The organism is Haladaptatus sp. QDMS2 (genome assembly GCF_029338295.1).
Taxonomy (GTDB): domain Archaea; phylum Halobacteriota; class Halobacteria; order Halobacteriales; family Halococcaceae; genus QDMS2.
Window position 1 is genome coordinate 517,878 of sequence record NZ_CP119792.1, and the last position, 57,472, is coordinate 575,349.

At 52.7% G+C, this 57,472-nt stretch carries 53 protein-coding genes and 2 pseudogenes (1 of these 55 running past the window's edge); 23 read left to right on the top strand and 32 right to left on the bottom strand.

The features are described 5' to 3' along the window. The 4 genes from P1M51_RS18320 to P1M51_RS18335 all read left to right on the top strand — a co-directional run. A protein-coding gene (locus P1M51_RS18320) for an ABC transporter ATP-binding protein (RefSeq protein ID WP_276275046.1) crosses the window boundary here: on the top strand, window positions 1-441 show its 3' portion. It extends 303 nt beyond the left edge of the window; the window shows 441 of its 744 coding nt (coding positions 304-744); its start codon lies off the left edge, out of view; its stop codon occupies window positions 439-441. Further along, a complete protein-coding gene (locus P1M51_RS18325) occupies window positions 434-1,657 on the top strand; it encodes an FtsX-like permease family protein (protein ID WP_276275047.1) in 1,224 nt (407 codons plus the stop codon). Before P1M51_RS18320 ends, P1M51_RS18325 begins: the two co-directional genes overlap by 8 nt. Further along, on the top strand, window positions 1,654-2,895 hold the full coding sequence (locus P1M51_RS18330; RefSeq protein WP_276275048.1) for an ABC transporter permease: 1,242 nt from the start codon (window positions 1,654-1,656) through the stop codon (window positions 2,893-2,895). Before P1M51_RS18325 ends, P1M51_RS18330 begins: the two co-directional genes overlap by 4 nt. Before the next feature lie 135 nt (window positions 2,896-3,030). Further along, window positions 3,031-3,465 carry an ArsR family transcriptional regulator gene (locus tag P1M51_RS18335; protein ID WP_276275049.1) on the top strand — a complete coding sequence of 145 codons (435 nt, stop codon included), beginning with the start codon at window positions 3,031-3,033 and terminating at the stop codon, window positions 3,463-3,465. Between the two features lie 408 nt (window positions 3,466-3,873). On the opposite strand, the gene P1M51_RS18340 is transcribed toward P1M51_RS18335, so the two are convergent. The 7 genes from P1M51_RS18340 to P1M51_RS18370 form a co-directional block, all read right to left on the bottom strand. Next, window positions 3,874-5,061: a hypothetical protein gene (locus P1M51_RS18340; RefSeq protein ID WP_276275050.1), complete on the bottom strand. Its 1,188-nt coding sequence runs from the start codon at window positions 5,059-5,061 to the stop codon at window positions 3,874-3,876. Window positions 5,062-5,227: 166 nt separating this feature from the next. Next, a complete protein-coding gene (locus P1M51_RS18345) occupies window positions 5,228-6,100 on the bottom strand; it encodes a succinate dehydrogenase/fumarate reductase iron-sulfur subunit (protein ID WP_276275051.1) in 873 nt (290 codons plus the stop codon). Further along, the gene (locus P1M51_RS18350) at window positions 6,097-6,426 is read right to left on the bottom strand and encodes a cupin domain-containing protein (RefSeq protein ID WP_276275052.1); all 330 of its coding nucleotides are present in this window, start codon (window positions 6,424-6,426) and stop codon (window positions 6,097-6,099) included. Before P1M51_RS18350 ends, P1M51_RS18345 begins: the two co-directional genes overlap by 4 nt. 64 nt (window positions 6,427-6,490) lie before the next feature. Then, the gene (locus P1M51_RS18355) at window positions 6,491-6,811 is read right to left on the bottom strand and encodes a CGCGG family rSAM-modified RiPP protein (RefSeq protein WP_276275053.1); all 321 of its coding nucleotides are present in this window, start codon (window positions 6,809-6,811) and stop codon (window positions 6,491-6,493) included. Window positions 6,812-6,867: 56 nt separating this feature from the next. After that, complete coding sequence (locus tag P1M51_RS18360) at window positions 6,868-7,758, bottom strand: universal stress protein (RefSeq protein WP_276248671.1); 891 nt, start codon at window positions 7,756-7,758, stop codon at window positions 6,868-6,870. Between the two features lie 149 nt (window positions 7,759-7,907). After that, window positions 7,908-8,321 carry a winged helix-turn-helix domain-containing protein gene (locus P1M51_RS18365; RefSeq protein WP_276248670.1) on the bottom strand — a complete coding sequence of 138 codons (414 nt, stop codon included), beginning with the start codon at window positions 8,319-8,321 and terminating at the stop codon, window positions 7,908-7,910. Window positions 8,322-8,464: 143 nt separating this feature from the next. Continuing rightward, entirely contained in the window at window positions 8,465-9,115 is a 651-nt protein-coding gene (locus P1M51_RS18370; protein WP_276248669.1) for a dihydrofolate reductase family protein, read from the bottom strand. A gap of 599 nt (window positions 9,116-9,714) precedes the next feature. On the opposite strand from P1M51_RS18370, the gene P1M51_RS18375 reads away from it, so the two are divergent. The 3 genes from P1M51_RS18375 to P1M51_RS18385 all read left to right on the top strand — a co-directional run bounded on the left by P1M51_RS18375 (window position 9,715) and on the right by P1M51_RS18385 (window position 13,029). Further along, window positions 9,715-10,224: a plastocyanin/azurin family copper-binding protein gene (locus P1M51_RS18375; protein WP_276275054.1), complete on the top strand. Its 510-nt coding sequence runs from the start codon at window positions 9,715-9,717 to the stop codon at window positions 10,222-10,224. Between the two features lie 265 nt (window positions 10,225-10,489). Beyond that, a complete protein-coding gene (locus tag P1M51_RS18380) occupies window positions 10,490-11,689 on the top strand; it encodes a glycosyltransferase family 2 protein (RefSeq protein WP_276248667.1) in 1,200 nt (399 codons plus the stop codon). Between the two features lie 248 nt (window positions 11,690-11,937). Continuing rightward, window positions 11,938-13,029, top strand: coding sequence for a phosphotransferase family protein (locus P1M51_RS18385; RefSeq protein ID WP_276248666.1), 1,092 nt, complete (start codon window positions 11,938-11,940; stop codon window positions 13,027-13,029). Window positions 13,030-13,090: 61 nt separating this feature from the next. On the opposite strand, the gene P1M51_RS18390 is transcribed toward P1M51_RS18385, so the two are convergent. The 3 genes from P1M51_RS18390 to P1M51_RS18400 form a co-directional block, all read right to left on the bottom strand. Then, on the bottom strand, window positions 13,091-13,429 hold the full coding sequence (locus tag P1M51_RS18390) for a hypothetical protein (RefSeq protein WP_276248665.1): 339 nt from the start codon (window positions 13,427-13,429) through the stop codon (window positions 13,091-13,093). Window positions 13,430-13,598: 169 nt separating this feature from the next. Further along, a complete protein-coding gene (locus P1M51_RS18395) occupies window positions 13,599-14,144 on the bottom strand; it encodes a hypothetical protein (RefSeq protein WP_276275055.1) in 546 nt (181 codons plus the stop codon). A 157-nt stretch (window positions 14,145-14,301) separates the two neighbouring features. Continuing rightward, complete coding sequence (locus P1M51_RS18400; protein WP_276248663.1) at window positions 14,302-15,024, bottom strand: class I SAM-dependent methyltransferase; 723 nt, start codon at window positions 15,022-15,024, stop codon at window positions 14,302-14,304. A 151-nt stretch (window positions 15,025-15,175) separates the two neighbouring features. Here P1M51_RS18400 and P1M51_RS18405 point away from each other — a divergent pair, with 151 nt between their 5' ends. Together P1M51_RS18405 and P1M51_RS18410 are read left to right on the top strand one after the other, a co-directional pair. Beyond that, window positions 15,176-15,742: a hypothetical protein gene (locus P1M51_RS18405; RefSeq protein WP_276248662.1), complete on the top strand. Its 567-nt coding sequence runs from the start codon at window positions 15,176-15,178 to the stop codon at window positions 15,740-15,742. Then, window positions 15,735-16,163 carry a hypothetical protein gene (locus P1M51_RS18410; RefSeq protein WP_276249008.1) on the top strand — a complete coding sequence of 143 codons (429 nt, stop codon included), beginning with the start codon at window positions 15,735-15,737 and terminating at the stop codon, window positions 16,161-16,163. The genes P1M51_RS18405 and P1M51_RS18410 overlap by 8 nt, the downstream gene beginning before the upstream one ends. A 236-nt stretch (window positions 16,164-16,399) precedes the next feature. On the opposite strand, the gene P1M51_RS18415 is transcribed toward P1M51_RS18410, so the two are convergent. Both P1M51_RS18415 and P1M51_RS18420 read right to left on the bottom strand, forming a co-directional pair. Then, window positions 16,400-18,274 carry a hypothetical protein gene (locus P1M51_RS18415; protein ID WP_276248661.1) on the bottom strand — a complete coding sequence of 625 codons (1,875 nt, stop codon included), beginning with the start codon at window positions 18,272-18,274 and terminating at the stop codon, window positions 16,400-16,402. Between the two features lie 135 nt (window positions 18,275-18,409). Beyond that, entirely contained in the window at window positions 18,410-18,583 is a 174-nt protein-coding gene (locus P1M51_RS18420; RefSeq protein WP_276248660.1) for a hypothetical protein, read from the bottom strand. Between the two features lie 73 nt (window positions 18,584-18,656). Between P1M51_RS18420 and P1M51_RS18425 the strand changes: the two genes are divergently transcribed. Both P1M51_RS18425 and P1M51_RS18430 read left to right on the top strand, forming a co-directional pair. Beyond that, window positions 18,657-19,205 carry a hypothetical protein gene (locus tag P1M51_RS18425; protein WP_276248659.1) on the top strand — a complete coding sequence of 183 codons (549 nt, stop codon included), beginning with the start codon at window positions 18,657-18,659 and terminating at the stop codon, window positions 19,203-19,205. A 209-nt stretch (window positions 19,206-19,414) separates the two neighbouring features. Continuing rightward, complete coding sequence (locus P1M51_RS18430) at window positions 19,415-19,654, top strand: hypothetical protein (protein ID WP_276275056.1); 240 nt, start codon at window positions 19,415-19,417, stop codon at window positions 19,652-19,654. 58 nt (window positions 19,655-19,712) lie between these two features. Here P1M51_RS18430 and P1M51_RS18435 read toward each other — a convergent pair whose 3' ends face one another. Continuing rightward, window positions 19,713-20,588 carry a hypothetical protein gene (locus tag P1M51_RS18435; protein WP_276248658.1) on the bottom strand — a complete coding sequence of 292 codons (876 nt, stop codon included), beginning with the start codon at window positions 20,586-20,588 and terminating at the stop codon, window positions 19,713-19,715. A 264-nt stretch (window positions 20,589-20,852) separates the two neighbouring features. Further along, a complete protein-coding gene (locus P1M51_RS18440; protein WP_276275057.1) occupies window positions 20,853-21,644 on the bottom strand; it encodes a 2-oxo acid dehydrogenase subunit E2 in 792 nt (263 codons plus the stop codon). Between the two features lie 227 nt (window positions 21,645-21,871). Here P1M51_RS18440 and P1M51_RS18445 point away from each other — a divergent pair, with 227 nt between their 5' ends. After that, window positions 21,872-22,516: a DUF998 domain-containing protein gene (locus P1M51_RS18445; RefSeq protein ID WP_276275058.1), complete on the top strand. Its 645-nt coding sequence runs from the start codon at window positions 21,872-21,874 to the stop codon at window positions 22,514-22,516. 557 nt (window positions 22,517-23,073) lie between these two features. Here the strand turns inward: P1M51_RS18445 and P1M51_RS18450 are convergent. From P1M51_RS18450 to P1M51_RS18460, 3 genes are all read right to left on the bottom strand, one after another. Further along, window positions 23,074-23,421 carry an Lrp/AsnC family transcriptional regulator gene (locus P1M51_RS18450; RefSeq protein WP_276275059.1) on the bottom strand — a complete coding sequence of 116 codons (348 nt, stop codon included), beginning with the start codon at window positions 23,419-23,421 and terminating at the stop codon, window positions 23,074-23,076. 72 nt (window positions 23,422-23,493) lie between these two features. Then, window positions 23,494-24,144 carry a sensor histidine kinase KdpD gene (locus tag P1M51_RS18455; protein WP_276248654.1) on the bottom strand — a complete coding sequence of 217 codons (651 nt, stop codon included), beginning with the start codon at window positions 24,142-24,144 and terminating at the stop codon, window positions 23,494-23,496. A 5-nt stretch (window positions 24,145-24,149) separates the two neighbouring features. After that, window positions 24,150-25,574 (bottom strand): DUF58 domain-containing protein, encoded by a 1,425-nt coding sequence (locus tag P1M51_RS18460; RefSeq protein ID WP_276275060.1) that lies wholly within the window; start codon window positions 25,572-25,574, stop codon window positions 24,150-24,152. A gap of 103 nt (window positions 25,575-25,677) precedes the next feature. Here P1M51_RS18460 and P1M51_RS18465 point away from each other — a divergent pair, with 103 nt between their 5' ends. The 3 genes from P1M51_RS18465 (at window position 25,678) to P1M51_RS18475 (ending at window position 30,542) form a co-directional block, all read left to right on the top strand. Then, on the top strand, window positions 25,678-27,810 hold the full coding sequence (locus P1M51_RS18465) for a hypothetical protein (RefSeq protein WP_276275061.1): 2,133 nt from the start codon (window positions 25,678-25,680) through the stop codon (window positions 27,808-27,810). 59 nt (window positions 27,811-27,869) lie between these two features. Then, window positions 27,870-28,910, top strand: a complete 1,041-nt coding sequence (locus P1M51_RS18470; protein ID WP_276275062.1) for a DUF1616 domain-containing protein — start codon at window positions 27,870-27,872, stop codon at window positions 28,908-28,910. Between the two features lie 315 nt (window positions 28,911-29,225). After that, complete coding sequence (locus P1M51_RS18475; protein ID WP_276275063.1) at window positions 29,226-30,542, top strand: glycosyltransferase family 2 protein; 1,317 nt, start codon at window positions 29,226-29,228, stop codon at window positions 30,540-30,542. A 157-nt stretch (window positions 30,543-30,699) separates the two neighbouring features. Here P1M51_RS18475 and P1M51_RS18480 read toward each other — a convergent pair whose 3' ends face one another. Beyond that, the gene (locus P1M51_RS18480) at window positions 30,700-31,686 is read right to left on the bottom strand and encodes a glycosyltransferase family 2 protein (protein ID WP_276275064.1); all 987 of its coding nucleotides are present in this window, start codon (window positions 31,684-31,686) and stop codon (window positions 30,700-30,702) included. Between the two features lie 176 nt (window positions 31,687-31,862). Here P1M51_RS18480 and P1M51_RS18485 point away from each other — a divergent pair, with 176 nt between their 5' ends. The 3 genes from P1M51_RS18485 (at window position 31,863) to P1M51_RS18495 (ending at window position 36,006) form a co-directional block, all read left to right on the top strand. Continuing rightward, the gene (locus P1M51_RS18485) at window positions 31,863-33,008 is read left to right on the top strand and encodes a glycosyltransferase family 4 protein (RefSeq protein WP_276275065.1); all 1,146 of its coding nucleotides are present in this window, start codon (window positions 31,863-31,865) and stop codon (window positions 33,006-33,008) included. A 138-nt stretch (window positions 33,009-33,146) separates the two neighbouring features. Continuing rightward, window positions 33,147-33,929, top strand: coding sequence for a class I SAM-dependent methyltransferase (locus P1M51_RS18490; RefSeq protein WP_276275066.1), 783 nt, complete (start codon window positions 33,147-33,149; stop codon window positions 33,927-33,929). Window positions 33,930-34,146: 217 nt separating this feature from the next. Next, a complete protein-coding gene (locus tag P1M51_RS18495; RefSeq protein WP_276275067.1) occupies window positions 34,147-36,006 on the top strand; it encodes a hypothetical protein in 1,860 nt (619 codons plus the stop codon). Between the two features lies 1 nt (window position 36,007). Here the strand turns inward: P1M51_RS18495 and P1M51_RS18500 are convergent, their stop codons facing one another. The 10 genes and pseudogenes from P1M51_RS18500 to P1M51_RS18545 form a co-directional block, all read right to left on the bottom strand. Continuing rightward, window positions 36,008-37,426 carry a polysaccharide biosynthesis C-terminal domain-containing protein gene (locus tag P1M51_RS18500; RefSeq protein WP_276275068.1) on the bottom strand — a complete coding sequence of 473 codons (1,419 nt, stop codon included), beginning with the start codon at window positions 37,424-37,426 and terminating at the stop codon, window positions 36,008-36,010. A gap of 40 nt (window positions 37,427-37,466) precedes the next feature. Beyond that, window positions 37,467-38,651, bottom strand: coding sequence for a glycosyltransferase family 4 protein (locus P1M51_RS18505; RefSeq protein ID WP_276275069.1), 1,185 nt, complete (start codon window positions 38,649-38,651; stop codon window positions 37,467-37,469). Then, window positions 38,648-38,845: a hypothetical protein gene (locus tag P1M51_RS18510; protein ID WP_276275070.1), complete on the bottom strand. Its 198-nt coding sequence runs from the start codon at window positions 38,843-38,845 to the stop codon at window positions 38,648-38,650. The genes P1M51_RS18505 and P1M51_RS18510 overlap by 4 nt, the downstream gene beginning before the upstream one ends. A gap of 4 nt (window positions 38,846-38,849) precedes the next feature. Continuing rightward, window positions 38,850-39,893 (bottom strand): prenyltransferase/squalene oxidase repeat-containing protein, encoded by a 1,044-nt coding sequence (locus P1M51_RS18515; RefSeq protein WP_276275071.1) that lies wholly within the window; start codon window positions 39,891-39,893, stop codon window positions 38,850-38,852. Between the two features lie 89 nt (window positions 39,894-39,982). Further along, window positions 39,983-41,737, bottom strand: a complete 1,755-nt coding sequence (locus P1M51_RS18520; RefSeq protein WP_276275072.1) for an alginate lyase family protein — start codon at window positions 41,735-41,737, stop codon at window positions 39,983-39,985. Between the two features lie 2 nt (window positions 41,738-41,739). Beyond that, complete coding sequence (locus P1M51_RS18525) at window positions 41,740-43,110, bottom strand: sulfatase (RefSeq protein ID WP_276275073.1); 1,371 nt, start codon at window positions 43,108-43,110, stop codon at window positions 41,740-41,742. A 43-nt stretch (window positions 43,111-43,153) separates the two neighbouring features. Then, entirely contained in the window at window positions 43,154-44,359 is a 1,206-nt protein-coding gene (locus P1M51_RS18530) for a glycosyltransferase family 4 protein (RefSeq protein WP_276275074.1), read from the bottom strand. A 5-nt stretch (window positions 44,360-44,364) separates the two neighbouring features. Next, entirely contained in the window at window positions 44,365-45,660 is a 1,296-nt protein-coding gene (locus P1M51_RS18535; protein ID WP_276275075.1) for a nucleotide sugar dehydrogenase, read from the bottom strand. Between the two features lie 14 nt (window positions 45,661-45,674). Then, window positions 45,675-46,769 (bottom strand): non-hydrolyzing UDP-N-acetylglucosamine 2-epimerase, encoded by a 1,095-nt coding sequence (wecB, locus tag P1M51_RS18540; protein WP_276275076.1) that lies wholly within the window; start codon window positions 46,767-46,769, stop codon window positions 45,675-45,677. A 293-nt stretch (window positions 46,770-47,062) separates the two neighbouring features. Beyond that, window positions 47,063-47,628, bottom strand: a pseudogene (locus tag P1M51_RS18545) (GDP-mannose 4,6-dehydratase). A gap of 251 nt (window positions 47,629-47,879) precedes the next feature. On the opposite strand from P1M51_RS18545, the pseudogene P1M51_RS20165 reads away from it, so the two are divergent. Beyond that, window positions 47,880-48,494: pseudogene (locus P1M51_RS20165) on the top strand (sugar nucleotide-binding protein). A gap of 227 nt (window positions 48,495-48,721) precedes the next feature. On the opposite strand, the gene P1M51_RS18560 reads toward P1M51_RS20165, so the two are convergent. The 3 genes from P1M51_RS18560 to rfbD all read right to left on the bottom strand — a co-directional run bounded on the left by P1M51_RS18560 (window position 48,722) and on the right by rfbD (window position 51,560). Beyond that, window positions 48,722-49,795, bottom strand: coding sequence for a glucose-1-phosphate thymidylyltransferase (locus P1M51_RS18560; protein WP_276275078.1), 1,074 nt, complete (start codon window positions 49,793-49,795; stop codon window positions 48,722-48,724). After that, window positions 49,792-50,256, bottom strand: coding sequence for a dTDP-4-dehydrorhamnose 3,5-epimerase family protein (locus tag P1M51_RS18565; protein ID WP_276275217.1), 465 nt, complete (start codon window positions 50,254-50,256; stop codon window positions 49,792-49,794). Before P1M51_RS18565 ends, P1M51_RS18560 begins: the two co-directional genes overlap by 4 nt. Before the next feature lie 401 nt (window positions 50,257-50,657). Continuing rightward, window positions 50,658-51,560: a dTDP-4-dehydrorhamnose reductase gene (gene rfbD / locus P1M51_RS18570; RefSeq protein ID WP_276275079.1), complete on the bottom strand. Its 903-nt coding sequence runs from the start codon at window positions 51,558-51,560 to the stop codon at window positions 50,658-50,660. 53 nt (window positions 51,561-51,613) lie between these two features. Between rfbD and rfbB the strand changes: the two genes are divergently transcribed. Together rfbB and P1M51_RS18580 are read left to right on the top strand one after the other, a co-directional pair. Further along, entirely contained in the window at window positions 51,614-52,540 is a 927-nt protein-coding gene (gene rfbB / locus P1M51_RS18575) for a dTDP-glucose 4,6-dehydratase (protein WP_276275080.1), read from the top strand. 2 nt (window positions 52,541-52,542) lie between these two features. After that, window positions 52,543-53,004, top strand: coding sequence for a GDP-mannose mannosyl hydrolase (locus P1M51_RS18580; protein ID WP_276275081.1), 462 nt, complete (start codon window positions 52,543-52,545; stop codon window positions 53,002-53,004). Window positions 53,005-53,268: 264 nt separating this feature from the next. Here the strand turns inward: P1M51_RS18580 and P1M51_RS18585 are convergent, their stop codons facing one another. After that, the gene (locus P1M51_RS18585; protein WP_276275082.1) at window positions 53,269-53,838 is read right to left on the bottom strand and encodes a hypothetical protein; all 570 of its coding nucleotides are present in this window, start codon (window positions 53,836-53,838) and stop codon (window positions 53,269-53,271) included. A gap of 291 nt (window positions 53,839-54,129) precedes the next feature. On the opposite strand from P1M51_RS18585, the gene P1M51_RS18590 reads away from it, so the two are divergent. Beyond that, window positions 54,130-54,336, top strand: coding sequence for a winged helix-turn-helix domain-containing protein (locus P1M51_RS18590; protein WP_276275083.1), 207 nt, complete (start codon window positions 54,130-54,132; stop codon window positions 54,334-54,336). 785 nt (window positions 54,337-55,121) lie between these two features. Continuing rightward, on the top strand, window positions 55,122-56,336 hold the full coding sequence (locus P1M51_RS18595; protein ID WP_276275084.1) for a Cdc6/Cdc18 family protein: 1,215 nt from the start codon (window positions 55,122-55,124) through the stop codon (window positions 56,334-56,336). Window positions 56,337-57,472 lie beyond the last annotated feature (1,136 nt).

Here is a 57,472-nt window from a genome sequence, read left to right on the forward strand (position 1 = left end):
GAACGAACTCGCCTGCGTCTCGACCGCGTGGGCATCGTCTTCCAGCGATTCCACCTGCTGTCTGCGCTTTCTGCGCGTTCGAACGTCGCCCTCCCGTTGCTCGAACGCGGCGTGAAACGAAGCGCCCGGAGAGCGCGAGCGACCGATTTGCTGGAACGAGTCGGCCTCGGCGACCGGATTACCCACAAACCCGGCGAACTCTCGGGGGGCGAACAACAGCGCGTCGCCATCGCCCGGGCGCTCGCGAATGACCCGGCCATCCTCATCGCCGACGAACCCACGGGTGAACTCGATACGGACACGGGGCGACGAATCCTCGATACGCTCTCGGAGCTCGCTACCGAGCGCGCCGTCGTCATCGCCTCTCACGACGCACAGACCCAGGCAATCGCCGACCGCATCGTGAAACTCAGAGATGGCCGCCTCGTGAGCGATGGGTGAGGCGTGGTCGCGGTTCGTGGGGACGGTTCGCCTCGCCCTGCGTCGCCTGTTCACAGGGGGTGCGGCCTCCCCTCAGCAGGTGCGCCTGAGCGTGTCGAGCGTCGCGGTGGCCATCGCGCTCATGCTCGTCGTCACCGGCCTCAGTCTGGGCCTCGTCACCGACGCGACTGTCCAGAGCGACGACACCGACTACTGGGTCGTCCCCGACGCAGGCTCCGGGTCGAGTTCCGTCGTCTCGGTCGACGGCCCGCGCTTTGGTGACGTCCACCGCGTGAGCGCAGGCCTCACCACCCGCGAGGACGTGACCCACGCGACGCCCGTGCTCGTAGACGTGTTGCGATTTCCCGGAGAGGGTGATGATGCTCAACCCGAGTACGTCCTCGCCGTGGGCGTCGTCCCAGGTGAGCACCACGTGACCATCTCGGGCGTCTCGACACGCGGACTCACGCCCGGCGACCCGCACTTCGCCGATGGCTCCTACGCGGGGCCGTGGACGGGTGAGGCCGTCGTCTCTGCGGGAGCCGCGGAGACGATTGGCGTCTCCCAGGGCGGGTCGTTCACGCCCGCCTCGGCAAATCGCTCGTTCAGCGCGGTTCGTGTGAGCGAGGCGACGGGCGCAGACCAGCTCCCGGTCGTGCTCGTCCACCTCAGTGAACTCCAGGTCGTCGCGGGGGCGACGAGCGGCGACCAGGCAGACCAGTTGCTCGTCGCGACCGACTCGCGGGACGTGAAATCTCACCTCGAAGGCCTCTATCCCCACTCGTCGGTCGTCACGCGGGGGGGCATCTTCACGCCGCAGTTGCTGAGCGAGGACGTTCCCGTCTCGGTGGCCGTGACCGCACTCCTCGTCGCGCTCGTCATCGGGACGCTCTCGATTGCGACTACGATGGGCCTCGCCGTCGCCGCAGACCAGCGTGACCGCGCCGTCCTCGCCGCCATTGGAATCTCGCGGCGCTCGCGGTCGGTGCTCCTCGTCACGCAAACGCTCACCGTCGCCCTGCTCGGGGGGATTGGTGGCATCATCTTGGGCGTAGGTGGCATCTTCCTCGTCAACGAACTCGTCGCCCCCGAGTTTGGCCTCGACGCCGTCGCCGCGTTCGACGTCATCCTGGTTCCCTACGCCCTCGGCGTCTCGGTGCTCATCGGCGTCCTGAGCGTGCCCTACCTGCTCGCACTCGCGGGTCGGACGACGAATCTGGAGGTGCTCGGCGAGTGATTGGCACGCGCCTTCGGGCCGCCGTTGGCCTTGCCGTCGCGCAGTTGCGCCACAAGCGCACCCACACGGCGCTCGTCGTCGTCGGCATCACGCTCGCCGTCCTCTCCACGACACTGCTCGCGAGCGTGGGCTACGGCGTCGTCGCGACGGGCGAGGAGAAGTTCGGCTCGGCGAATCAGGACCTCTGGATTACCGCTGGTTCGGTGCAGTTCGCACCCGGCTCTGTGGGTGGCGTCGAGAACAAACTCGTCGATTCCCACCGCGTCGCGCGGGACATCTCCAGCAGGGAAGACGTGAAAATCGCTGCGCCGATGGGCTTCCAGACCATCTATCTCGGCACCTCGCCCGACCCGAACGCCTTCGAGACGGTGGTCGGCGTGGGCGTCCCCGGCGTGAGTGCTAACGCCATCTCGCTGTCCGCAGGTCGCGGGTTCGTAAACGGGGACCCCCACTACGCGGGCGGGACCTACGACGGGCCGATGACGCACGAAATCGTCGTCGACCAGCAACTCGCCCAGCGCTACAATCTCTCGGTCGGCGACACCGTCTACGCGGGCGGGACCATCGCCAACGCCAGGCAGAATCGCTTCACAATCGTCGGCATCTCCTCTACGTTCAGCCAATTCTTGGGAGCACCGACGGCCACCCTTCCACTGAGTGAACTCCAGACGCTCACCGGGTCTGAAGGCTCAGACCCCGCCGCACTCATCACGGTCACGCTCAAGCCTGGCGCGGACCCAGAGACCGTCGCCGAGGAACTACGCGCCGAGTACCCGAACTATCAGGTGCGGACGAACCAGGAGCAACTCCAGTCGGTGTTACAGGGGCAGGCGCTCGTCATCGCGAGCGGGGTGACGCTCGTCGTCCTCGCGCTCGTCGCGGGCATCGCACTCACGGTGAACGTCCTCGCCATGCTCGTATTCCAACAGCGCGTCGAACTCGCCGCGCTCAAGGCTGTAGGCCTCTCCTCGCGGACGCTTGGCGCAATTGCCGCGAGTCAGGGCCTGCTGCTCGGACTGGTCGGAGGCATCGCAGGCCTCGCCCTTACTCCCATCGCGGTACGGGCCCTCAACTTCGTGGCTGCTCGACTCGTGGGCTTGGAGGGACTGGTTCAGACGCCGCCGTGGGTGCTTCCCGTCGGCCTGTTCATCTCGCTCGTCATCGGGACGATTGGCGCCGTTGTCGCGGGCGTCCGGGTCGCGCGAATCGAGCCGTTGGGGCAGTTACAGCAACGATAGGCTGGAATTCGCGTTTGCACGAGGCTGTCGTTTCATCTACGACTCTTTCATTTCTAGACTACTTCCGCCACTATTTGCACAACTAACCTCAGCCAGATGCAACTAATTAAGGTTCCAGCGCAAAAACCCAAAAATATGCACCCGAGCAACTCTGGCAGCGACTCGCCGACTACCCACGACTCCTCCTCGAGTGCAACCGAGACCTTCAACGAGTGGTTCGCGCTCCAGAAGGCCACTGACAAAGTTCGCGCCAATCTCATCGCTGACCTCACGGGACACCCGACGATGGCGTCTGTCGAAGAACTCGACTACATGAATCCTGACCTCAGCGACCATTCCATCCGAAGACACCTCACCACGCTCATGGATGCAGGGGTCGTCGAAGAGTTCGAACTCGACACCCGTCTTCGCGACTTCCCTTACAAGTTCTACACGATTACCCCGGAAGCTCGCGACCTATTCGACCGGGACAACCTGTTCCCCGTCGAAGCTTGGAAACGCCAGTACGCGAAGGTGAAGAAGACGCCACGCATCCGTGAGGTCGAATCGATGCCACGGCCCGAAAACTAACCAACTCGGCTACTTGACATCCTCCGCGCTAAAGCATGGGGCTTTCTCTTTGCCCTCCCGTAAACCGGCCCTGAAGCCCGGAACGATGACCGCGTACGGGTTCGATTACCGTCCTCGCCGTTTGGGGCAAAGCGTGAGAAAACGGGCAATTAAAGCCGTGTGTGGCGGTCACAGCCGCACCCCCTTTGACCGCCTTGAAACGCGCCTTGTCCATGCACGGGGACAGAGCGGAAACCTGCATAAGCCGGGGAAAGACAAAGACCTGTCTTCAAGCAGCCGCCACAGGCGGCGTGTAGGGAACGGTAGTTTACAGAAATACAAAGAGAATGCCCCGAGGCTTGACCCCGAGACGCTCCGCATCTCGTTAGCCACTCAGAACGCGCCGAGTTCCGATGACGTGGGATGAAGTCAGCTCCCGTACCGCTCCCGGAAAAGGCCCAGTAGCAAGTACGCGTATAGACTAGCCCCGATAAAGGCGAGCAGTCGCCCGCCCAACGTGGCGACGTCAAACCCAGCGAGCGACCCGTACGCCTCCACGCCGACGCCAACTGCGAGACACCCCATCGAGGCGAGTGCCGTCCGGTTGTTGGCGCCCGGGAACGTGCCGACGGCTGGCGGATAGAACTGATAGGCGACACCGACGATTGTGAGTCCGAGAAAGCCCAACAGGTTCAGTCGGTAGTGAGCAATCGACCAGCCAGGAGACCCACCAGCGAACGCAACGTGGGCACCCAATGCAACTCCCATAACACCCATGACGACGCCGACAAGCGGCCCGTAAAGACCGATACGGCGACGCTCGGAGCGAACGAAGAGCGAGATGTACGCAACGGCGAATCCACCAACAGCGATGGATTCAGCGACGGCGCCAACCCGAAACCACATCCCACCCCAGAGGTTCCCGGCGACGAGCGCGGGACCAACCGTTCCTGCGATGAGGACCACGATGACGAGCACCATCGGGGGCGAACTCACAAGAAACCGCGGGAGGAGGCGGAAGCCGACTGCGAATATCAATAAGGCGCCGACACCGGCTGCGAGCAGGTGGCTCGCGCCGGCCATTCCCCGTCCCGTGAGCGTTGGAAGAGCCGCCGAGACGGCGACCGTTTCGTAGGAACCAGCAACGAGGTAGGCGAGAACGACCGGGATGAACGCGTTGGCGGCGCGGTCGGCCCACCGACGGTCAGTGTTGACCTCGCCGGTGCCTGTCTCGCGTCCGGTAAGGTTGTCTCGGACCGTCCAACCGACTGCGCCGACGAAGACGAGCGCGCCGAGCGCCCAGCAAACGGCGCCCGCGATACCGATGACGGAGGGGATGTCATCGAGGGGCGCTACGGCGAGGCCGACGGTACCGAGTGAGAGCAGCGGGAGACTCATGGCTGGTGCCGCAGGATGTGAAAGCGTCCGGTCGAAGTAGGAGGGGACGAGCGCGTACGCCTTTCCAGCGACGGTGTGGAGCACGAACCCGTAGAGTCCGAGGACGACGCCCGAGCGATGGGGTACTCCAACGAGTGTGGCAACTTGCCAAGTGACCAGAAAAAGCGCGCCAGCGGCGACGTGTCTCCGGGCTCCCTGGGAGATGCGTGCTGCACTCATATGTCACCACAATTTGAGTGTCACCCGCTAAGTGTTTCCCCGTCTCCAACGCCAGCAACACCCACCGACATCTTGTCGCGTTGGTCTGACGATTTCGCCTACCTGCTGTCAGTGGCAAAAGATGAGAATTGAATGGAAATGTGAAGCCATCGCCCCACCGTTTCGGTCACCAGAACTTGAGGTTTTGTTTGATGGCCTCGCGTTTCATCTCCTGGATCTCTTCGGTGATTGGGATGTCTTTCGGACAGACCGTGGTACACGAAAACTGCGTGTGGCACTGCCAGACGCCGTGTTCTTTCTCGAGAAGTTCCAGCCGGCGTTCTTGTGTATTAGGCCCTTCGCGTTCGTCCATATAGAACCGATACCCCTTGACGATCGCCGCCGGTCCGATGTACTCGTCGTCGGTCTGGGCTGGATTACACGACGACGTACAACAACCACACTGGATGCATCGAGAGGCTAGCTTGATCTGCACGCGGTTCTTGGGCGACTGCCGCTGCTCTTCCAGCTCACCAGAGGGGAGTTCGTCGGGCTGGAAGTACGGTTCAACGGCCTCCATCCGTTCGTAGAAGTGGTCCATGTCGACGACGAGATCCTTGATGACCGGCTGATGCGGAAGTGGTTCGACCCGAATGGGTTCGTCGAGATCCGAAATCTGCGTCTGACAGCCCAGTCGCTGCCGTCCGTTGATGAAGAAGCCATCACTGCCACAGACGGCCATGCGACATGAATGGCGGAACGTGAGTGACGAATCGTCCTGATCTCGCGCATAGATGAGCGCATCGAGGACGGTCATCCCCCGTTCGTAGGGGACGGCAAAGGTGTCAAATCGAGGCTCCTGTTTGGCCTTGACGTCGGGGTCATACCGAAACACTTCGAGCTGGATCGTGTCAGTGTCGCCATCGACAGCCCGCTCGGCTTCAGCCTGGGACTGAGCAGCCATCGCCCGCTTTCGTTTCCGTTCAAGCCGTCGCTGCTGGGGTGTCTCTTCGTCGGCAGATTCGGGCTCCGTCGGAGACGATGGCTGTTGAGAGCTCATGCGCTCCCTTCTGACGAGTCAGGGTCCTCTCGTTTCGCAGCGAGAACGAGCAACGCGGTGCTGTCCGTCTTCGCGACTGGAGAGATCTCCTGTGCCCCATCGAAGTGAACTACATCGCCCTGAGTCACGTGGTACGGCTCCCCATCGAGCTGGAGTTCGAGGCTGCCAGAGACGAGGTAAAGTACGATTTCTCGATCCGGATGCGCATGCGGTTCGACATGCTCTCCCTCCGAGAGGGTTAATCGGATCGTCTTCGGTTCCTCACTGGGAAAGGCGTTCGCGTGTGGTGCCCCTTCGAGTTCTGATAGTGATTTGATGTGAACCATAGTGTTTGAATCGATGAGTGGACGGATTCACAGCCTGCTGCTGCCGTTCGCTGCGTTCGTGACGTTATTCGATGTGAGCGCGGACGACGTGGCCCCCACAGCCACATTGTTCGATATACTCCCAACGGACGGCCTCCGCCCCGAATCGCTCACTGAGCGCGTCATAGAGGTACGTCTCCGGATGGCCATGCGCTTCGTGGGTAACGAGATTGACGTGGTGGCCACTGGTCGTGTGCTCGATGGCCTCGATCGCGTGTCGTTCGAGCAAGGAGCGATCGTCGGCGTACTGTGGCTTTTCGAGATTAGCCGACCACGAGTTGTCGTGTGTGCGGTCGGTGACTGGTTCCGTGTCGCCGTGGCCGTGATCGTGTGATTCAATTGTCATACTCGGCTGTAGGTTCGCTGCTATCAAAAATAGTAGGGTGCAGAATCTCCTGCTAGCTACTCTTCTCGTTTCACGACCAACACTGGCACGTCCACTGTCCGCAAAACAGTCGAAGCGACGCTTCCGAGCAGTTGTCGACGAAGGTTCGACCGGCCGTGTGAGCCCATCACCACGAGGCCGATGTCGTTTTCCTCGACGTACGCGCGAATCCCAGCCCCGACGCCCTCGAAGGTAGTCTGCGTGACCACCTCGGCCATCACGTCCAGGTCGGGTGCCGATTCGTGCACCGACGATTCGATTTCGTCGACCGCGGTTTGCCCCTCGGCTTCAAGTCGCTCGACGAATTCTCGCTCCAGTCCGCCGGCGTCGAAGAGCCCGCCTGCGGATTGCAGGTCGACGACGTTCAGGACGTGGATGGCTGCGTCGTAGCGTTCTGCGATGGCGATGCCGTGGTCGGTCGCGTCTGCTGCGTTCTCGCTGCCGTCCGTCGTGATGAGTAGACGGGAGACTTCCCAGGCCCCGTCCATCCCTTCCTCGGGGACGACCAGCACGGGAACGTCGCTCTGGTGGATGACGCGTTCTGCGACCCCGCCGAGCAACCGCTCGCCGAGTCCCGTGAGGCCCTGCCTGCCGACGACGAGCAGGTCTGCGCCTTCTTCGTCGGCGAATTTGCTAATCTCGTCTCCGGGCGTCCCCTCGCGCATCGCGGTCTGGACGGGATGGTCGAGGTCCGAAGCGAGTGCCTTGATGTCGGCGAGGATGTCCTCACCGAGGGCTCTGAGTCGCGCTTTCTCCGGCTCGGAGGTGGTGAGTCGGAGGCGTTTGTGTTCGACGACGTGGAGTGCGGTGACCGTCGCGGCGAATCTGTCCGCGAGCTCGAACGCTCGGCGTGCAGCTCGCTTCGCCTCTTCGCTTCCATCGACAGCGACCACGATGTGGGCGTACATGGCTCTCCCTAGACTTAGACCGGTAGGCGCTTTATCATTTCCCAGCTATGACTCTCACGCTTGAACTGCTGGAACTGTTCGTGCCTGCTCGCAGTAGTACTTGGAAACAGCAACTCACGAAAACGAAATGATCGAAGCTTCGTGACCGCTCAGTTCTCGGCTGAACCGCTGTACATCTCCTCGAATTCCTGCTCACCACGGATGAGGCTATCAACGCCATCTGAGAGCGTCACTTCACCGAAGAAGGTTGCCCGATAGTACGTGTCGAGGCCGTCCTGTCCACGCTCCGTGCGTTGCCGTTTTTCGACGAGGCCGACGGAAACGAGCTTGTTGAGGTGGTAGTGGAGCGTACTGTCGTCGATGTCGAGTTCGGCTTCGAGTTCTTTGGGACTCCTGTCTCCGCTGTGGACCAGCCGATAGAGTATCTCGTAGCGCGTCCGGTGCCCGACTGCGGCGTGCATTGCCAGATACTCGTCGAGGGTGAGGATGCTGTCTTCAGGGAGGAGGTCCGCTGGGTCCTCTGGAACTCTATTGTCACCAGGGTGTCCACGATTCGTCGCCATCGTGTTCGAACGTATGGGTGAATACCGCTTAGACTTTCTCAAGCCAGGATTTTTCGAAAACACGGGTTTTTAAATTGCACTTTAATTGTCTTACATGGCTGTAGAATCAGGGTACCCGGTTCTCGTGGGCTACTCGTGCTGGTTCACTCCCCTTCTTCCAGCGCGAACGACCCGTACTCGATGTCGCCTGCCCGCTCGTATCTGAGCATCTGGACGCCCGTACTCGAAGTGTCCGTCCGCGTCAGTTCGAGGTTTCCGGGAACGGTTCCTTCCGCGAACAGGCGCTTGCCCTCGCCGAGGACGACCGGGAACACCCAGAGCCAGAACTCGTCAACGAGGTCGTGGGTGAGCAGCGTCTGGAGCAGGTTCTGACTCCCCTGGACCAGAATCACGTCGTCAGAGTCGGCTTTGAGGTCAGCGACTGCTTCTGCGACGTCGCCCTCGAGGAGCGTCGAGTTGTTCCACTCCACGCTGTCGATGGTGCGTGAGGCGACGTACTTGGGCATCGAATTGAGTTTCGCCGCCATGGGGTCTGCGTCGTCGACGTGTGGCCAGTGGCCGGCGAAGATTTCGTACGTCTTTCGGCCAAGGAGGAGTGAATCGACCCCATCTGACTGTTCGTCCATGATTTTCCCCATCCCCTCGTCCCAGTAGTTCACCGACCATCCACCGTGTTCGAATCCGCCCTCTCGGTCCTCGTCTGGGCCGCCCGGCCCCTGCATCACGCCATCGAGCGTGAGGAAGGTTCCGACGACGAGACGTCCAGGGATTTCGCGTGGCGCTGAATCACTCATAACCTGAATCTTCGAGCCACCAGCCAATAGTTCTATTCACTGTTCGAATCCGTAGAATGAAATCCGGAGAGCTGGTGTCTGGGAGTTCCTCGAGGAGCGCCTCACGTCGGTTCGGATGAATCGACGTACGCGTGTGTATTGCACTACTCATCGCTCTATCGATGAGTGACGGCTATTCATTTACTCTCTGATATCTATACTGCGTATTAATAAGATAGAAAACCATTCAACGGCTCTCTACACCCTCGTTTACTCCTCTCTATTCGCGTGGCTTTTCCTGACCACCATCTCCCATTTCGATATACAATTATTTTTTCATAACTTGTTCATTACTTTCCCCTGTATTGGACTCTCTGCCTAGTGTACTCATGACCGAGAACGACAACGTCAGAGATCTGCATCTAAGCGACGAAGAGCTCATCGAGGTCCTGAAGAATCATGGTGTGAATCGCCGGCCGCTAATGAAGTTAATCGGTGCTGGGGCAGCCCTTTCATTGTTCGGCGGCACTGCGGCTGCGATGCCAGCCGACGGCCGTGGCAATCGAATAGATACAATATACGGTGCCCCGTATGCCGCAGGTGAGACCGTTCCATCTGGCTTGGTTGACCACACCGTCACGCTCCACATTCACGAAGGACCGGGTGACCACCCCGATTTCCCCCTTGAAGAGTCAGGTGATGAGATTCCCGCAGAGTTCTTCTTCGACCCCGCTGGCTTGCACGTCCGCCCTGGTGAAACTGTCAATTTCACGATTCACAACGGGCTTCACACAGTGACGGCGTTCCACTCGAAGTTCAGCGAACCGCCGTTTTTCACGCTCCCTGACCGCGTACCGACGAGTAACGGATTCACCTCCCCACCGATGTCGGTCGACGATTCATGGCTGTATCGCTTCACCAAACAGGGAGTGTACGACATTCTTTGCTTGCCACACCTCGAACTCGGGATGGTCATGCGCATCGTGGTGTCCGGAGATGACAACGTACCCGACGACCCCTACGGCCCACTCCCCATCCCGAACGCCGGTGCAGTGTTGGGCGCACCAGAGCTAACTCCAGAAAACATCGTCAACGAGGGTTCGGTTCCCTGGGCAGATCTCTCGCTCTGAGATATCACTCTGCTCGAACGACGAATCTACAGTCACACGTAGCCACGATTGGTCGTCCCTATGATATTGAATATTTAACATTACTTCGGCGGGTTTCCTGTACGCTACCAACCAAAATGGCAAAGCAGTGTTTTAACCCGCCTATGCGTGTTATCTCGGCACATATATTATGTCCTATCTAAGCCGTTCTAAACGGAATGAATGAAATAAAATACAAAAAACGATAGTTTCAGCTTTTGTGATAGTGCTTTCTCAGACGAGTACGATGAACGCAGAACGTGTCGCGACCGTACTCCTCGGCGGAGCGTTACTCGTTTCCGCCACAGCAATTGCCATTCCAAATCAGTTCACGAGTGGCCCATTCACTGGTAACCTTCTCGCTGTTGTCCTGTGGGGAACAACCGCGCTATTTGCCGCGACTGCAGCCTTCTGGGTCGCGCTCACCTACGTGTTGGGCGCAGGGTACGAGCCACCTGAATCCATCTACGGTGGCGACGAAATTCAAGTTCGTATCTTGACCATTGACGCCGAAGCTGTCGTCCAAGCAACGGTTGATTCACTCCCTTCGGAGTTAACCGACAGACACGTCATCGCAGAAGAACCAATCGACATCGACGGCGCGACAGTCCACGTGGTTCCAGACGAGTTCGAATGTCGCGCCGTTCAGAAAGGGCGGGCAATCGAATGGGCTCGCCGTACACTCGATTGTGACCGCGAGTTCGTCCTCTATCTCGATGAGGATAGCGTCGTAGAGCAGTTCGATGGCCTTCCAGAGGCAGACATCGTACAGTTGCGCGAACGCCCCCGTCGAACCGGTTCTGTGCTCTCGTATCTCGCTGATGTCTACCGAATGGGCGTGCAGATAGAACAGCGTGCGTTCGCTCGGTTACAGATTCCACTCTTCGCATGGGGCGGTGGCATCGCAGTTCGCAGTGCTATAGAAAACGAGGTGACCTGGGACCGAGAGACGCTCGTCGAGGATACCGCGTTCGTCTGGGCGGCCGCTCGTCAGTTCGATATCGACTTCGCGCTTTCAACGGCCACCTGTCGCAACGAAGCACCGCCGTCGCTCGGCGAAATCCTCCAGCAGCGTCGTCGCTGGGCGGCCGGAAATATCGACGCGACCGCTTTGCTCCCCTTCCGTTACCAACTGCTGACGCGGGTGCGTAACTTTGCGTGGGCGCTTTCACCTGTCGTCACCGTCGTGGCCGTCCCATTGGCACTCGTCGGCGTGAGCGTCGTCTATGCTGGACTATTCCTCCTCGCATCGCTCACGCTCGCCTCGTTTACCGCCTTCTGGTTCGTTCGCGGCATGCTCTACTATGGTGGCGCAGAACTCAAGTGGTTGCTCGCGCTTCCACTCGTTCCACTCGTGAGTGTCGTCCATTCGATGGGAACGGTCGTCGGTATCCTCCATCCTCCGACCACCTTCCGTGTGACAAAGAAGGTCGGCATTCGTGAATAACGGCGTTCCTGGCGCTTGACGTTGGCGTCGATACTGCGGATTTCGATGCGGCAATTCAGCGTAACGAGTCCATCAAATGCAGCAACGCGACTGTCTTCGTTCTCCCGTTTCTCGGGCACGACTATGGTGTCGGATTCCTCCTACGGCTAAAGCCGTGGGCTTCCTCCTTGCATCTGTGTGATGCTCCAACCAGGCAGAGTCCGCTTTCGGGGAGAAGACACTTACCGGGCGACCAGACAGTTCACTTCGTGTTTGCGAGTCTGGGGTACGTAGACGAACTCATCGAAGCCGCGAACCGCGGTGACGAGAACGTTCGCTTGAAGGTGGGAGTCGACGGAACAGCAGTCGAACAGGTTGCACAAGAGACGTTTCCAGGCGCCGACTCGGTCGTCGTCCACGAGGACTCCATGGCTGGCGACGGTGGCGTCACGTACACGTTCACGATTCCGGAGACCGACGCGCGGTACGTCGCCAAGTTCGCTCCGGACGATGCCACCTCACTCGTGAAGGGGGCGGGCATGTATCGCGCTCTCGCGAAGGTTGCTCGACTCCCGGTTCCTGCGGTGTACGCCGTCGAACGCGACCCGAGCGTGGTGGACGTTCCGTACTCGATCGTCGAGTACGTCCCGGGCGACGAACTCACGAGCATCTCGCAGTTCAAATCCTTCTCGCGGGACACAAAGCGCACGCTCGTCCGGGAGATGGGCCGGACACTCGGCCTCCTTCATTCGGAAACCCGATTCGATTACTACGGCGACGTGGCTGTTTCACAGGCTGGCAATCTGCGGGTCGATTCGGGCGTGACCGATTGGCGGAACTACTACCGCGAGGAGTACACCAGCAATCTCGACGACGGTTCGGGCTCACCCGTCGACGACCTGGCCGAGCGGGCAACAGACTGCTTCGCCGACGCGGCCGCGGACATCGAACCCGACACGGGACCAGTCCTGCTTCACGGCGACTTCACCCCGGACAACCTGATTTTCGAGGACAACCGCGTTCGCGCCGTGCTCGACTGGGAACACGCCACGGCTGGCTGTCGGGCAAAAGAAGCCTGGGAGGTCGAGGAGGCCATCGTCAATCTGTTCACCAGCGAGCGAGTGCGGGCCGACCTTCGAGAGGCGCTATGGTCGGGGTATGCAGAAACTGCGTCGGTGACAGAGAATTTCCGCGCGATGAAGGACCTGTTCGCAATCGGTGCGGTCACCCGAGTCGGGCGCGTTCACGCGGCGTGTTCGGATGTGGTCGAGGATTTGGACGAGGAAGAATTTCGGGTTCGAGCTGAGCGAGAACTGGAACGGCGACTTCGGCGTATAGGTGTCGGAAGCAGCCCGTGGTAGAGCTTCATCCACCGAACTGACCGAGGTTGACGGTAAAACGATTGACGAGCGCTAGAACGCACTAATCGATAAATCCCCTTAGTAATGGTTTTCCGCCCTGCCACTGAATTGCTTCCAATGCTACTGGGAATTGTTGGAGCCGTTGGTCGAGGACGGCGAGCGGATGCGCGTCGATGAATTCCACTTCATACCTGTCGACCTCGATGTTTTCGTATTCCAACTGAACGTGACACTCGCCTAATTCGGGGTGGTCTGCATCCTGATGAAAGCCAAGCATGAGGTTGCGCTCTGGTTCGACCCAGTTGATACGATAATACTCGTGGTCACCACCAGGAGGATACCAAAACCGTATCTCCAACTGAGCGTTCTCTATTGGATACGTTTTGCCCAAGAACGCCACCGTGTCAATCTCAGCGAGTACGTATCGGGGCCGTCTTCGAGAAGGGCGATATCGGATATTTTCACATCCTGCCTGTTTCGAGAGTCGACCGTGAATTTCTTGGAGCAATGACCGTTGCGTATAGCGGTCGCGACCTGCAAGGAATATCATCGATTGAGAAAATTAGCGATTAGCTTGTCACCCGGTCAGTTGCATTTGACATCTGCTCGCGAGCGGCTTCCACGTCGGAATACAATGCCAGTGCGTGCTTGATGAGTTGCCTGTCCTGTTCGTTTTCACGCCAAACTGCAATAACGTCGCGCCGTTCGCGGAGCTCACTACTCGATAGGTCACCATCTGCGAGCGACTGTTCGAGTTCTTCCCACGTCTCGACAGCGTACCTCGCCTGCCACTCTTCGATTTCTTCGGTGATTGCTGTCAATTCATCTCGAAGTTCTTCGCGAGCGTTCTCCTCGATGAGTGTGCGGATTTCATCGAACAGCAGTCGCGTAAAATCTGGTTGGTAGCGAGCCGTCTCACCGACCTCGACACGGCGTAGTCGGCCTTGCTCCACGAGTTCTTGGAGTTCCTCGTTCGTCGTGCTCCACGCGGCGTTCGCTTGCTCACTGACCCAGTTGACGGACCGAGGCTCGCGCATCGATTCTGCCACTGCACGAATCCGCTCTCGTGCACTCATCGTCTCAGACCACGACTGAACCCTTGGTGATTCCCCCATATTTGCTACCTCTATTTCTGTCTTCGCGACTATCTCTCAAATATCTTTGTACACTCTTGAATAATCAAGGGTGCTTGATTTCCACCTGCCGTCTCGAAACTCACGCGCCTCGGAGTCAGGCCCCTCGGAACTACCCGCTGTCCGTTTCTTTTCCGCCTCAAACTTCGGCCTTCGACGCCCGAACACACAGAAACGTCGGGTAGCGCAGTCGTTTCTCGTAAGACTGTGGATTTTTGTCTTTGAACGACGCCTGCGGCGTTGGCTCGACCAGCTCATCCAGTACAAACCCGGTTTCGAGGAGTGGATTGATTGCCTCAGCAAGCGGGCGACGATAGAACGGCACCTCGACTTCCTCGCCCGAAGCCTCCCACGTCATCCGGTGCTGTTCGGTCTCGAAGTAGTTCTCGGCATCGAACGCGATGTACTCGTCGACGGGATGCTGGGCTGAAAAGACGAGAAAGCCACCCGGTTTGAGGATGCGAGCGAACTCGCTGAAGGGTTGCCGCCAGTCTTCGACGTAGTGGAGCGAGAGGCCGCACACCACGCCGTCGAACGTGCCGTCGTCGACGGACTCGAGCGGTTCGGTGATATCTGCCTGGCGAATCGCTACTCGGTCGCCGAGTCGTCGCCGCGCTTGTTCGAGCATCTTGGCGTTTGCATCGACAGCGAGGACGTCCGCTTCCTGTTCGACTAACCAGTCTGCGTACCGCCCGTGTCCACAACCCGCATCGAGGATTCGCTTGCCCGCGACGTCCGGAATGAGGTCCTTCATCGCCGGGAACTCGAAATCTGCGCAGTAGGGGTCGTCTTCCTGCGTCGTGTACGTCGCTGCCAATTTATCGTAGGCGGCCTCGACGGTGGGACTCTCATCGGGAGACATGAACTGGCGTTTGTGTCATTCGTAGATTAATGTAGGTGGCTGTCCTCCTGGCGGATTCATCCTCGAGCCCAGCACCATAAACAGAAATAATACAGTTTACAGTAGATATATTGCAGAGAAACTCGTTGGTGCATGTACGAGATGGTCAAGTATGGATGTGACTGATACGCCGGAGGGAATACCTGGTGAGGGGGAGGAACCACCGAACTTCGATGACTGGGAGTCTCCAGACGAGGTTCTGAAGGCTGGGCCAATTCGAGAACGGATGCTTGATGTGATTGTCCAGTTGCGGGAGCCAACAAAGGTATCGTCGATCGCTGAACGAGTGGACTGTGACACGGAGACGGCTCGTGACTATCTACAGTGGTTTGCTGAGATGGGCATCGTCCACGAACTGTCTGGACGCCCAGTGCGGTATGAGCGCAATGAGTCCTACCTGAAATGGCATAGAGTTGAGCAACTCCGCCAGCAGTATTCCGAGGCTGAGATTGTCGAGCAACTCACGGAAACGCTTGACGCGATGGAAGCATATCGAGACCGCTTTGGGGTGGAGTCGCCTGACGAGGTGTCGTTGGTTGACGCAAGCCGTGAGGGGTCGGTCGAGGATATCTGGGAGGAAGTATCTAACTGGAAGTCGCTCGAGGAGCGTGCGACGTTACTTGATGCCGCTCGTCGTGACGAAGGACGAGGTGGGCGAACTGGAAGAGTCGATGCGTGAGGACGATGAAGTCACTGTTGGTGGAATTGATAGTGATGTGTTAGAGCGGATTGGCCGCCGCCTTCGTGGGAGCACTCGATTTTCGTCGGTTGAATATCGGCCGACAGCTGCGCCAAATGCCGTTGTCGCTGAATATGACCTCGGCTATTTCCCGGCTGGTATGAAACGAGCGTCGCTTCGGATTCGGTGGTTCAACACGGACGATTTCAATGTCCATTATTCAGAGCAGTATCGTGACGGAACGTTGTGGGAGTGTCGGTGGGACCGTCATCCGAACGAACACAACGACCGTGAGCATTTTCACCCGCCGCCGGATGCCGCGTCGCCAGGTAATGATATGACATTCGCTGATGACTGGCGAGCAGTGATTTCGTTCGTGTTGTCGGAGTTAGACGAGCGTGTTCGGTCGTTCTGGGAGTGAAACTCACGTATCGATAATTACGGAAAGTCAAGGAGAAAGCCTCGCTCTATAGGGTGGGAAGGATGTCAACGCTCTCCAAGAGGTCGTCGAGGACGCTACGTCCTATGACCCACTCCTCGATTGGAACGCGTAATCTCTGCCGCTGGTAACTAAGTACCGTCATCCGCCTCGAAGGTGATGGTCAGGACGAATTCGACCGTACCCACTTCGATGCCGAATTCCTCTCAAATACGACCTCAACCACCTGCACTTGCGCTGTCAGTCCTCAGCACCTGAATCGCGAGTGCCTGTCCATGGTAACGGCCCTCGACAATCCTGGTTGCAGCTGGTCGAACGGGGGAAATTGCGTCTGGGTCGTGCTTCCCGACCCACGTACACACCTCAAGAGCGGCTTCCAACACGAAGTCAGCAGGAGTCATTGTGAGGTGTTCTTCTGGGGACCGTCGATACCCCAGAGCCCGGTTTGCGATGGTTTCAGGCCCTGCTAACTCGGTGACAATTGCACTGACCGCATCGATCGCAGGGACGATTGCCGCTGGCTGGACCTTCGCGAGCGAAAGGAGGAACCGCAATACAGACTGGACAGTCTCCTCACCTTCGAGCTCATCGGTCAGTGTCACCGTCGAGAGCACAGCTGATGCATCGGCAACGTACTTCGACACGACAGTAGGAGCGAATTGTGCGTAGCTCCCGAGCACACGGAAGGCTGCCGCCATAACTTCGGGTTCATCGTCTAGTCGGGTAGTGATTGTCTCGATATGTTCGAAGAGCAGTGTTGGATATGTGCTCGCAACATTCGCAAGCTGTCCAGTGGCTGCTGCTCGAATTTTCACGTCAGCGTGGGTCGTAAGTTCGAGAAGTGGGGGCGTCCACTCCTCAGGATAAGCCTGGACTACTGCACCGATTGTGGTGAACAGATGCCCGCGGGTACACTCGTCCGGTTCGTCGAAGAGCGACAGGAGTGTCGGACCCCGGTCGTTGAGCTCGTCGAGGTAGCCAATGTAGCCACATTCCAATCCCCAGGCGGTGGTATCGCGTACGTCAGAATCAACACAGTGCAGGCGTTCGATAATGTCGTCCAGTTCGATAGTCCCCATGTCTATTTCGATGTCGATGTTCCTGAGAAACTCCTCATCATCGGGCTGGACGGGACGATTACGGGTTGCCATCGGAGGCACTTCGAAAGCAGGTGGATGGTCGACCTCGTATCCAAGCTCCGACAGCAATCTTCGGGCAGAAATCCGTCGACCTCGCTCATCCGACTCCGCGTGCGTTCGCAGCGCTGGAATGAGTTCGGAGCTTCGGGTATCAGCCACTTCAACGTCAGCTCGAAGCGCATCGCCAAGAATCCGTATGAACGATTCGTAGTCGAGTTCGGCCGCCGGCATTGACACAACGAGTTCGTGGAGGCGCGAGACAACCGGTGTGAGTGTGTTTGGTCGAGTCGAGCCAACAAGTCTGAGTAAGGAGAGTGCATCTCTGTGAGGATGTGGGATGCCTCTTACGAGCCGCTTTGGCGGTGTTCCGTCCGGCTCATCCGGAAGAGCCGCGTAGACGCCGTTGAATCGTTCGGCCTCGCTCGGGAACCAGCGTTCATCGAGAAAGGGGACGACTGCATCGAGGTGTGGTGCGACCCGTTCCGGGTAGTGACGAGCGAGTGAGGTGAGGCTTCCAAGGGCGTACGCAGCGACTCGGAGGTCGTCGTCTGTCAGCCGTTTCGCAAGCATGTCGATATACGGCACAAATGCACCGGCAGCTCCGTTCCCGAAGGTATTCACCCCAACCGCTCGAATTCGGACGTCGGTCGATGTCAGGAGATCGGTGATTCGAGGGGCGAGTTCCTGTGGCCAAATTCTGACGAGGCGGGAGAGCATCTCAGCCGCGGTTAGTGCGATGTTGTGCTCAGACGATTCGATAATCTCGATAAGTGATTCGGCTACCGGTATGGGGTTGGGTACGGTGTTGGTGACGAGTGTGCGGATGTCGTGGGCCTGAGAAGTGACTTCGTACTCGTCTGAGGAAAGATAGCGACAGAGGGCAGGGATATCAACAGCCTCCGGTTCACGCTCTGCAGTGGCCATCAACTCGGCCAGCGATGGATTTCCGGACATGAATACCTTACACTGCGTGGAGTAGAAAATGTGTCTGGTCTAATGTCAGGTTGTGGCACGGGCCATTCATTGGCTTGTCTGGCGCAGTTTCAATCCGAGCATTTCCATTTACGCGATAAATTTTGACGTTGGAACTCACGCAGGCTTCGCCGGCCCAGGAGCCGGTTCGTCCCCCGGCCTCGCCATGACTGATGACCGGTCTCTATCGACCCACTGGATGAATCGTGCCATCAGCACGACGCTCACTCCGGTCAACGCGTAGGAGTTGACCAGTTGTGGGAGCGCGACGGCCTGCTCATCGCGAATCATGAAACAGTTACGGATGAGAAATAATTAGTTCTAGCGCGAACATATTAGTATTACAGGGACGAACGTACCACCAATGAGTGAAAATGAACCGGCGTGGCCCGACAGGATGGATGCCGCAGAGCGCGTCCGCCACGTTGCGATAACGCGGACAGAGCCGCGCAACGCAGGGTGGATCGCTGACGAAGCCGCCGTTTCGCGTGATACAGCCGTCAAATATCTTGAGCGAATGGTCGATCAAGGAGACCTCGAACGAATTGAAACGAACAACGGAACGAGCTATAAGCCCGATAGTGTCACCCAGTTCCTCCGTGAAGTCCGTCAGTTAGCGGAAACGCACACCGTCGACGAATTGACGCAGGAACTCAACGCAATCGGTGACGAACTTGACGCGTGGAAAGAGACCTACGAGGTCGATTCACTCGCGGAGTTACGCCAGAGCATCGGACGTGAGGATCTCACCGGTGCAGAGCGTCGCGAGCGGCTCGACGTCATCGACGAATGGGAGTACAACATCGAGATTCGTGAATCGATTCAACTCGCAATCAGTCTCCAGAGTTCGCTGACGACATTGGACGTGGAGTCACGTTCGGGTGGCTCGAAAACCCTCTCTCAGGAACGGTAGTTGCGCAGATGGTGGTTTTTCTTGCTGGTGGTCGAGGGTTCACCCGGCGTGAAGGACTTCGAAGACTCAAGGAACGAATGGAGAACGTTCCTGGATTCTCTGCTATTCGGTATGAGCCGTCTCGACTTCGTCCGCGGTCGGTTGTCGCGGACGTCGACGTCGAGATGTTCTTGGGAACGTCGTTTCCACGACCAGCGGCAAACGTGGAAGTGCTATGGCGACCGCGAGAAGGGACAGACGTCCAGCGCGTGCAGTGGGCCGATGATGCGGTGAGCCTCGGGTGGCACAAGGATGACGACCATCCCGACCTTGGAACGACACATTTTCAGTACGAAGTGGATGAAGAGCCTGTCCATGAACCGGGGCATATCGAGGTCGAAGCACCGGTGAGTTTTCTCGAAATCTGTCTGAATCGGCTTCCAGCTGCACTCAAGAAAACGACGGAGTAGTAAAGTGGTAAGCCAGTCACTTGCGAAGGAAGTGAGTCACGCTCCAGAGACAGACGATTTATACGGGCCTCGGTGGTTCACCGACGAGTTCGTCATTCGACGCCGCCGTGACTGATGTACGGTCTACTTTTATCGACAGGATAAACCGAACCATCAGCACGACGCTCACCACGGTCAAGACGACGAAGATGACCAGTTGTGGAAGGGGAACCGCCTGCCCGTCGCGAATCATGAAGGCAATCATCGCGAGCACCGCGCCGCCGAGCGTCACGATTTTCGCGAGGAGGACGCCCGTGAGCGCGTAGCCCCAGGTGCGCCCTCGCCACAGCCAGTAGGCAGCAAGGGCAAACGCGGGGAGGACGACGCCGAGGTCGAGCGAGTAGATGACGTTTACGGGAAGGCCCGTTTCAGCGATACTCGGTGGAACTGTCCCCGCGAACGTGGCCGGGAGAATCTCTGCCAGCCAAAGCCCACCGACGAGGACGGCGAGCAAGAGCTGGAACGCGACGTACACCCGGACCGATTGGTCGCCAACTGCCCGTTTCACCGCAGACGCATCGAGGCGCATCATCCCGCCGACGAACGCAAATAGCGTCAACCACAGTAGCGAAACGTAGACGAGGTACAGCTCGTTGAACGCCGTCATGAACGCATAAGAGGCGTAGGTGTAGAGGAGATATCCGGTTACGCCGAGCCAGACGATGTAGGCTCGCAGCGACCCGCGTGTGGTGAAGTATAGGGAGACTGAGAGCGCTGGGACGGCTACCACGAGCGTCAGGAGGTCCTGGCCGTACACCTGTGGTATGAGGACCGGTGCGTCGCGGTAAAACCCGGGAACGAACAGGCCGACCACCGTCGCGACGACCGTGAGCGCGAGGGTCGCGAGCGACGCGAGCAGCGCCGACCGCGGAACCGAAACCTGCGCCTGCGTCATCAGCAGCGCTCCGTTACGCTTGCACCTTGCGTGATGGTGCTGCGGGGTTGGGCACCGACCGTCGCGACGTCTGTGCCCGTGGCAATCTGACCGTTCTTGAACCCGACGAATACCCGAATCGATGCCATAGCGTTCTCCACTAGGAGGTAGCACGTCCTCGGCAATAATCGAACATCTGATTCTCAAACGGGGAGAATACGTGCCCCACACGTCTTCGTCCAGCGTCCGCCCGGCGCACCGACGAGGGGTCCATCAGGTGGTACGTCAGGTCCCCGTCTCTGTTTGGAGTCCGTGGGCGTCTTCGATGAGTTCGCCCAGCCGCTGGACGAAGCGGGCAGCGGGCGCACCGTCGACGACGTCGTGGTCGAAGGTCACGGTGAGGCTGAGATACTCTCGGGGGGTGACCTCTCCGTCAACGAAGCCTGGTTTCGTGGCGATACCCCCGACCGTCAACTGCACCGTGTAGTTCGTTGGGCTGACTGCCCAACCGCCGCCCGTCCCGAACATGCCGACCGAGGTCACCTCAACGGTGCCCGCGAGATTCTTCCACAGCCGTGGGAACAGTTGCGGGAGCCGCCACATTTGGCGCGTGACGACGCTCGGCAGTCGTAGCGCCAGCGATTCCCCCCGTGACTGTCGAGACCTTGGCTGTGCGTTCTGTGTGGTTCGTATCTCTTCGTGAATCGATTGCAGCGACCGACGGTTCGCTGCTCTGACGACGTGCGGGATGCCTCGCTTGTCGCCATCCACGGTTTTCTCGACGAGCACGTTCACGTCGACGTCGTCGAACGTGTGGAGTCGCCCTCGCCAATCGACGTACGCGTTCACGTGCGGGTGGTCTTCGATTGCCTGCGCGAAACAGTAGACGAGAAATGCGGTGAACGAGAGTTGTTCTCCTGTCTCCTCCTCGATTGCTTGGATGCGACGTCTTGCCTCGGTCACATCGAGTTCGACCAGGCCGTGGACGTTGCTTCGCCGACTCGCTATTCGCATGTACTCGGCCGTCAGCTCGCGACGAGCGGAGACCGGTTCGATCTGCCCATCCCGTTTGTACATAGCGGTCATACGTCGGCGAGCAGCATCCACCTTGATGCGAGTCACACCCGTTCGAACCCGTTCGACGCGCGATGCAGTCTACTGGGATTCAGTGCTTGGGTCTCAAACCCCGACCAGATCCCGGCATCGAACTCGTGACAGTGCCGCCCGTGGACAGTCTCTCCTGGTGGGATTCGTCGGCGCAAGTGATGGACAGGGCGAGCCAAGCTATACACGGTGAACATTCCATGGCAGACGTAGAAACATTCGACCAACCGATGACGATTCGTGGACTGGCCGCAGACAGCAGACAACTCGCTGGCGGCTTCTTCCTCGTGCTCGCCGCTCAGTTCATGACGGTCATCATGCTCGCCGCGGCGATGGCTCCCGGCTACAACTTCAATACGGCTGCAATCAGTGACCTCGGGGTCATCTCGGAGACGGCGCTCCTCTTCAACGCCTCGCTCGTCGTGGTCGGGATATTCAACATCGTCGGCGGGTATTTCTTCTATCGAATTCACGGGAAGCGCTGGCTCTTGGCCATCTTTACGGTTGCCGGCATCGGTGCACTCGGCGCGGGCGTCTTCCCGCTCGACACGGGTGGGCTACACGGTCTGTTCGCGCTCGTTGCGTTCCTGTTCTTCAATCTCCAGGCGATTGGGAGCGCTACTCGACTCACGGGTGCGATGCGGGTGTTGTCTCTGCTTGCCGGGATTCTCGGACTCGTTTTCGTCGTCCTCATGGCGATTGGCGACGCCGGAAACACGGCCGTGTTCGGTCCGATCGGCCACGGAGGGACCGAGCGCATGATTGTCTATCCAGTCATGCTCTGGATGGTCGCACTCGGTGGGTACCTCTTCGGCACGGATTCTAGTGCCGTACAACCAAATTGATTTTTGAGACTGACTAATCCAACTCTCGCTCCAGAATCGTCCTATTTCTCAGAAGACAACATGCGGCGAAACGTGAGCATGCTGTCGATTCACATACTCTTTCCGTGACGAATTCCTGGACCATTGGCCGAAGAATTTATTAAAATACAACACCATACTAAACCGTCCTGTGTATTTTGCAGGACAGAGGCCCGGCACTCCCAATCGCCACACCTCCCCAACCAGGTGCGGTGATTCGTGGAACCCCGGAGTTTCTCCCCCCTTCCCCCTCGGTTGGCCCCTGTCCGGGTACTACACATGTCTTGTGAGGGGATATATGTTGGTGTATCCACAGCTGATATGTTATCGTACGCGCCAAAACCGACGGTTAAACTGTTTATTCAACAGCTAAATACTGTGAAAAATATAAATGCGTCGGGAATTCAAAATTCCAGTTCGCCAAAGGGTTGTGCGTAATGGTTGGCGACGATTTCTGAACTGAGCAGCTCGAGGCCGAGGTCAGTGAGCTTGTTAGTCATCTCTGCGAGGTCGCTCGTGTTCGTCGCGATTGCTTCGATTTAGAGATTGCGCTGACTCGTGAGCATCTCACGAACGTCGATTACGCCGGGTACCGACAGTGCCTGCTTTGCGAGTGTGTTTCGGTCACGGGCGGGCGCGGTGGCGACGAACAGGGTGCGGAGGGTAAACCCGGCCTTTTCATAGTCGAGTTTTGGGTTGTACCCTTCGATGATGCCGTGATTTTCGAGATTGGCGATGCGGTTGCGAACGGTACTCGCAGAGACGCCGACTTCGGCTGCAATCTCGCTTGCGGTGGTGTTTCGGGCGTCTCGCTGCAGTGCGTAGAGGACACCGCGGTCGACGTCGTCGAGGACGTACTGGGTATCGGGGTTGGTTTCCGGCGCCATCGATGGTTCTGAATGAGTGCCCACCCACATGAACGTTGGTGGCGTTCGCCCCGTGCTTTCAAGCGTACGCGGTCAAAAGAGGGGAGCTTCGTTTGGTGTGGGTTCTGCAGGCGTGTTTTCTGCGTCCTCCTGTAGCAGTTCGATAACGAAGACGGCTCCAGTCGGGTCGTTGTCTTCGACCCATACGTCACCGCCGACGGCGCGCACCATCGTGTCGACGAAGAATAGTCCGAACCCACCGCTCGGTCGACCCGAGTGACCACGGCGAAACACGGCCTCCTTCTGGTCGTCTGCAATTCCCGTTCCCGTATCGGCAATTCGTGTCCTGACGGTTCCCAGCTGTTCGTCCGTTTCGACGGTCACGGTCACCTGGAGTTTCTCCGTATCGTTGTGGCGAATGACGTTCGTGAGGACGTTTCCGATGACCTCACTCAGCAAGTCGTTTCCTCTCGCGTGGACGTCGGGAGGAACGTCCGTCTCGAAGGTCACGTCCGGATATGTCGAGCGCACGCGTGTCACCTCTTCATCGATTCGCTCTGAGAGATTGACGCTCGTCAGTGGGACCGTCGAACTCCCAATCACCGTCTGGATAATCGTGGATACCCGTTGGACGATATCGACGACATCGTTCGACCACCGTACGATGGTTTCTGCGTGCCTGCGGTCCTCGCCCGAGTCGAGTCGTTCGACCAGATGTTCCGCACATCCGCGGATGACGGTCATGCCGTTCACGCCCGCGCCTGTCGCCGAGTGGTCAACAGCGCAGCGAGTCGGTCGCCCGGTGCGACCTCGAAGGCTTCGACCCGCGAGAGATTCGAGAGTTCGCGGCGCAGGTCTTCGAATTCAACGTAGCGTTCGTAGGCGGCTTCCATGTCGGCGAGGCCGCCCGGTTCGAACAGGACGGTGGGCGTGAGGAACACGAGAACGTGGTCGTCGCCGCGCTGGGCGAGTTTTACGGTTTCACGCAGTTCGACCGGATTCGAGTCGTCGGCGAGGATGACCGTCCAGACGGTTCCTTTGAGCCGCCTGATGTGCGTGCGGGCGGTGGCGAACAGGGGGTCGGAATCGATACGCTGGATGTAGGTCGTAGTGTTCGCGAAGTAGGGGTGGAGCGTCTGTCCGAACGCGGAGTCGTCGTCTGAAAGCTGGCTCGCCTGCTGACGTGCGGTCGCGGGGTCGTGGCTGTGAGTTGCACTTCCTGTGTCCGCCTCCGTGGGTTCTAAGTCGAATAGCCACGACCGGATGGCGCGGTAGTGGCTCGCCATCGACGCGGGCGCGTCAGCGTTCGTCACGCCTCCGTCGCCGACGGTATAGAGGCCGATGTGGTCGTTGTACTGGTTCGCGTTGGCTACGAACGAGGCGGCCACCTCGCGGACGTAGTCGAGTTTTCGCTCGCCCTCGTGGCCCGTGGCCATCGTCCCCCGGTGGTCGAGGAGCAGGGCCATCGTGCGGTCGGTTTCTGCCTCGTACTGCCTGACAAAGGGGCTGTTCAGCCGTGCGGTTGCCTTCCAGTCGATGTCGTGGGCCGCGTCGCTCGCCTGGTACTCGCGGAGTTCTGCGGGGTCGAGGCCGGTGCCGCTCTTTCCGGCTTTGTGCTCGCCGTAGGCCGCAGCCGTCTCGACGCCGCCCTGCCCGACGTGGAGGTTCGTAGGCGTGCGGGGTTCGACCGTCACCGTGAGCTGTGGCCCACGCGAGAGGGTTTCGCGAAAGAGGCCGTGGTCGTCGGTCGCGGTGAGCGTGGGCGCGTCGAACTCGAAGCGGCCGGCGACGCCCCACTCGACGTCGAAAGTGGTGCTGGCGCGTTCGACCGTCGAGATATCCAGTGCTCGCTCGGGGGCAGACGAACCGGTCGCCGTGAGGGGAGGATTCGCCTCGACGGTGAGCGAGAGCGGGGTCCGTTGGGTGCGCGTCGCGGTGAGCGTGACCTGTACGGGCTGGTCGGTTGGAGTTCGCGAGCGAGAGACGCGCTGGTCTACGGTGAGCGTCTCTTCGGTTTTGACGAGCGCCCGAAGAAAGACGTACTGCTTGGCGAGGAGCCACGCGCCGACGCCTGCGGCCCCGAGGAGGAACCACGGCTGGTCGGCGACGACCGCGAGGAGGGCGAGGAATCCACCGAGAGCAGACACCTCGACGAACCGGCGCGTGACCTGCATTACGCAGACAGAGAGGGGGCCGATAGTTGAAGATACTGGTCCCGTCACGGAGCGAGAAAGTCCGAGCAGAAGACGTTTTATCCTCGACTGTGAGGATGCACTCGTGATTCGTGGGTCTCCCCGTGCACTCTGTCTCGCCCTGCTGGTCGTCTGTGCGACCGTGAGCCCGGCGATTCTTGGCGTCGCGCCCGCGGTCGGGACGGCACTCGCCCAGGAGGAGACCCCAACGCCGACGAACAATTCGAGCCTGCGCCACGAGGATCCCGCCGAGTTGAACAAATCCGGGGACTTACAACGCCTCCAGGGCTGGCTCGCGGGGCGCATGGGCACCGTCGTCATCGACTGTACCCAGGGCGTGCAGGTGGGGAACTACGACGCCTGTGAGCAAATGGACGAAGATTACCCCGACTGGCTCGACAAGTACGTCGACGTCGCGGGCGACACACAGACCGAGCGCGACGACAACGCGACTGATGCGTTCGAGGAGACGCGCCAACAGCAACAGAACCTCTCGAACGACGTCCAGGAGTTCCGCGAGACCAAAGACGAGTACGAGCAGGCCCGCGAGAGCGGGGACGTGTACCGAGCGCGGCAACTCGCCCGCGAACTCAACCGTCTCGCCCAGGATGTGAATTCGACGAGCGACGACCTCATCCGCAACTACGGGACGATTTCGAACAATACGGACGTTAATTTGAATGAGTCTGCGACGACGGTGGATTCGATTCGCACCAATGTGACGGACACCGCAGATGAGGTGCAAGTCGAGCAGTTCACGAACACGACGCTGACCGTCGAGGCGGCAGACGAGCAAATCTCGTTTCTCGACCCACTCGACGCGACTGGGCGATTGACGACCGAGGACGGGGAGGCGCTCGCAGACCAGACCGTGCGTTTCCAGATTGGGGGCCAGACCGTCGAGACGACGACGGATGGGAACGGGGAGTTTGCGTTGACCTACAGGCCGACGACGCTCGCGCTGGATACTTCGGAGGTGACGCTTCGCTACGTGCCGAACAACACCTCGCTGTACTGGGGCTCACAGGCGTCCCTGCCCGTCGACGTCGAGCAGGTGAACTCCGAGATGACCGTCTCGCGAGAGCCAGAGTCGGTGGCCTTTGGCGACAATCTCTCCGTGCGTGGGTCGGTCGCCGTGGAGGAGACTGGTGCGCCGAACGTGCCCGTGGTCGTCTCTGTCGATGGGGTTCCCGTGGGACGCACGCAGACCGACGGTGAGGGGAACTACGAACTCGAAGCGGCGCTGCCTGCGGACATCGAAGACGGAAATCAGACGGTTCGGGCGTCGCTGCCGTTGACTGAGCAAGCACTCGCGAGCAGTGAGGCCACCGCGCCGATTACGGTGACGACGACGAACACGACACTGTCTGTTTCCGGAGAGCAGGCCGGCCCGCGTGCGGTTCGTGCCTCGGGTGTGCTGCGGACGGCTGATGGGCGTCCCGTGGCGAATCAGTCTGTCGAACTTCGGGTGAACGGGACGACGGTTGGCGAGGCAGTCACAGATGGGTCTGGTCGGTACATGAAGACGGTGAACGCGCCCGGTGTCGCCGAGGAGAACGCGACCGTCGCGCTTGTCGCCCGGTTCGACGGGCAGGGGACGAACCTCGAAGCTTCTGCCGCGGAGGATGAGGTTGCACTGGTCGCAGGAGGTTCGAGTGGTGGGGCTGGAGGACCCGTCCAGAACCTGTTCGGCAATACGACCGACGCCGTACTCGACCTCGTTGGCTTCCTCGCGCTCGTGTTGGTGGTCGTGCTCGTTTATCATCGCGACCGTGTATTCGCGTTCGTTCGGGACCTTCGTTCGGGTGATGGGGACTCAGAGAGTGCAGCTGGAGAAGACGCGGCTGTGGCTGTCGCTGCGGACGTTGACGACTCGGAGCCAGTGGAGCCTGCGGAGCCCACGCCCGAACCACTCACGGTCGCACAGGAGCAACTCGACGCGGGCGAGACGGACCACGCCGCGATGACGGCCTACAGTCTGGCCCGGACGCGGTTGGCCGAGAAACTGCACATCGACTCTCCGCGCACGCACTGGGAGTTCTTCGTGGCCAGTCGCGACCAGCTCGGGGAGGCAGAAGGACGGTTGCTCCAGCACCTCACAGAGGCCTACGAGCAGGCGTCGTTCGCCGCGGACACACTTCCGGCCTCGGTGGCAAAACAGGCGCTCTCGGCTGCTGCGGAGCTCACGGAGTCGCGCCAGGAATCGCGGGCCGACTGACCTGTCTGTTTGGCTAACACCGACTCCTTTTTGATGCTCTCCTGTTTAGGAGAGTTCACATGGCTGACGACCGAAGTCTGTGGCTGCTCCTCCCACGTCCGGTCCGCGACCTGCCTGCGGACCTCGCGGCAGTCGCCGTCTTCGTCGTGCTGACGAATCTGTCTGTGTTTCTCCCGGTCGTCAAGGATACGCCCGTTCGTGTGGTGTTCGGGCTCGCGTTCGTGCTGTTCCTCCCGGGCTATGCGTTCATCGCGGCGCTGTTTCCAGAGGAAGGTGAGTCGGTGGTCGAGGACGAGGATGGGTGGAACGAGGAGGACGATGATTCGTTGCTCTCGCGAGACGGTGGCATCGACGGCATCGAGCGCGTGGCGCTTTCCTTCGGCCTGAGCATCGCGATTGTCCCGTTGATTGGGCTCGTGTTGAACTTCACGCCGTGGGGGATTCGACTGGTTCCGATTATTGTGACGGTGAGTGGGTTTACGCTCGTGGCTGTTGGGGTGGCTGCGGTTCGTCGTTGGGAGTTGCCCGAGGACGAACGGTTTTCGGTTCCCTACGAGACGTGGCTTGCGAGTGGGCGCGAGGAGCTGTTCAACCCGGAGACGCGGCTCGATAAGTATCTGAACGTGCTGTTGGTGCTGAGTGTCGTGATTGCGGTGGGGAGTGTGACGTTTGCTGTGGCCGTTCCGAAGGAAGGGGAGCAGTTCACGGAGTTTTATCTGTTGACCGAGAACGAGACGGGAGATTACGTTGCGGCTGATTATCCCACTGAGTTCGTGCGTGGGGAGTCGAAACCTGTCGTGATTGGCATCGGGAATCAAGAACACGAGGTGGAGAACTACACAGTGGTGGTGGAGTTACAGCGAGTTGAGGTGCAGAACAACTCGACGACGGTGTTGGAAGAGCGGGAGTTACGGCGGTTCGAGACTGGGTTGCCCCACAACGAGACGTGGATGACCGAGTACAACGTTCGCCCCACGATGACCGGTGATCGGTTGCGGTTGGCGTTTCTGCTGTACGATGGGGAGGCTCCTGCGGAGCCCACGGTGAACAATTCGTATCGGGAGTTACATCTGTGGGTGAACGTCACGTCGGCGCAGTAGTCGGTTTTGAAGCTTCTGGAGTAAAATTTCTGGATAGTACAATCGTATAATTGTTTTAATACGGATACTCTGCCCTAAAAACATATCACAGTACACTGTAATTTTCATGTCATTGTAACAAGAGTTATATTGGTTAGACACAGAGACTGTCTATAATGGTGGGACGTTGATGCGACGCTATCTCAGAGCGGTGCGCGACGCTGCAATCAAATGCATCTCGTGTAACGCTCCGATATCTCGAACTGTCGAAAACCGATATGTCTGTGTTGAGTGTGGAGTCGCCTGCGTGAAGACTCATCAATAGTACCCTCACAAATGTCCGAGCTATCATCTAACCTGCAAACGAATAAAGGAGAAACTGCCTACAGTCGGCCTGCAGTTGGTCTCATCGCTACCCAAGACAATGGCGATGAGATTGCAGGAGCGATTCTTCGTGCTCGGCAAAAGGGGCATGAAGCTATCGTGATGGCAGCAGGCGGATCAGCTAATGAGGCAGTAGCGTTTGCCAAAGAATTGGGCGCAATTGTTGTAGAACAAGACTTTGCAATGGGGCACTCACGTTCGGGTACGCAACATTGCACCAGCGTTGCCAGAGATGTTGGCTTTCCAGGAGTTATCCTACACGAAAATCTTTCACAACCTTTGGATTACAAGACCAGTGTCGGAAAACTTCGAGATTCATCTGCCTATGCAATTGAAGGGGAACTATCTACAGCGATAGAATCAGAACCCCGCACTTTGGCTGCAATACCGGCGTACAATGAAGAGCAGTCAATTTACCATGTCGTCTCAACTGCACGGGAACATGCTGATGAAGTGCTCGTCGTTGACGATGGCAGTACGGACGAGACTGTTGAACGAGCTCGTGAGGCAGGTGCCACCGTGGTTGTTCACGAAGACAATCGAGGATACGGAGGGGCATTAAAAACAGCCTTCGTCGAGGCCGAACGAGCGGGTGTTGAGTATCTCGTAATTCTCGACGGCGACGGTCAGCACGACGCTTCTGATATTCCTCGACTCATTGAGAACCAGCAGGATACTCGGTCGGAGATTGTAATTGGGAGTCGGTTTTGTGGGGGTTCGGATACAAAGCTTCCACTGCATCGGTATCTTGGATTGCGTGTGGTAAATTTCATGACTAACTTGAGCTTTGGCGTTGTTCGGTCGCGCTCTAGAGTTGCAGACACGCAGAGTGGCTTCCGATTGTATACTCGAAAGGCTATTGGGTCACTTGCGGCAGATGAAACCATTGGCAATCGAATGGGTGCGAGTACTGATATTTTGCATCACGCACATCGGAAACGATACGAGATTACGGAGGTTGGAACGACCGTATCGTACGACGTCCAGAACGCAAGTACGCATAATCCTGTTTCTCATGGGATTCATCTAGTGATGAACATTGTTCGGACAATTGAGGAGCAAAGACCGATTTCTGTGCTTGGTGTTCCTGGGTTCCTTAGTGCGGTAGTGGGTCTTGGGTTTGCCTACCTTACGTTTTCGAATTTCATCAATTCGGGGTTGTTTCCGCTCGGGTTAGCTCTTGTATCCGTGTTTTTCACACTGGCAGGGATTTTCGCGTGCTTCACAGCAATTATTCTACACTCTCTTAACCAGCATTTCCCCGACTGATTGAGTGGAGATGAATATGCAGGACTTCTTCGTTTTCAAATTATTATCGGTCTCAACCAGAAAATATGGACAAGTAGAAGGACGTGGGCTATTGCATACTACTGTTATATCGGTTAGAAGTTACCTATTCTTCAAACTCATTTATTGGTTTTCACCACTATTTCAATAGCTCACGAACGTCTCTCCTTTCCCGTCGCTTTGTAAGAATATCGCCTCTTTCGAGATAAATATCCACAAATATCTTAATTACATACTTGAACTTTGCTTTCGACACTATTGGATGCCGGAGTTTTATTTTCTCATAATCTCTGTATAGGAAAAACTCAGACAATGATGACAGAATATAGGGGGTACACATCACTATCCAAGAAATGGGATAGCTAGTCAATATCAATCTAATATTGTTGCGGATTTTTATATAGCGAATATACTCTTCTCCCAATTTCATGCTAGTTTGATTAGGATTATGTTCTACAAATGCAATTGGAGAATAAGCAACCCTATACCCAGCGTCCCAAGCTCTGATACAATAATCTGTCTCCTCACCGTATGCTGGGGAATATTTTTCATCTAAGAAGCCGATGTTCTCTATCAACTCTCTCTTAATTAGGAAAACTGCTCCAATTACCTCGTCTACAAATTCAAAATCAAATTCTTTTGTTTCATTTTCCTGATAAATGTTATATTCATAATTTCTAATTAGGGGTAAATTTTGAATAGGGAAATACCTCCCATCAAAATTCACATCTCCTTCAGGATCTAAGACCCTGCAACCAACAATACCAATATCGCCTCGACTCTCTCCAATCTCTACTAATTTTGCCAACCATCCTTCTTGAATAATTTGAGTATCGTTGTTTAATAGTAATGTATAATCACTTTGTCTTTCAAGGGAACGAACCATAACTCGATTATTCGCCTTTGAAAAGCCCTCATTAGTCTCATTCTCTATAATCTCTAACTCCGGGAACTCTGATTTTATTTCTGGGACTGACCCATCCGAACTCCCGTTGTCAACAATCACTATATCAAAATTTTCATAATTTGTAAGAGAAATTATTGATTTGACACAATCTTTTGTCATCTCTTTACCGTTTAAATTAAGTATCGATATTGTTACGTGAGGTTGTGATTTTTGAACCATTTATTTATAATTCCATGATAAGTTTGATTATATTTAACTAGTCTCGGAAATATTGCCATCTGTGGACCTAACTATGAAATCCTATTCCTTCCAACTATTGTAATAGATTCGTTTCCCACTCATTATCTAATTAAACCTATCAATATATTAATCCCAGTGGGACAAAAAATAGTAACATGGATATCTTAAGCCTATCAATTGGCGCTCCCAATGGCGATGCCAAATGGTGGCGTATCTCAAATATATCCAATCAGTTGCAAAATTACGGTCATAATGTTCATCACGTATGTTATGGGGATGAATCTTTAGGGACAAAAAAGGGGTTGGATGAGTTAGAAAGAAACTCGACCGACGTAACAATCATAGATTCAAGCTTGACTGCAGCCTCAATAAGGAACGTTTTTCATGAAAATATAGTCGAAAACTACGATTGTATCTATGGAAATAACCATGTAAGCACGCTTTTCGGGAATTTAAGAATCTTCGACGATGTTCCAGTAATCTATGATATTCACGGAGACATCTTGCAAGAGCACTTACTAAAATATGAATCAAATCCACAATTACCTAACCGGTTTTCACTAAAAAGCGGGTCAAAATTACTGACAAAATGGGTTATCTACAAATCAAATTTATCAGCTTCCTCTGCAATTCTGAGCGTCTCTAAAAAAATGAAAAGGAAATTACAGGATGATGGAATACCGAAGAGCAAGATTTCGTATATCACGAATGGAGTAGATCTTGATTTCTTCTCACAAGAAAATTCTCAACATCAACCTCTCAAGGAAGAACTCGGATTGAGCTCTGAATTAATCGTCGGATATGTCGGTGGATTTCAGGAGTGGCAAGGAGTTCAAAGTCTGATTTCGGCTGCAAAACAAATTGACGATGACGAAATTATTTTTTTGATAGTGGGGAAGCGCCAAGGAGTAGACGATAACATTCGGTTTGTACCAAGAATCCCACGTGAGTCGGTTCCTGACTACTACAGTGTATGTGACATCCTGGTGCTCCCGCGCCCGCACCACGTAGCTACTGAAGTAGCAGCACCAACTAAATTCGCCGAATACGCTGCAATGGGAAAACCAATATTAGCAACTAACGTTGGCGATGCAGCAAACTTAATCAGACAGTACGAATGTGGAGTCGTCATCGAGAATAACAGCGCCGAACGGATTACTGAAGGGATTGCTGAGCTACAATCTCTTTCTCAATCTGAACGTAAAAAAATGGGCGAGAATTCGAGGAAAATGGCGATCTCGGAATTCAACTGGGAAAAGATCGGAAAGTCATTGTCAGATACATTGTCGAAATTGGTATGAAATAGTCTCGGTGGCTTTTTCAAAGAATCTCTGCTTGAACTCATCAAAACTGTCCAATGAGATGGTTCCGGTACAAATCCAGCTAAAAACTGCTTTTACATACTACAGTTATTTATTCTGTCGGATTGACAACGGATTATGAATCGGATTCAAGCTGCAAACAGGATACTAAATAATGAGGGTCCACAAAGGCTGCTTTCTGAAACGGCAAATCTAATCGTTAAAGTAGCGAGCAAGAATTCAATAGTCGACGACATTGCTCTCCAAGCAACCAAAGAACTGCTCTCAAGTCGAAAGGGCGATGAAAATACTCCGAGCGATGTCATCGATACAATCTATTCCTTTCGTGGGGTTGGCCGATATCGAACGATTCGGGCGCTTCAGGTGCGGAGTGAATTTGAACAGTTAGTTGATACAGTTATTGAGCATGACCCAGATACGGTCCTCGAAATAGGAACTGCAAAGGGGGGAACGTTGTATGCTTGGGCACGGCTTCTGAATGCGGATACAAAATTCATTAGTATCGATCTTCCAGGGGGTGAATTTGGTGGTGGGTACTCTGAGAATCGCCAGCAACTTCTGGACTCATTTTCGGACGCAGAGATGACCTTCATCCGTGCTAATTCCCATAGCGCAGATACCATTGCTAAAGCAGCTGGCGAAGTACTCCACAACGGGGTTGATTTCCTTTTCATCGATGGCGACCACACGTATGAAGGAGTGAAGGCTGATTGGACACTCTATCGAGAATTAGTGAATGACGGAGGGATTGTAGCATTCCACGATATCGCTCCTCATCCAGAATATCCAAACTCAAACGTTGACCAGCTTTGGGATGAGATTAAAGAGGACTATGATACTACCGAGTTTATTGAGGATTCAAACCAAGGCTGGGCTGGAATTGGATTGGTACATCTCTGACTTTCAATATTCTAAGTTATTTTTTGCGCTCCCTTTGAGTGGAGGCCTATATTTTAGGGATGAAGCTCTTCAAAAGCGATTTTCATATAAATAAACCTGCACATTTTTATATCCTTCCCCGAAATATTTGAAAATTAACTTATGGAACAATTCCATATGGGAGAACCGCAGAATTATGACCAAAATCTATTAAGTGTGCTCTGAGTTTTAGGTGCTAATGCGGCCCTCAAAGAAAATAGTATTGTCTACGCTTACTGTCGGTTCTTTGATTATTGTTGCGATTGCAGCATTTCTATTCAATAAGCAAATTGCAGCACGCGCAAGTTATCTTGTTGTTGGCACAAGCCTCGCAATCTTTGCTGGATTCGTTGTACAACTCAAATCGGATATCTCTATAAGGCCCTCAGCCCATCATTTATTGAAAATTCATGTTATAATATGGTGTCTCGGAATTGTAGTAACAATATTGTTTAATGCACAATGGGTTCTGTATATCTCGCTCCCCCTTGCTGCAATATGCTTGGTTCTACTTTGGCTCACCAGTACATCATTTTATTCGATATCGTTCCTTGGAATCCTGACTTTTTTGATGGTTCCTCTAACCCGCATCCTCACGACAGGATTTATCTTTGGTCATGGGGATACGGCGGTCCATCTTAGAAATATTGACATGTTGATTCACACTTCCAAAATCGCTGGAATGCCTCTGGACCGATATCACAACTTTGCCGTTGAGCACTCACTAGTTGGAGGTGTTAGTCTAGTCTCGGGTATTTCAACTACATCTGCATTAATGCTAATTGGGTTGATATCCATGTCCTTGTTAATAATTTCAATATCACTCACCTCAGACATAATTTTTAATAGCAAGCATATGGCTGGGAGCACCCTCCTAGGGGCGATCGGGATTTCTAGTTTAACATTCTATGTTACGTATCCATTCCCTCAGGTAATTTCACTCTCATTTCTTTCCTTAGTTCTGTACCACTCTTTCCGAGCTACTACCGAAAAACGCTATGCGAATATTGGCCTGGCATTTATTATGGGTGTTACAGCAGTATTTACACACCAACTTGCACTATTTATTTTTGGCATTTTTTTAACTCATTGGTTGATTACTAATCGCTTCTTGTCAAGGCTGACCAATCAATCAATGCCATCTGTTTATCCACTTATAATCCCAATATTAGTTGCTGTTTCATATTGGGTTCTTGTCGATGAAATATTTGCTATCGGGTTGGTTATTGCTTCAGGCACGTTCAGCAGCCAAATTATCAACTCTCCTACTGCAGTGAGTGCCGGAGAAGGTGAAGGAGGAATTATAACGCTTGGTACTACTCTAACTACAAATAATATAATCGATAGTGTTAGTTGGCTTTGGTCCATTGAGGGAATTTATTTTTCGATATTAGTTGCCCTGTTGACTCTTTGTATAGTAAGTATCGTCGAAAACAATGCCTCATTCAACCAAGGCACAAGTGTAGTGAGTGTCGGTTTGATGGGTTCTATCCTCTTTCTCAAAACTCCCCTTTCAATTGAATCAAAAAGTCGTATTGCCCTCATGTGGGTTCCGTTCGTAGCAATCGCAATAGGCCGGGGAATTGCATTTCTTAAGCCGGCTAACGACCATCAAATAACCGCTCGCTCAACCTCTGCTGTTCTTGTTGTAGCTCTATTGGTTTCCGGTCCACTGCTCGTTCCCTTTGACACATTTGATTCAGGATATTCGCCTAAAGAGAGTTACTCAAAGAGTACCGTTAACCAGCTCCAAGAGCTCACAAAATATTCTGAGACATCAAACTCCCAAATTTCAGCTACACATGCAGATGCGGTTATGCTTCGACGCTTTGGAGCAGTTCAAAACGAACAGATAAACATTGTAAACCAAACGGTTACTTCAGTTCATCCCATCTTGATTCGACGAAATATGTCCGAAAATCGCTTATCTATCGCTACTGGGGAGAAATGGGGTCTTCAACCTCTGATTGTCAGTGAGGAGTGGGTTAGTAAACAGTCGGAACAACAATCTTCTATATATCATTCTGGAGAGTTGAGATTGATAATTTCAAGGGGTTAACCTAATATGGACTGATTCGGGATATATTCGTTTTAATTTTCGTTCTAGTCTCTGCACGGCTTACAATCACAGAAGAATAAATTATAACTCCGAGTGTAATTTTCGCAATTAGCACTGGTAAACTCGATGTCGGGAGTACAAATTCTGCCACATACAACATAGATAGCATTACTGTTGCTGCGAAGAGGAGCCAGATAATGTCTTTCCACGGTGTCTTGATGGAGACATATCTGTAGACGTATTTGATATGTAGGATATCATTGAGTAAAGATGAAATCGCTGTGGCAATGGCTGCACCTATTATCCCAAATTCCAATATCAAAATGATATTCAAAACCAAATTGGTTATTATGCTAATTACTGTGGCACGAGCAGCTAATTCTGGTCTATCAATCGCAAGTAATGCTTGACCAGCAACAATATGGATTGCTTGAAATATCTTCTCTGCTAATAGAATAATGAGAACTATCCACGCTACTGCATACTCTGGACCAAAGACGAATGATAGAATTTCCTGAGAATAAAGTAGCGAGCCAAAGAATGCTGGAATTACTAAAAACAAAGAGAGGGTCATTGATTCCGATATGATTTCGTTGATTTTGGAGATCTCATTCTCGCTTGCCCACTTACTTATCTGTGGGAATAGCGCCCTACCGAGTGCTTTACTGAATATTAGGGTTAGTACTGACACTCTCCAAGCGACTTCGTAAACACCCACATCGGCTTGGGTCAGAATCACCCCAATTATCGCCACATCCATCCAATTGAATGTGTGCCCACCTATAGTTGAGATGACTGCATATTTTGAATAATCGAATAAGTTACGCATTCGACTTATTGTTGGTCTCCCAAACCCGGTTGAACTTCTGAAGAAACCAATTCCAAGCATAGAAATAAAACCGAGCAATAGTGCGTATATAAGAGATACAACTCCGAAACCAAGGCCGACTAATATCGAGCCAGCTCCAACAAAGACGACTTGTTGAGCTACCGTTGGAAGGGCTGTTTTCCCGACTTTAAGTTCCCCTTGGAGTAGTTCGATAGATAGTTTGGCGAATTCTTGAAGGACTATTCCTACTGCTAAATACACCGCAAATTCGCCGCCAAGGAAGTCATTGACGTAATCTCTAGATAATAAAACTATTCCAGCTATACCTGCTGCTGTGATGGTTTTTAATATGAGAGCACTTGATAAAGTTTTACCCGGGTTTTGCCCCTCACTAATACGCTTCGCTACACCATTGCTGATTCCGATGTCTGCGGGTATCGAAATTACTGTTAGAAGCGCCTGGAATAGAAAGAATGTGCCCATAAGGTGTGGGCCAAGCTCCTGAGCAAAAAATGCAATCCCCACGAAACCTATTATTGTTGCTACTAAATTTGCTATGAATACCTTGACAGTAGATTTCGCAAAATCCATATTATAAATTCAGTTTATTAGTTCGGAGATTCGTATTGTGCTATTGTAGCAGGTCAGAATGTTTCCTGGATACGCGGTCGGCAAACCCTTCCCATGTCCACCCTTGTTCTATAAGCCTCTCTTTGCCTGCTTGACCCATCTCTCGGAGAGTGCTGGGATTTTCAGTGAGTTCCGATAATGCTGTAGTTAGCTCTTCGGAATTGCCTGGACTGATAAGACGACCTGTCTTTCCTTCCTCAACCTGCTCACTAACACCTTCAATTCGTGTAGAGAGGACAGCAGTATTTGATGCCATTGCTTCATAGATTGCAGTAGGTCGTCCTTCTGCATGACTTGGAAGAAAAAATAGGTCTGCCATTGCGAACCACTCTCTAAGTTCATCCGTTTCAACTGATTCGAGAATTCGTGTGCTCTTTGGAGAATCAGACCTTTTGGTAGCTTCAAATAGCTCTTGTTTCATTTGCCCACCATGGCCAATGAATATATATTCAACATCTTTTTTAGGAAGTCCCGGTAAGGCCTCAATTATTTCGTTAATCCCTTTCCGTTGAATAAACTGTCCGCAAAAGAGTACAATTGTTTTCTGATTGTCGATTTTATACTTTGCACGCAACGCTTCTGACTTTTCTATCGGAAAATTTGAGGGGGTCGCACCAATAGGAATCGTAGATATATTTTCAATATTCGCGATTTCCGAGGCTGTTTCCGTGAGAGCGTCTGAGACGCAGAAAACGTGATTAGCCTCCTGTAGCACTTTAAGTACATGGCCTTCTACCTTTGGAGGCAAATCGGAGTAATTGTTGAGGAAGTGGCCGTGGCACATAACTGTAAATGGGCGCTGTTGATTCTCAGCAACAGACATCAATGCATATCCATCAGGATAGATGTGACACGCATGAGCAACTTCGAACTCTGTTTCTGAAGTTGCCTTCTCCATCGTCCGTCTATAACTCTTACCGGTCAATGAATATAGAATCGACTTGGGAATCCAATATAAAAATCGAGGACGAATAACACTGTGCTGCGGAAACTCCTCATAAATTGGCACCTTAAAGAATTCAGAATTCGGTCCAAAAGGAGGTGCATATGGAATGGGAGCAAATGCAGTAAGAGAGCAGTCGTCGTGCTTTGCTAACGCTTCAAGAGAACGTTTGTTGAAAATTCCTCGATAGGGGTGCTGTGAATCTGGGTGATTGACTGCAGATGCCAACAATTTATACTTCATAGATACCCAAGACTTCTGAGCAGTTCTTCAACATCTTGGTCATCTTCTGATAGCGATTCGGTTTTTTCAAACTTGCCCTTTACAACCTCTTTAAGTACGAAATTTACATATTCCTCAACAGATTCGAAACTAGTCCCTTCTATGCGCTCATTAATCGATTCCACGACCTCTGTACCTATTTCAACCTGTACCATCTTTTTATTCCTCCAACATATTCCATTTCATGAGAGCGTCGATGAAGAACTTGCTTGCCCAATTGGGATATCTGAAATACATGTAGTTTCCCCAAACTGGATCTGATCCACGAATTCCACCGTGTATTGATGGAGGTCCGTGTAGCGTTTGTGAATTTGTGAGATAATCAACGCTCTCTTCCATAGCAATTAAATATTTTCTATTCTCGTACATTTCAAATAATCGTCCCCACACGATTGCCATCTGTGCGTTCCCTGTTAAACAACGATACTCGCCAACTGGATTCCAGGTCGAGTCGTATACACCGAGTAAGATTTTATTTTCATTCTGTAGATGCAGTAATCTTTCCGCGGTAGCTTTCGCTGCTTTCTCACACTCCTTTTCGAGGTCTCCATCGAAGAGTATTGCCGATTCTAGTAATCCTCGGATCGTATACGCTATTGTGTGTAAGTACGCGGTATCTGATCCGTCGAAGCTACTTCTCTCAAACCAATCGTTCTCTCTTTGTTGTGAGAGGACCCACCGAAGATTGGCAGATGCAACTTCGTATCCGAGCTCGACATCAAACTCTTCGGCTGCTTCCAAAACTGGCCAACTGATACGGCTAGAATAAGCGTGACTTGTACCGTTGTAATCGAATGTATCCCAGCGACCGTCATTTCTTTGCACCTTTGATAGCCATCTGATCGCTGAAACGGCGCTTTCCCTGTACTTCTCGTTATTCGTCTCTTGGTTTGCGCGTACCAACCCCCGAAGAATTTGGCCAGTGTTGAAGACACTTGGTTCAGTACCATCTTCTGAATAGGTCCCTGCGGGGAAAGCGCCACTTGGCAATTGGACGCTTAACAACCACTCTGCCATCTTCTCAGCCCTCTCACGTGCTTCCGGAAAATTATACCACTCGGACACATCATACAGTGTGGGAATGATGTACCCAGTCGTTTCTGGATAGGGGGCTTCCCATCCCAAAAATAGGTTATAGCTTGCGGCTGACCCTCCCGTCCCAGTTACATCTTGAGACTTGAACAGCCACTTCACTGCAGCCATTACGTGGTCATCGATTGGTTTAGAAGGGGTAGATTCGCCCCGAATATCTCTCCAAATTGTTGATGAGAGTCCGTGAAGCCGATTATGCATCATTTGTTAGGGCAATTAAACTCATGTACAAAGCGCTTACATTCATTTGATTGGTTGTGAACTACCGATTTTATTGTTGGCCGGGAGACCTCGACGCCATATTGGGGATAATATTCCGTATCTATTAGTTCAATCTCATCAACACCGGATACCGAAATATCGAGAAATTCCCCATTAGGTGTTTCTACCTTCACTATGTTATTTAGGATTTCTACGGAAATGTCGGGAGAAAGATGAAATCTGCTTTTGTATGGGGCATCACCACCACATACTTCGTCTATAATCTTGAACCCTTTATCAATAGAGGAAACAGTCCTGATGTGCTGATATTTCCCAGTAAACATGGGAGAATCAAATTCTACTTTCACCAAGTCTTTTTCTTTCAAATGGACTTTGGGATTTGGTCGGGGTCCCATTTTAAAACGACCGTGGAGAATGGCCTGATCTCCGTCACCTACTTGAATCGTGTTGTGAGCAGTTACGCTTCGAACGTAACCTCGCCGTGTCCCCGATTGATAATCGTAAACACCGGTATCTACGATAACTGGTTCATCTTCTACCCATAATACAATGTTACCCACATCGTTATGTGCATGTCCTGGTAGGTGATCTGGACATGGTTTTCCCCCATCAATGATTGCTGTGAGGTTCTGGGACTGGAGTTGATAATAGCCTGACTCACCGGTCAACACTTCCGAATCTGGGGGGTTGAAATTAAACACTTTTTCTGCCAAACGAAGACAACTCACTCTCGATGGGCACTCGTGATAGACGGAATCGTTTAGTAATGGATAATTTGCATTTCCAGGGGATACACAATAAAGGAACTCGTACATCGATTTGATGTCGGATTTGATAGGAATCGGTATCGAGTACCCCGATTCTTGCAGCACGGAGAGTGACCAAGTGAGTTGGTATAGTAGGATTGTGTGATACATCGTACTCCTTTCATAATGCATTCCATCCTCAAGTAACTGCGAGGGGAGTTCTTCCACCAGAATTTTCAGCCCTTGGGTTTTCGCTTCGTCATCTGACAATGCAGTTCCTCCAACAAGGAGCGCACATGCATTCTCAACCAGATGATTTCCTCCAACGTCGTACTCTATATGGTTCTTTAAGAATTGAACATCACGGATAAGAGATCTCTGGAGAATTTCAGTATTCGTTGACTCTTTCTCAAAAATCACACCTAATCGAACGAGATTACAGATACGCCTGGACACTGTATAAGGTGCCCAATATCTACGGAACGAATTCGAATCGCCAATCTTCGAGATTCTAGAGGTATCCCACGCTTCTAACCAGTTCAGGAGTGATTCAGCAAACTCGACTGTTGTTGAGTCTGGACACAATGAAATCCATAATGCGGGTTCAAGCGAAAGGAGCTTTAGTGTCCATTGACGGGGGTAGTTATACTTTTCACCCACGAGCGGCGGAATTCTTGCCGGGAATTGATTACCGCCTTTTACCGAACGGCCCAGCAACGATAGTGTGCCATCTCGAAGGGCTTGGATATTATCCTCGAGATACGATTTGTAATCGTTATCAAGTGTTGACCTGACGAGGTCGATCGTCTCAGTCACCGAATCAAAATTTACACCTCCAGTGGGGGTATTCCCACCATATTTCTTGGATTTGTCTACTGGAATGTAAGGGAGTAATCTAGATTTCATTTTACGATGGAGTACTCCTCTGACCTGACTTGGCTCCATTTTCACGGCCGTTGTGGTGAATGCTATTGCCCAATCTCTCATAATCAAGCCTCAAGTCGTCGTAAACATTCTCGGATTCGCAAAATCTCTGTCGCTGTTCGAGACTCAACCTCCGTTGTTTTCTGTTCGTCACGAATGAGTCCTTTTAATTTCTGCACCTCGCTTTGAGATTCGACACTTAAATCTTCGGTTTCATGAGGGTCCTCCGCTAAATTATAAAGTTCTACCTCATCTAGATGCTGGTTCCAATGCAACTTCCAAGGCCAACAAACGATTGCGCATAGAATACCTGAGGTGTCAGTCTTCGAAGCGGCGGGATTGTAGTTGTAAATGACCTCTGTCAATGCGAATTCTCGCTGCTCATCCAACAAATTATTCCCAGGCCAATCATATACAAACTCTTTGTTTGATTCTGAATTGGCCAATTCGATTAGCGTAGTTGGGATGTCGATGTGTTGGACTGGGCTGGAAATAGTTCGGTTCTGTATCTCTGGCCCAGAGAGAACCAATGGTACATGAGTCACTTCATTATAAAGCGAAGCAGGCCCATGGCTGAATCCACCGTGATCTCCGAGTTCGGTTCCGTGATCAGCTGTGACACAAACAATAGTCTTTTCATCATTGGATGAATGATTAATTATCTTCCCAATTGCGGAATCAACGTTCTTCACTTCGCGGGCGTACAACCGATTGACGCTTTCCAATGTTGATTGCTCTGGTTGCTGATCAGACTTATTGTATATATGTGCAACTTCGTGCCAGGTTCGAGCAACTTCCCAGCTTGATATCTCTTTTGAGGCTGGAGTCCATGGATAGTGTGGATCCATATAATGTACCCATAAGAAGAAGGGGGAATCGGACGAACGAGAATTTAACCATTGTACTGCCTTTTTGGTTACAGCTTCACAGGATTTTATTGGGAAGTTTTTTGTGAAACTACAGAACGCTCTCGCAGCGAGTCCAAGTTTGTCCCGTAATTGTCCCTCTTCTGGAATTCTGTGTTGAACTCTCTGCATCCCCTTTACTAACGGACTTGTCTCGTCCCCACTTGAATCATCATTTAGAAAATCTACGAAGGTATCGAAACCAGAATCGTAGTGAAAGCTTTCTGTCAACCAAGGGTTAGCAGCATTGAAACCTGCAGTCTCATACCCCCTCTCTGAGAATTCATCGGCTAGCGAATGCCATCCTATAGGAAGACCAATAGGATCATCCGTATTGATATCTCGTCGTCCTCCAAGGATTGATCGGAAAGCAAAGTAGGTTGGAATGCCATTGGCGTAAGCATGTGTATAGGAGGCACCCTTCTCTGCAAGGGAATCGATGCACGGTGTGTATTTAACACGGTTTGAAAGATGTCCTACGTGGTCTACTCGCAACGAGTCTACAGTTATTAAAATGATATTTTTCCTCATGGTTTGATATGATGATTTATTTATTGACCATTCTGATTTTATTTCATCCCACACACAATGTCCTAATCTGCTGCACTAGTTCCATCGCAATATTTCGACGGTTATACTTTTCTTCAACAAATTGCCTTCCATGCTTCCCTATCCGTTTTCTTTCTTGTTCGGATAGTAGTAACCGTTCAATCTGCTGAGCCATCTGTTTCGGATTATTGGACGCGACAATACCTGCACCAGAGCTTTCAAGAATGGTTTCGATTTGACCTCTCCCTAACGCGATAATTGGTAGTTCACAAGCCATATATTCGTATACTTTAGTGGGAATTGCGTAACTCAGTGAATCCCTGTCTTTAAGCGGGGCCAACCCAACCTTTGACTGGTTCAATAATTTCGGAATATGCTCTCTATCGACTAGCCCTGTAAACTCAATTTGTTCCGACAGGTCAAGGTCGTCTGCTAAATTCTCTAACCTGGATTTAAGATCGCCACTCCCAACGATTTGGAAAGTCGTACTATTATCAAGGAACTGCATAGACCGAATGCAGGTCTCCAAGTCCTGTCCATAACCCAGATTTCCTGTATAAATCAAATCGTGTTTGGTAGATTCATTGAGTGGTTCGAAAAATTCAATATCAACCCCATTCGGAATCGTTGTAATGTCGGATTTAAAATTGTATCTCTCCCTTAGTTGCTCGCTCGTTCCCTCTGTCGTCACTGTAATCAAGTCGGCTTTTCTGAGTTCAAACTCTTGGTAAGAGTGACTAATTTTCGTAATAATCCCATTTTCCGAGATAAATCCGAGATCTGAAGATACATCAATCCAGAGGTCTCGGATATCAACCACCCATTTGACAGAGCCTGCGAGACGGAATGGCAGCGCAACTATCCCTGTAAAAATCGGTGGTGACGTCGTCACAACAACATCGAACTCCTCGCGTCGCCAGAACAACCAGAATATCGCATGAGCGACGAATGTGAAATAATAAAGCATTCTCTCGATAAACGAGGGATCAACATCTCGAAGCTGCCACGACCACAATCGGTGGACATTAACGCCATCACGGGTTTCACCTGTCTCCCACACCCACGACCAATCAAAATCACTCGCTGGAAAACAAGGTGGTGGCGAAACAACCGTCACATCTAACTCATCGGCCATGTGTTTCGACAAGTCACCTATCCGAGAGGCGTTACCTCCCTTCTCAGGTGGGAACATCTGACTGACAATCAGCACTCTTAGTTCGGATTTGCTCATTCTATTTATATTCGGACGAGGTCCAATCCAGCATCGTTCCATTCTGCCTGATTCAAAATCGCTTTCGAATCAATCACTAAATCATCGGCCATTCGTGAAGCTATTTCCTCAGGATTAATCTGAGTGTACTTTTTGTGGTCAGTTGCAATAATGATTACATCGGCGTTCTCAGTCGCTTCCTCAATCGAATACAGGTTCAGCGTCTGGTCATCCACGTGAGGGTCGTTTAGTCTCACGTGGACGTCCTCAGATTCGCCACCATCTTTTGAAACAGCAGCAATCGCTTCCTCTGTCCCCGACTGAAATCGGCGCGCGAGTGCGAGACCTGGGCTTTTTCGAATGTCATCGACATTTCCCTTGTAAGCAACTCCAAGTATCGCAATTTGCTTTCCTGCCAGTGTGCCTAGCTCTGATTCGACAAGATTAACGATGTAATCTACCATACCGTCGTTGATCTTTCGGGCGACTGATATTAGTTCGAGGGAATCTGAATCCTGTCCTAAGAACCATGGATCAATAGGTAGGCAATGACCTCCAACTCCTGGGCCTGGCTGATGAATCTCTACACGTGGATGTCTGTTCGCTAATTGAATCGCCTCTCTGGAATCAACACCGTAATCTTGTGCCAACTTTGCTAGCTCGTTTGCGAGGGCAATATTAGTGTCCCTGTAGGTATTTTGGATTAGTTTAACGAATTCGGCAGTCGTTGCATCTGCAGTTGTGTGAATCTCCCCCTCAACAAACGAGTCATAAAGTCGGACTGCTGCTTCTGTTGATACACCATTTACACCACCAATAATCCGGTCATTTTCCCGAAGCTCAGTGATGATATTTCCAGGTAGAACCGTCTCTGGACAGTGAATAAGGGCGAAGTCTTGACCTGCACTGAGTCCAGATCTCTCTAATATCGGTTGTAAGGTGTTTATTGTCGTTCCAGGTGGGACTGTCGATTCGAGGATGACTGAATCGCCAGGTCGGAGGTGTGGCTGAATCGCCTTCCCTGCAGCCTCGATATAGCTCAAATCAGCCTTTTTAGCTTCGTCGTCAAAAGGGGTGGGGACAGAAATGATGTGATACTTTGAGGTGCCAACGGAATCAGTGACCTCAAGGTTTCCTGACTCGAGGGCTTCTGTAACGAATGCTCGAAGCCCTGGTTCATCTACATTAATAGACCCCTTGTTCAATTCGTGGACGATTTTTTCGTCGATATCATAGCCAGCGACTGAATGGCCATAATTTGCCAACATTGCTGCTGTTGGCAGCCCTATGTATCCCAGTCCGTGAACGTAGACAGAACTCATTGAATGTACCTCGATTATTTTCCCATTGATATATCAATAATCCTTCCGGCAGCGGTTCCATCCCCGAACGGGTTATTCCAATCCGTTTCGTTCTTGAGCATCTCGGTAGCTGAAGTTAATATTGACTCAGGCTCAACCCCTGATAGCTGGTTTGCACCGACATCCACTGTCTCAGGGCGCTCCGTATTTTCTCGAACAGTGACACAGGGAACGCCGAGGATGCAGGCCTCCTCTTGAACGCCTCCAGAATCTGTCAATATAATGTCGGCTTCCTGTTCAAGCCGGAGAAAATCGAGGTAATCTAGTGGTTCAATACACTGAATCGAGGTTGGGACTTCGATATCGTACTCTTCACACCGGTTTTTCGCCCGCGGATGAATCGGATAAACAATTTCCAATCCGAACTGATGAGCGACAGATTCAATCCCTGAAAGAAGTTTTTTGAATCTCTCAGGATTATCAACGTTTTCAGCCCGATGTGCGGTAACTAACGCGTACGGTGTACTCTTCAGGTCTAGCTCCGTGAGTATCTTACTCCTCTGAACCGCAATCTCACTATGTTCATAAACGGCATCAACAATCGTATTTCCTGTGATGAAAATCCGCTCTTCTTGAATCCCTTCTCTATACAATAGTTTGGCTGTCTCTTCAGTTGGTGCAAATAAATAGTCTGCTACATGGTCAGTCAGGACTCGGTTTGTCTCTTCAGGCATGTTTCGGTCGAAGCTCCGAAGTCCAGCTTCAACATGGCCTAATTGCAAATCCATCTTGCTTGTCGCAAGAGCCCCTGCCAATACGGAGTTCGTGTCTCCTTGTACCAATACTACCTTTGGATTGATCTTCTGAAGAATTTCTTCAATCCCAGCTAGCATTTCTCCTGTTTGTTTTCCGTGAGGCTGAGAACCAACTTCGAGATTGTAGTCTGGTTCAGGGAGGCTTAACTGGTCGAAAAAAATCGAATCCAATTCCTCAGAGTAGTGTTGACCAGTGTGAATCAATGAGAAACTGATGTTCTGTTCTTCACATCGTCTGATAACTGGTGCCAATTTGATAATCTCTGGTCGGGTACCGAGGATGACCACAATTTCTGATTTTGTATCTTTGGTCATTTGAGTATTATCCTTGTTAAATTCGTCTCAAATGAGATTCTCAAGAATTCACGCTGCTGCAAATTAAGACTCATTATGGGTTCCGTCAAATCAATTAGAAATCAATCACACATCTTGATAAATCTGTGTACTTTCTGTTCACTCAGTATTTCTGTGATCGGATTCATCCATAATGATGGAGCTGTATTTAAAGATCCATATCTCGAATTGGATACTAACCTTACTCTCTCAAATTCCAACAATCTGTTAAATATTGCACTAAAATAGGGAAACGATTATTGAGTGGTTGCATTCTATAAATGCCATCGTACCGTCTGTGGTACCCCTTCTTTGAACGACCACTCTGACTTCCAGCCAAGATCCCTGATCTTCTTTGCATCTAGTGCGTAGCGCTGGTCGTGACCAGGTTGATCTTCTACTAATTTAATGAGGTATTCGATAGCTCCCACCTCATTGAGTACAGTTAATGCAATCTCGATATTCGTTTTCTCAAAGCCACTACCGATATTACAAACTTCTCCAACTTCACCTACCTGCACTACTTCGATTGCTGCACGATTATCTTCAACATTAATCCACTCACGAACATTCGACCCATCCCCGTAGATCGGGAGCGATTTCCCTTGGCTTGCACGGTGAATGAGCTTGGGGAGAGTTTCTCGTCGTGCTGTCGAGGTTCGTAGTTGTTCGAAGATCGAGTAATCTTCACCGGAATCTCGTGAGTGGTATGATAGCTAAGAGTCAGCAGGTCAGCCCCCTCCTTCGTAGCAGAATACGGATTTCGTGGATTGAGTGCATCCTCCTCGGTGAACTCGCCTTCGAGGATTTGGCCGTAGGCTTCGTCGGTCGAAATTTGGATGAACGGTTCGACCGAGTTCGAAAGCTACATCTAAGAGAGTCTGCGTTCCCTGAACGTTCGTTGTGACGAACAGTGCTGCTCCCTCCATGGAATGTTCTACATGTGATTCAGCTGCGATGGTTGATGCAACGGGACAGTCTTTCACGGAATTGAATCGTGCACCGGCGGTTGCGACGCACGATATTTGGGGGTTGTCCTCGACGCCGGTCTCGTCGGTGGAGGGCGCGAAGCTCTCTGTGGGTGGGAGTGGGATGCTCGGGTCGAGTGCGGCGGCGGCGCTGTCCGGGCCGCGGTACTTGGGGCCGGATGATGAGTTCTGGCGCCCCCTCCGAACCCTCCTTCCTCGCCTTGATAAGCTTTTCGCGCGCGTGTTCGACGGCATCGCACCGAGTCCATACGACACAGAGTCTGAGACAAATCCGATGCAAGTGAACGGCGAGACCAAATTTACAGGTGAACGTGCTATTCTTGAGAATAATGAATCTGCATTGGTCGCTTGACTCTCGTTTGTTTATGCGAGACACAGCGCGACCGATGAGATAGAAGGATTCCTTTCATGGGTCATCTCCCAATTGTTACAGAACAAAGAGACACCGCTCTTCACTGACCAGCAAATTACGCCAACTCTCGCTGGCCACACAGCGAAAACCACACTCAACCTCATTGAAAAACGAGCATGTGGTCTCCTACACATAGTGAGTCGCTCCTGTGTCACACCCTTTGAATTTGGAATCCTGATTGCGGGAGCGAAGGGGCATCGCACACAAATTTTCGAAGTAGGGTCGATGGTTAATCTCAAACGCTCTGCATCGCACCCTCCATACAGTTGTCTCGATGTCTCTGGTTTGGAAGAAATCCTTGGATGAAACCAACCAACGTTAGAAGAAGATATACAGAACGTAGTCTGAGTTAGTCAAGCCGATAGGCACCTCGATTGGTTACGTATTGATTTTGGACGTCTTCTGGTAGGTCCTCGAACCGAAGAATGTGTTCACAGTCAAGCCTTGGGCATTTCATCACGCGAAACGATTCAAGTACGTTCCCCGCCACAATCGTCCCACAATCGGGGCAGCTGAGTGTTTCGATGCGCATGTTAAAGGTTAATTTTTGAGTTTTCGCCAATCACGAGTCGCCGTCCTTCGGGGAGTTTGTCTTTAGCACTCCCAACATTAGCTCCCCGTCCAATGAGACTGTCTACTATTCGTCCACCAGATGTTATATCGGATTTCCCAATAATCACGCTATTCTCAATGTGGGTCTCAGATACTTTGCAGCCTTCCCCGATACTAGTGTATGGTCCGATGTAGGTCCCAGCAGAAATGGTAGTGTTCGCACCAATACTGACTGGACCACGAACGACTGCCCCCTCTTCGATGGTCGCAGTCTTAGCAAGGTCAATATGCCCAGTCACTTCTGCACCGGGCTCAACAGTCCCTTCCAGTGACCTAGGTTTGCTCTCAAGTACGAGTCGATTCGCATCAAGGATGTCTTCGGGTTTCCCGGTGTCTTTCCACCAGCCTTCAACTATGTGTGAATCGATTGCACTGCCATCATCAATGAGTGATTGAATTGCATCGGTTATCTCCAATTCACCACGCCACGACGGCTTTAATCGTGAAATCGCATCGAACACTTTTGAAGAGAAAACGTAGATTCCGATGAGAGCGAGGTTACTTGGTGGTTCGTCTGGTTTCTCAATGAGTTCCTTGACAGTACCATTATCGTCAACTGCTGCAATCCCAAATTGACCTGGTTTGTCAACATGTTGGAGGGCGATTCCAGCATCGAAGTTTCCTGCTTCGAAGCTCTCTACGAACTCCTCAATGCCCTGTTTGATGATATTGTCCCCAAGATACATCACGAAATCATCGTCACCAACGAACTCCTCAGCACAGCCTGCAGCATGAGCTAGTCCGAGCGGGGCACCTTGAATGATGTAAGTGATCTGGACACCAAGTTCTGAGCCATCCCCAAGGAATTTCTGAATCTCATCTCTCCCTTTCTCTCCTAGAATAACTCCAATCTCTGTGATGCCAGCATCGCGAAGATCTTCGATACAGTACTGGAGGACTGGTTTATTTGCAACAGGTACGAGCTGCTTTGGGCCAGTATGTGTGATTGGCCGAAGACGCGACCCCGTCCCACCCGAAAGTACTACCCCCTTCATGCGTGTGGTTCTTCGTCCCAATCCAACGGAATCTTGTCCGTGTCGTTTGGAAGCCGTTCTTCATCGGGGTTTTCGTAATCGTAGAGATTCGTCGGGAAATTGATGAGCATCGCTTGCTCGTTTCCAATTACTTTGAACCCATGCCAGCAGTCACCCGGAATTCGGATTGCCTGCTGGTTGTGTTCACCAATGATGAAGGTGTTCAACTCTCCTTCAGTCGGGGAATCTTCACGATCGTCGTAGATTCCCACTTTTACTCGACCCTTTGGACAAATGAAGTGGTCTACCTGCCCTCGGTTGTGCCGGTGCCACGCGCGAATTACCCCTGGATAACTAAGAGAGTAGTACGATTGAGCTGGTTCCGGATCGTAGAGGTCCCAATCCTCACGGAAAATCTCGACAAGATGACCTCGTTCGTCAGTATTGACTTGGAGGTCTTTGGCTTCTACACCTTGGATCATCGTATGTGAATTCTTTTCAGGGAACATATTATTCTTATGCTCAGATGTATTATGCTGAGTTTTTTGGATTGTCGAAATCACTCTACTATTCAATTTGAAATACTTGTGAGAGACGTGGTTTATAGATTCGAACCTTAGTGTGTGTAGACGGCCACAGCGCGGGTGTTGAACAAAAGAATGCGAAAGCTTTGAATTTGTGAACCTCATATGTCAGTCTTCGGCTAATATTGTTCGTGCTCACACCTAGAACGTATTTTTCCCATAATCGGTGAATCATCTCATTGCTTGCACGAAGTGCGGAACTATCTCTGTGCCAACCATTCGAACCGCATGTACAGAGGTATGGCTGCCTACGTACTTCGATTCGATGACCGAGAACATTTTCTCAAAAACAGAGACCGTTACAACCTATAGTCGCTAAAAGCACCCTCAAGCTCGCTGAGGTCCTTTGATAACGTTGGCTGTGGACGCCCAAGTTCATCTTCGATTTTCGAAATATCCAAGCAAGAGTTTCGAGGTCGTGTCGCCTCCCGTTCTAGGTCAGCCATAGAGGATGTCTGGATGAGCGTTTTGTCTGCACTAATCAGTTCACAAATCTGTTTCCCAAACTCATGTGGACTAACACACGATTGACTCGCTACGTGGAAGAGCCCCGCTGCACCCTCTTCGAGGAGTGCGAACGTCGTCTCTGCAACGTGGCCCGCTCGACTCGGTGTAATCCATTGATCTGTGAAGAGCGGTACTTCATCACCTGCTGCCAAGGTCGATGCAACCCAGTGAGGAAACCCAGTCAAGTTACCGGTGTCTCCTCGAGCACCGTAGACGAACGAAAGACGGAGGATCAAGGCGTCTGAACCGAGTTCTCGAACGGCTTGTTCACCAGCAATCTTTGAAGCTCCATACTCCTGTATTGGGTTGGTCTCCGAGTCTTCAGTATAACGCTCCTCTGCGTCCCCGGCGAAAACGTAGTCTGTCGAGTAGTGAACGAAGTCAATACCGCGTTCGGCACAGACTTTGGCGATAGCACCTGGAGCAATACCATTCACTTCGGCTGCTTGTTCAGGCTCTCTCTCACAGCCATCGACATCGGTGTAGGCAGCGCAATTAATCACAGTCTCGACGTCGTAATCGTCGACGATTGTTGCCACATGCTCCGTGTCTGTGATGTCCATTTCGTGGAGCGGAATCTCGAATTCTGGAGGTTCTGAATGGTATCCACCGACTACCATGTCGCCTCGATCACGGAGCGTCTTGATGACCACGCTCCCGAGTAATCCGTTTGCCCCGGTAACGAGCGTATACATGCAACGGTCCTGTCGATGAAAATGTAAATATATGCCGACTTAGACATTCGTGTATGGAGATACTCGTTACCGGTGGTGCGGGCTTCATCGGTTCCAATTTCGTTCGATTTCTTCTCGAGGAACGCGATGACTCTGTGATTACACTTGATGCACTCACATATGCCGGTTCACGTGATAATCTCGACGGTGTACTCGACAGTCCGAATCACCGATTCGTCGAAGGCGATATTCGCGACCGTGAGCTCGTAGACGAACTCATGACCAAGGTAGATGTGGTTGTTAACTTCGCCGCTGAGTCTCACGTCGACCGTTCTATCAACGGTGCAGAACCGTTCGTGTCGACGAACGTCCAGGGAACGCAGACGCTACTCGATGCCGCCCTTGAAGCTGACATCGACCGATTCCTTCAGATATCAACTGACGAGGTCTATGGCGAGATTCACGAGGGTCTGTTTACCGAAGACGACCCACTCAATCCCAGAAACCCGTATTCAGCAACGAAAGCCGGCGCAGACCTACTCGTTCAGAGCTACGGGGAGACCCACGGCCTTCCCACGCTCATCACGCGCACGTGCAACAACTTCGGTCCGCGCCAGCACCCCGAGAAGCTCATTCCAAAATTCATTCAACGGGCTGTGAAAGGCGAGACGCTCCCAGTGTACGGCGATGGGTCGAACGTTCGTGAGTGGATCTACGTCGAAGACAACTGCACGGCACTTGACACGGTGCTCCGTGAGGGAGAGCTCGGCGAAGTGTACAATATCGGGAGTGGTGAAGAACTCTCGAACATAGAGACCACTGAAAAGATTCTGGAAGCTGTTGGTGGTTCCTCCGAACAGATCGAGTTCGTCGAAGACCGAGCTGGCCACGATCAGCGATACGCCATCGATGCAACCAAGATTAAAGAACTTAGCTGGGAGCCAACATGGAGCTTTGACGAAGGTCTCGAAGCCTGCGTTGACTATTATCTTTCTACCTGAAAATGTCTAATGAATCGCTAGAGGACGGCAAACCAATCCCTGACGACGAGTGGGAAGCAATCGTTCGTAATGTGCCACTGGTTTCGGTCGATTTGGTGATACGACACGAGGGCGGAGTTGTACTTGGGCTCCGGGAGAACGAACCTGTCCGTGGTGAATGGTTCGTACCTGGGGGCACTGTGATGAAGAACGAGACTCTCACTGACGCAGCCCACCGGGTTGCACGTGATGAACTAGGCATTAACGTAACGATTGAAGAACGATTGGGGACATTCGAACACTTCTATAACACCTCTGAAATTGCAGGAGTCGATTCAAAGCACTACCTGGCTACGGCATTCGTGGTTACCCTCAATGTAGACGAACTCAGTCCCGATGAACAGCATAGTCAGTTGAGGGTTTTCGAACCCCCATACGAAAACCTGCATCCGTATGTCGAACGCTACCTCTCAAAATTGGATTGAAGGGTTTCTTCTCGTCGTAGTTACCGCTGATTATTCTTTTTGAGATAGCTGCCGCCACTGGCCAACTGCTTTTGTGAACTCGTTCACCACACCAACCAGTGTCTGTGCCCAGCCAGAGCCTATGTACTAACGAGGACTCTTCGGAAGGGACCACCCACACGCAACGCTCACCGCCCCTTTCACTTCCGCGGTTCTTCCAAGGGGAATCGCCAAGATGTCCTTCAAAACTCCGCTCTGGTCTCTATATCACTCTCTGACTGAATCCTATCCCCCACCTCCTGTGGTGAACTGGTTCACATCCCCGTGATTGCTATGAACTTCCTCACAGTCTACGAGTAGCGCCTTGCGCTTTTGCTTCACTCCTGTGCTTGTCTGGACCGACTGAGCTTCCCGCAACTGACATCCGTCGACCGATTTGGCCATCGCCTCTAACAGGTCGTAGGCGTACCGTCGCGAGACTCCCACACAGCCTTTGATTTCCGTTGCGGAGACAGACACCCGAGACTGGTCCCCACGTTGCTTGTTTGCTGCGTACTCGAGGATGACTACGAATTTCTGCTCTTTCGTGGATGCTTCTGGTGAAATATCACCAAACTGTGTGAGGCGCTCATCGACCTCTGCGAGATGTGTCTCTATCTCATGCAATCGCTCACTGAACTCTCGACCCTCATTGGGTAGGTCTTCCATCGACTCAATATCCGCTGCAATTGCGTGGCGCACCGTCGCTGTGAGCAAAGGGATGCACTGTCCAGTTACGGTTGCAAGCGTCTCCTCAATCTCTTCAACTGCTATCTCCAGCTCATTGAGTCGGGCGATTACCTCCTCATCGCTCACGAAAAATCACCACTATGCACTCGCCATACAAATCGGTCGATTGGCCCGATTGCTCGCAGAAACTCAGCGATCTGTCCGGAATCGTTTTCACGATGTATTGTCGTATCTTTCATTGCTTCTCACACGGGAAGCGCGGTCAGGTGTTCCAGCACCTGGCCATTTTGTGCGATACCGCGCTTCGTCCAGAGACACAACTGGGGGTGGTATAATTATTGTGATTAGCACATTCTAAAAACAATAACGATTGGACTTGCCCAATCATTATATTCACATCCCCTGAATTCACGTTCAATGCCGGCTATCTCTCTCAATCCAACCGACAACGCAGTTCTTGATCTTCTCACTGAGGGTCGATGTACGCCCTCGTACATCGCCCAGGAAACGTCCTACTCTCGAGGGAACATCCAGAACCGCCTCCTCAGACTCGTCGAACACGGGTACGTTCGTCAACTCGGTGGTGGCCTCTACGAACTCTCAGAAGACCCTCGTTCATCCTAACGCTCGGAACGTCGGACCAACTGGCTGAGGACATGCGAAATGAACTCTCTTTCTACGCCAATTTAGAGCCACGATCTTGGAAAAAGACATACGAAATGCACTCTCATTTTCACACTTCACGTCGTGTCGTAGGCAACAGGAATTGAGCTGACGAGAGACCAATGACTGGTGCTCTCTCGAGTTTTCTTGCCAGGATTCGCGGGTTGCGTTTGGGCGAGAATTTCTTACCAAACATTTGGAAGCGTTGTGAGAAGCATTGTTTGGTAAGAAATTAAAATCGTATCCTCGCTGCTGTGCGTTGGAATGTAACTCTCCTATATCGCACGGACATCTCGAAGGTCGACGGGTAGACTGACCTTGCATTCGCAGAGGGAGGGTAGGTTTCGTCTGTTCACAGGAAGTAGGCGTCGTCTCTGTGTAGAATTCTACCAAGTGAGGATCTTACCAGTCCACCAACGGCAAACCGAGAGCAGTTTGGGTTGGGGTGAGGGGGTAGATTTCGTCTGTTCACGGCGGAGACACGCCCTCTCGCTGTAGAATTTCCGGAGGAGTAGTACTCAGAGGGGGTAGGTTTCGTCTGTTCCTGAAGGAACCGGCTCCCCACCAAAAGCAGGAATGAGGGAGAGTACATTTCGTTTGTTCCCACGCAATTTCAGCAGATAGACGACCTATAGAGCCAGATTACAATTAGAGGTATAACAAACGAAACAGACGAAACACTCTACTTTAACGAAACAGAAAACCTGTGATTTTATCAATGGGTGGTGAGTGCGTATGAATATCATATGCCATCCGACGCGTCGAACCCGTTCAACGAGGTGACTCACACACTTTTTTCTCGCAAGGAAGTTCTGAAGGAGGACTACCAGCCAGATCAGATCCTTGAACGGGACCAGGAGATTGCCGCCTATCGAGATGCACTCTCTGACGTGCTGTTTGGCAGGTCACCACCGAACATATTCGTCTACGGGAAAACAGGGGTTGGAAAGACGGTTGTGACGCGCTACATCCTTGACGCACTCGAAGAGGAAGCAGAGTCGCGAGAAAGTGCCGATGACCTCACCGTTCTATTCGGAAATTGTACCAACGAAAGTACGTACAGCATTCTCCGTCGTCACATCAACCAGCTCAAATCATCTGCGGAGAAACCCTTCCCAAAACGGGGCCTTTCGACGCGCGATGCGCTCGACGCATTCTACGAACACCTCGACGACCACGGTGGGTCGTTCCTGCTTGTCCTCGATGAAATCGACCACCTGAAAGACTTGGATAACCTTCTGTATGAACTCCCACGTGCCCGGGCGAATGACCACATCACCAACGCCCGTGTCGGAATAATCGGCATCAGCAATGACTACACGTTCAGGAATCGCCTCTCTGCAAAGGTCAAAAGTTCACTCCGTGAAGAGGAGATTTCGTTCACCCCATACGATGCAAACCAGCTACGAACCATCCTGGAACACCGCGCAAAACTCGCGTTTGCCGATGGAGCGTGTGATGAATCAGCCCTTTCGCTGAGTGCGGGACTCGCAGCGCGGGACTCGGGTAACGCCCGACAAGCCCTTGATCTCCTGCTCACTGGAGGTGTCCTTGCCGAACGTGCAGAGGACGACGTCGTCAGAGACACGCACATCGAAACCGCCTCAAAAGAGGTCGAACGCGGCCACCTCAAAAACAAAATCCAAGACCAAACTATCCACACGCAGTACGTGCTCGAAGCAGTTGCCCGTCTCGACGTCATCGAGGATCTTCCTGCGCGGTCAAAGACCATTCAATCGACTTACGAAGACGTTGCGAATCATTGGGGAGATAGTCCTCTCCAATCTCTCAAGAGCGTTCAGAACCACCTCTCTGAACTGTCGATGCTCGGGTTCCTTACGATGAACGACAGAAATAGTGGACAATCAGGAGGTCGATTCTACCAATACGACCTCGATTTCGATGCCGAGACTGTCTTCGAAGTTCGCCAGGAACTTGAACAAAAGCGTTCGCTCGAATGAGCGCCCTGAACAGACGAAAGCTATCCTCTCCGGCAACCCATTCACGCGAAATACTACCCGTTCAAGGCTTGTATCCTCCGCGAACAGACGAAAGCTACCCTCCTCCATGCCAGTATTCGATGTAGAGTTGTCTTCACCAAGAATTGACGAAATCTACCCTCTCGGACCAGCAATTCCCATGAAATTCTGTTGGGTGATCGGTTGTATCTCCTGTGAACAAACGAAATGTACTCTCCCTCCCACCAGGGTTTGATGGATGACTTTCTTCAGAACAGACGAAAGCTACCCCCTGCGAATTCCACTTCCTTATGAAATTCTACAGCGAGAGGGCACTTATCCACCGTGAACAGACGAAATCTACCCCCCCCTCCGATGAGTAACCACCACGAAATTCTGTACAGAGACGAGTCTTATCTCTTGAGAACAGACGAAATGTACTCTCCCCCTCTCCAGAATTTGATGGGTGGGTTCCTCTCCTCTGGAACAGACGAAAGTTTCCATCCCCGACAATCAAATTCCCTGAAATTCTACAGTGAGACGGCGTCTATCCATCGTGAACAGACGAAACCTACCCCCTTCGATAAGCAACTCCCCCTAAGATTCTGTACAGCGATAGGCTGTATCTCCTGAGAACAAACGAAATGTACTCTCCCTCTCTCCAGAATTAGATGTGTTGCCTTCTTCATGAACAAGCGAAATGTACCCCTTCTGAATGCTATTTCCCATGAGATACTGTAGATAGAAGGCGTGTATCTGCCGTGAACAGACGAAACCTACCCCCCACTATCTCGTTCAAGCAACTCGGAGGTGTTGTCCACTCTGACTGACGATACTCGTCGCAAAACACACGAGCGGAAAGAATGAGACTCCTCGACTACGCACTCTAAGCGTTTTCCACCGGGCGTGGCATTGACTCAATCTCCCGTATCTCGGGTGTTTTCTTCACCTTGGCGTAGGTTTCGCGCCACACGTCTTCGTTGAAGAGGTTGTTACGGTCGAACAACTCCCGCGCTTCCGAGGTGATACGATAGAACTTGTAGGGAAGGTCTCGACGCCGTTTACCTTTGGGGAACTCAACGGCCTTGACGACTCCCGCCTCAGTGAGCTTTCGGAAATGTCCCTCGATTGCGCTTCAT

What these genes read in the sequence shown, in the direction of transcription:
- P1M51_RS18525 (WP_276275073.1), bottom strand. Translation starts at nt 43,110, where the DNA reads ATGAGGAAAAATATCATTTTAATAACTGTAGACTCGTTGCGAGTAGAC.
- P1M51_RS18365 (WP_276248670.1), bottom strand. Translation starts at nt 8,321, where the DNA reads ATGGCGACGAATCGTGGACACCCTGGTGACAATAGAGTTCCAGAGGAC.
- rfbB (WP_276275080.1), top strand. Translation starts at nt 51,614, where the DNA reads ATGGAGATACTCGTTACCGGTGGTGCGGGCTTCATCGGTTCCAATTTC.
- P1M51_RS18480 (WP_276275064.1), bottom strand. Translation starts at nt 31,686, where the DNA reads ATGGTTCAAAAATCACAACCTCACGTAACAATATCGATACTTAATTTA.
- P1M51_RS18500 (WP_276275068.1), bottom strand. Translation starts at nt 37,426, where the DNA reads ATGGATTTTGCGAAATCTACTGTCAAGGTATTCATAGCAAATTTAGTA.
- P1M51_RS18530 (WP_276275074.1), bottom strand. Translation starts at nt 44,359, where the DNA reads ATGAGCAAATCCGAACTAAGAGTGCTGATTGTCAGTCAGATGTTCCCA.
- P1M51_RS18515 (WP_276275071.1), bottom strand. Translation starts at nt 39,893, where the DNA reads ATGGCTGCAGTGAAGTGGCTGTTCAAGTCTCAAGATGTAACTGGGACG.
- P1M51_RS18450 (WP_276275059.1), bottom strand. Translation starts at nt 23,421, where the DNA reads ATGGCGCCGGAAACCAACCCCGATACCCAGTACGTCCTCGACGACGTC.
- P1M51_RS18490 (WP_276275066.1), top strand. Translation starts at nt 33,147, where the DNA reads ATGAATCGGATTCAAGCTGCAAACAGGATACTAAATAATGAGGGTCCA.
- P1M51_RS18435 (WP_276248658.1), bottom strand. Translation starts at nt 20,588, where the DNA reads ATGACGCAGGCGCAGGTTTCGGTTCCGCGGTCGGCGCTGCTCGCGTCG.
- P1M51_RS18395 (WP_276275055.1), bottom strand. Translation starts at nt 14,144, where the DNA reads ATGGGGGAATCACCAAGGGTTCAGTCGTGGTCTGAGACGATGAGTGCA.
- P1M51_RS18335 (WP_276275049.1), top strand. Translation starts at nt 3,031, where the DNA reads ATGCACCCGAGCAACTCTGGCAGCGACTCGCCGACTACCCACGACTCC.
- P1M51_RS18445 (WP_276275058.1), top strand. Translation starts at nt 21,872, where the DNA reads ATGGCAGACGTAGAAACATTCGACCAACCGATGACGATTCGTGGACTG.
- P1M51_RS18455 (WP_276248654.1), bottom strand. Translation starts at nt 24,144, where the DNA reads ATGACCGTCATCCGCGGATGTGCGGAACATCTGGTCGAACGACTCGAC.
- P1M51_RS18350 (WP_276275052.1), bottom strand. Translation starts at nt 6,426, where the DNA reads ATGGTTCACATCAAATCACTATCAGAACTCGAAGGGGCACCACACGCG.
- P1M51_RS18340 (WP_276275050.1), bottom strand. Translation starts at nt 5,061, where the DNA reads ATGAGTGCAGCACGCATCTCCCAGGGAGCCCGGAGACACGTCGCCGCT.
- P1M51_RS18470 (WP_276275062.1), top strand. Translation starts at nt 27,870, where the DNA reads ATGGCTGACGACCGAAGTCTGTGGCTGCTCCTCCCACGTCCGGTCCGC.
- P1M51_RS18325 (WP_276275047.1), top strand. Translation starts at nt 434, where the DNA reads ATGGGTGAGGCGTGGTCGCGGTTCGTGGGGACGGTTCGCCTCGCCCTG.
- P1M51_RS18560 (WP_276275078.1), bottom strand. Translation starts at nt 49,795, where the DNA reads ATGAAGGGGGTAGTACTTTCGGGTGGGACGGGGTCGCGTCTTCGGCCA.
- wecB (WP_276275076.1), bottom strand. Translation starts at nt 46,769, where the DNA reads ATGACCAAAGATACAAAATCAGAAATTGTGGTCATCCTCGGTACCCGA.
- P1M51_RS18425 (WP_276248659.1), top strand. Translation starts at nt 18,657, where the DNA reads ATGAGTGAAAATGAACCGGCGTGGCCCGACAGGATGGATGCCGCAGAG.
- P1M51_RS18580 (WP_276275081.1), top strand. Translation starts at nt 52,543, where the DNA reads ATGTCTAATGAATCGCTAGAGGACGGCAAACCAATCCCTGACGACGAG.
- P1M51_RS18460 (WP_276275060.1), bottom strand. Translation starts at nt 25,574, where the DNA reads ATGCAGGTCACGCGCCGGTTCGTCGAGGTGTCTGCTCTCGGTGGATTC.
- P1M51_RS18595 (WP_276275084.1), top strand. Translation starts at nt 55,122, where the DNA reads ATGCCATCCGACGCGTCGAACCCGTTCAACGAGGTGACTCACACACTT.
- P1M51_RS18410 (WP_276249008.1), top strand. Translation starts at nt 15,735, where the DNA reads ATGCGTGAGGACGATGAAGTCACTGTTGGTGGAATTGATAGTGATGTG.
- P1M51_RS18370 (WP_276248669.1), bottom strand. Translation starts at nt 9,115, where the DNA reads ATGAGTGATTCAGCGCCACGCGAAATCCCTGGACGTCTCGTCGTCGGA.
- P1M51_RS18360 (WP_276248671.1), bottom strand. Translation starts at nt 7,758, where the DNA reads ATGTACGCCCACATCGTGGTCGCTGTCGATGGAAGCGAAGAGGCGAAG.
- P1M51_RS18345 (WP_276275051.1), bottom strand. Translation starts at nt 6,100, where the DNA reads ATGAGCTCTCAACAGCCATCGTCTCCGACGGAGCCCGAATCTGCCGAC.
- P1M51_RS18590 (WP_276275083.1), top strand. Translation starts at nt 54,130, where the DNA reads ATGCCGGCTATCTCTCTCAATCCAACCGACAACGCAGTTCTTGATCTT.
- P1M51_RS18485 (WP_276275065.1), top strand. Translation starts at nt 31,863, where the DNA reads ATGGATATCTTAAGCCTATCAATTGGCGCTCCCAATGGCGATGCCAAA.
- P1M51_RS18420 (WP_276248660.1), bottom strand. Translation starts at nt 18,583, where the DNA reads ATGATTCGCGATGAGCAGGCCGTCGCGCTCCCACAACTGGTCAACTCC.
- P1M51_RS18415 (WP_276248661.1), bottom strand. Translation starts at nt 18,274, where the DNA reads ATGTCCGGAAATCCATCGCTGGCCGAGTTGATGGCCACTGCAGAGCGT.
- P1M51_RS18405 (WP_276248662.1), top strand. Translation starts at nt 15,176, where the DNA reads ATGGATGTGACTGATACGCCGGAGGGAATACCTGGTGAGGGGGAGGAA.
- P1M51_RS18510 (WP_276275070.1), bottom strand. Translation starts at nt 38,845, where the DNA reads ATGGTACAGGTTGAAATAGGTACAGAGGTCGTGGAATCGATTAATGAG.
- P1M51_RS18505 (WP_276275069.1), bottom strand. Translation starts at nt 38,651, where the DNA reads ATGAAGTATAAATTGTTGGCATCTGCAGTCAATCACCCAGATTCACAG.
- P1M51_RS18495 (WP_276275067.1), top strand. Translation starts at nt 34,147, where the DNA reads ATGCGGCCCTCAAAGAAAATAGTATTGTCTACGCTTACTGTCGGTTCT.
- P1M51_RS18440 (WP_276275057.1), bottom strand. Translation starts at nt 21,644, where the DNA reads ATGTACAAACGGGATGGGCAGATCGAACCGGTCTCCGCTCGTCGCGAG.
- P1M51_RS18535 (WP_276275075.1), bottom strand. Translation starts at nt 45,660, where the DNA reads ATGAGTTCTGTCTACGTTCACGGACTGGGATACATAGGGCTGCCAACA.
- rfbD (WP_276275079.1), bottom strand. Translation starts at nt 51,560, where the DNA reads ATGTATACGCTCGTTACCGGGGCAAACGGATTACTCGGGAGCGTGGTC.
- P1M51_RS18475 (WP_276275063.1), top strand. Translation starts at nt 29,226, where the DNA reads ATGTCCGAGCTATCATCTAACCTGCAAACGAATAAAGGAGAAACTGCC.
- P1M51_RS18380 (WP_276248667.1), top strand. Translation starts at nt 10,490, where the DNA reads ATGAACGCAGAACGTGTCGCGACCGTACTCCTCGGCGGAGCGTTACTC.
- P1M51_RS18565 (WP_276275217.1), bottom strand. Translation starts at nt 50,256, where the DNA reads ATGATCCAAGGTGTAGAAGCCAAAGACCTCCAAGTCAATACTGACGAA.
- P1M51_RS18520 (WP_276275072.1), bottom strand. Translation starts at nt 41,737, where the DNA reads ATGAGAGATTGGGCAATAGCATTCACCACAACGGCCGTGAAAATGGAG.
- P1M51_RS18355 (WP_276275053.1), bottom strand. Translation starts at nt 6,811, where the DNA reads ATGACAATTGAATCACACGATCACGGCCACGGCGACACGGAACCAGTC.
- P1M51_RS18400 (WP_276248663.1), bottom strand. Translation starts at nt 15,024, where the DNA reads ATGTCTCCCGATGAGAGTCCCACCGTCGAGGCCGCCTACGATAAATTG.